Origin of the sequence: Thermogemmatispora sp. (genome assembly GCF_042408735.1) — a bacterium.
GTDB lineage: Bacteria > Chloroflexota > Ktedonobacteria > Ktedonobacterales > Ktedonobacteraceae > Thermogemmatispora.
This window is the reverse complement of the sequence record NZ_JBHOQV010000187.1, coordinates 57,672-113,869: the sequence shown is the minus strand read 5'-3', so window position 1 is coordinate 113,869 and position 56,198 is coordinate 57,672. Positions and strand designations below refer to the sequence as shown.

52 protein-coding genes (1 of these 52 only partly in view) are annotated in these 56,198 nt (G+C 62.4%); 21 read left to right on the top strand and 31 right to left on the bottom strand.

Annotated features, from left to right (window positions below; translation table 11 throughout):
* Positions 1-168: 168 nt before the first annotated feature.
* On the top strand, positions 169-468 hold the full coding sequence (locus ACFMO7_RS20295) for a hypothetical protein (protein ID WP_376797306.1): 300 nt from the start codon (positions 169-171) through the stop codon (positions 466-468).
* A gap of 214 nt (positions 469-682) precedes the next feature.
* Here the strand turns inward: ACFMO7_RS20295 and ACFMO7_RS20290 are convergent, their stop codons facing one another.
* The gene (locus ACFMO7_RS20290; RefSeq protein WP_376797305.1) at positions 683-1,225 is read right to left on the bottom strand and encodes a peroxiredoxin; all 543 of its coding nucleotides are present in this window, start codon (positions 1,223-1,225) and stop codon (positions 683-685) included.
* Positions 1,226-1,720: 495 nt separating this feature from the next.
* Between ACFMO7_RS20290 and ACFMO7_RS20285 the strand changes: the two genes are divergently transcribed.
* Positions 1,721-2,062, top strand: coding sequence for a hypothetical protein (locus tag ACFMO7_RS20285; protein WP_376797304.1), 342 nt, complete (start codon positions 1,721-1,723; stop codon positions 2,060-2,062).
* Here the strand turns inward: ACFMO7_RS20285 and ACFMO7_RS20280 are convergent.
* Positions 2,053-2,268 (bottom strand): hypothetical protein, encoded by a 216-nt coding sequence (locus tag ACFMO7_RS20280; RefSeq protein WP_376797303.1) that lies wholly within the window; start codon positions 2,266-2,268, stop codon positions 2,053-2,055. The genes ACFMO7_RS20285 and ACFMO7_RS20280 overlap by 10 nt on opposite strands.
* 422 nt (positions 2,269-2,690) lie before the next feature.
* On the opposite strand from ACFMO7_RS20280, the gene ACFMO7_RS20275 reads away from it, so the two are divergent.
* Positions 2,691-4,187, top strand: coding sequence for an aldehyde dehydrogenase family protein (locus ACFMO7_RS20275; RefSeq protein WP_376797302.1), 1,497 nt, complete (start codon positions 2,691-2,693; stop codon positions 4,185-4,187).
* A gap of 200 nt (positions 4,188-4,387) precedes the next feature.
* Here ACFMO7_RS20275 and ACFMO7_RS20270 read toward each other — a convergent pair whose 3' ends face one another.
* Together ACFMO7_RS20270 and ACFMO7_RS20265 are read right to left on the bottom strand one after the other, a co-directional pair.
* Positions 4,388-5,653, bottom strand: a complete 1,266-nt coding sequence (locus tag ACFMO7_RS20270) for a DUF4388 domain-containing protein (protein WP_376797301.1) — start codon at positions 5,651-5,653, stop codon at positions 4,388-4,390.
* Between the two features lie 182 nt (positions 5,654-5,835).
* Positions 5,836-7,080 carry a glycosyltransferase family 4 protein gene (locus ACFMO7_RS20265; protein WP_376797300.1) on the bottom strand — a complete coding sequence of 415 codons (1,245 nt, stop codon included), beginning with the start codon at positions 7,078-7,080 and terminating at the stop codon, positions 5,836-5,838.
* Between the two features lie 181 nt (positions 7,081-7,261).
* Here ACFMO7_RS20265 and ACFMO7_RS20260 point away from each other — a divergent pair, with 181 nt between their 5' ends.
* Complete coding sequence (locus tag ACFMO7_RS20260) at positions 7,262-7,975, top strand: SDR family NAD(P)-dependent oxidoreductase (RefSeq protein ID WP_376797299.1); 714 nt, start codon at positions 7,262-7,264, stop codon at positions 7,973-7,975.
* A 156-nt stretch (positions 7,976-8,131) separates the two neighbouring features.
* Entirely contained in the window at positions 8,132-8,566 is a 435-nt protein-coding gene (locus tag ACFMO7_RS20255) for a 6-carboxytetrahydropterin synthase (RefSeq protein WP_376797298.1), read from the top strand.
* On the opposite strand, the gene ACFMO7_RS20250 is transcribed toward ACFMO7_RS20255, so the two are convergent.
* The 3 genes from ACFMO7_RS20250 to ACFMO7_RS20240 all read right to left on the bottom strand — a co-directional run bounded on the left by ACFMO7_RS20250 (position 8,553) and on the right by ACFMO7_RS20240 (position 11,655).
* Positions 8,553-9,734, bottom strand: a complete 1,182-nt coding sequence (locus ACFMO7_RS20250; protein ID WP_376797297.1) for a HEAT repeat domain-containing protein — start codon at positions 9,732-9,734, stop codon at positions 8,553-8,555. The genes ACFMO7_RS20255 and ACFMO7_RS20250 overlap by 14 nt on opposite strands.
* 237 nt (positions 9,735-9,971) lie before the next feature.
* The gene (locus ACFMO7_RS20245) at positions 9,972-10,559 is read right to left on the bottom strand and encodes a beta-class carbonic anhydrase (RefSeq protein WP_376797296.1); all 588 of its coding nucleotides are present in this window, start codon (positions 10,557-10,559) and stop codon (positions 9,972-9,974) included.
* Between the two features lie 289 nt (positions 10,560-10,848).
* A complete protein-coding gene (locus ACFMO7_RS20240; protein WP_376797295.1) occupies positions 10,849-11,655 on the bottom strand; it encodes a phosphate uptake regulator PhoU in 807 nt (268 codons plus the stop codon).
* A gap of 465 nt (positions 11,656-12,120) precedes the next feature.
* On the opposite strand from ACFMO7_RS20240, the gene ACFMO7_RS20235 reads away from it, so the two are divergent.
* Positions 12,121-12,972: a PIG-L family deacetylase gene (locus ACFMO7_RS20235; RefSeq protein ID WP_376797294.1), complete on the top strand. Its 852-nt coding sequence runs from the start codon at positions 12,121-12,123 to the stop codon at positions 12,970-12,972.
* Between the two features lie 126 nt (positions 12,973-13,098).
* Here the strand turns inward: ACFMO7_RS20235 and ACFMO7_RS20230 are convergent, their stop codons facing one another.
* Complete coding sequence (locus ACFMO7_RS20230) at positions 13,099-14,001, bottom strand: serine/threonine-protein kinase (protein WP_376797293.1); 903 nt, start codon at positions 13,999-14,001, stop codon at positions 13,099-13,101.
* Between the two features lie 1,000 nt (positions 14,002-15,001).
* Here ACFMO7_RS20230 and ACFMO7_RS20225 point away from each other — a divergent pair.
* Together ACFMO7_RS20225 and ACFMO7_RS20220 are read left to right on the top strand one after the other, a co-directional pair.
* On the top strand, positions 15,002-16,315 hold the full coding sequence (locus tag ACFMO7_RS20225) for a glycosyltransferase family 4 protein (RefSeq protein WP_376797292.1): 1,314 nt from the start codon (positions 15,002-15,004) through the stop codon (positions 16,313-16,315).
* An 11-nt stretch (positions 16,316-16,326) separates the two neighbouring features.
* Positions 16,327-17,790, top strand: coding sequence for a glycoside hydrolase family 57 protein (locus ACFMO7_RS20220; RefSeq protein WP_376797291.1), 1,464 nt, complete (start codon positions 16,327-16,329; stop codon positions 17,788-17,790).
* A 67-nt stretch (positions 17,791-17,857) separates the two neighbouring features.
* Here the strand turns inward: ACFMO7_RS20220 and ACFMO7_RS20215 are convergent, their stop codons facing one another.
* On the bottom strand, positions 17,858-19,147 hold the full coding sequence (locus ACFMO7_RS20215) for a cytochrome P450 (protein WP_376797290.1): 1,290 nt from the start codon (positions 19,145-19,147) through the stop codon (positions 17,858-17,860).
* Between the two features lie 269 nt (positions 19,148-19,416).
* Between ACFMO7_RS20215 and ACFMO7_RS20210 the strand changes: the two genes are divergently transcribed.
* From ACFMO7_RS20210 to ACFMO7_RS20200, 3 genes are all read left to right on the top strand, one after another.
* A complete protein-coding gene (locus ACFMO7_RS20210) occupies positions 19,417-19,989 on the top strand; it encodes a TetR/AcrR family transcriptional regulator (protein WP_376797289.1) in 573 nt (190 codons plus the stop codon).
* Between the two features lie 228 nt (positions 19,990-20,217).
* Positions 20,218-21,216, top strand: a complete 999-nt coding sequence (locus ACFMO7_RS20205) for a hypothetical protein (RefSeq protein WP_376797288.1) — start codon at positions 20,218-20,220, stop codon at positions 21,214-21,216.
* A 336-nt stretch (positions 21,217-21,552) separates the two neighbouring features.
* A complete protein-coding gene (locus tag ACFMO7_RS20200; RefSeq protein WP_376797287.1) occupies positions 21,553-22,665 on the top strand; it encodes a lytic transglycosylase domain-containing protein in 1,113 nt (370 codons plus the stop codon).
* A 296-nt stretch (positions 22,666-22,961) separates the two neighbouring features.
* Here the strand turns inward: ACFMO7_RS20200 and glmS are convergent, their stop codons facing one another.
* Positions 22,962-24,833, bottom strand: a complete 1,872-nt coding sequence (gene glmS, locus ACFMO7_RS20195; protein ID WP_376797286.1) for a glutamine--fructose-6-phosphate transaminase (isomerizing) — start codon at positions 24,831-24,833, stop codon at positions 22,962-22,964.
* A gap of 469 nt (positions 24,834-25,302) precedes the next feature.
* Positions 25,303-27,075: an NAD+ synthase gene (locus ACFMO7_RS20190; protein WP_376797285.1), complete on the bottom strand. Its 1,773-nt coding sequence runs from the start codon at positions 27,073-27,075 to the stop codon at positions 25,303-25,305.
* A 131-nt stretch (positions 27,076-27,206) separates the two neighbouring features.
* Between ACFMO7_RS20190 and ACFMO7_RS20185 the strand changes: the two genes are divergently transcribed.
* On the top strand, positions 27,207-27,713 hold the full coding sequence (locus tag ACFMO7_RS20185; protein ID WP_376797284.1) for a hypothetical protein: 507 nt from the start codon (positions 27,207-27,209) through the stop codon (positions 27,711-27,713).
* 576 nt (positions 27,714-28,289) lie between these two features.
* Here ACFMO7_RS20185 and ACFMO7_RS20180 read toward each other — a convergent pair.
* On the bottom strand, positions 28,290-29,006 hold the full coding sequence (locus tag ACFMO7_RS20180) for a CoxG family protein (protein ID WP_376797283.1): 717 nt from the start codon (positions 29,004-29,006) through the stop codon (positions 28,290-28,292).
* An 850-nt stretch (positions 29,007-29,856) separates the two neighbouring features.
* On the opposite strand from ACFMO7_RS20180, the gene ACFMO7_RS20175 reads away from it, so the two are divergent.
* Positions 29,857-31,191: a cation:proton antiporter gene (locus ACFMO7_RS20175; RefSeq protein WP_376797282.1), complete on the top strand. Its 1,335-nt coding sequence runs from the start codon at positions 29,857-29,859 to the stop codon at positions 31,189-31,191.
* Positions 31,192-31,345: 154 nt separating this feature from the next.
* On the opposite strand, the gene ACFMO7_RS20170 is transcribed toward ACFMO7_RS20175, so the two are convergent.
* From ACFMO7_RS20170 to ACFMO7_RS20120, 11 genes are all read right to left on the bottom strand, one after another.
* Positions 31,346-31,897: a hypothetical protein gene (locus ACFMO7_RS20170; protein ID WP_376797281.1), complete on the bottom strand. Its 552-nt coding sequence runs from the start codon at positions 31,895-31,897 to the stop codon at positions 31,346-31,348.
* A 426-nt stretch (positions 31,898-32,323) separates the two neighbouring features.
* A complete protein-coding gene (locus tag ACFMO7_RS20165; RefSeq protein WP_376797280.1) occupies positions 32,324-32,935 on the bottom strand; it encodes an enoyl-CoA hydratase/isomerase family protein in 612 nt (203 codons plus the stop codon).
* Positions 32,936-33,198: 263 nt separating this feature from the next.
* Positions 33,199-34,008: an enoyl-CoA hydratase/isomerase family protein gene (locus ACFMO7_RS20160; RefSeq protein WP_376797279.1), complete on the bottom strand. Its 810-nt coding sequence runs from the start codon at positions 34,006-34,008 to the stop codon at positions 33,199-33,201.
* Between the two features lie 15 nt (positions 34,009-34,023).
* A complete protein-coding gene (locus ACFMO7_RS20155) occupies positions 34,024-34,257 on the bottom strand; it encodes a hypothetical protein (protein ID WP_376797278.1) in 234 nt (77 codons plus the stop codon).
* Positions 34,254-35,057: a Phenylacetic acid catabolic protein gene (locus tag ACFMO7_RS20150; RefSeq protein WP_376797277.1), complete on the bottom strand. Its 804-nt coding sequence runs from the start codon at positions 35,055-35,057 to the stop codon at positions 34,254-34,256. The genes ACFMO7_RS20155 and ACFMO7_RS20150 overlap by 4 nt, the downstream gene beginning before the upstream one ends.
* A gap of 255 nt (positions 35,058-35,312) precedes the next feature.
* Positions 35,313-35,591, bottom strand: a complete 279-nt coding sequence (locus ACFMO7_RS20145; RefSeq protein WP_376797276.1) for a hypothetical protein — start codon at positions 35,589-35,591, stop codon at positions 35,313-35,315.
* Complete coding sequence (locus ACFMO7_RS20140) at positions 35,588-35,941, bottom strand: metal-sulfur cluster assembly factor (RefSeq protein ID WP_376797275.1); 354 nt, start codon at positions 35,939-35,941, stop codon at positions 35,588-35,590. The genes ACFMO7_RS20145 and ACFMO7_RS20140 overlap by 4 nt, the downstream gene beginning before the upstream one ends.
* The gene (locus tag ACFMO7_RS20135; RefSeq protein ID WP_376797274.1) at positions 35,938-36,891 is read right to left on the bottom strand and encodes a Phenylacetic acid catabolic protein; all 954 of its coding nucleotides are present in this window, start codon (positions 36,889-36,891) and stop codon (positions 35,938-35,940) included. Before ACFMO7_RS20135 ends, ACFMO7_RS20140 begins: the two co-directional genes overlap by 4 nt.
* A gap of 69 nt (positions 36,892-36,960) precedes the next feature.
* Entirely contained in the window at positions 36,961-37,086 is a 126-nt protein-coding gene (locus ACFMO7_RS20130) for a hypothetical protein (RefSeq protein WP_376797273.1), read from the bottom strand.
* Positions 37,087-37,173: 87 nt separating this feature from the next.
* Complete coding sequence (locus tag ACFMO7_RS20125; protein WP_376797272.1) at positions 37,174-38,466, bottom strand: M16 family metallopeptidase; 1,293 nt, start codon at positions 38,464-38,466, stop codon at positions 37,174-37,176.
* Positions 38,467-38,841: 375 nt separating this feature from the next.
* A complete protein-coding gene (locus tag ACFMO7_RS20120; protein ID WP_376797271.1) occupies positions 38,842-39,417 on the bottom strand; it encodes a hypothetical protein in 576 nt (191 codons plus the stop codon).
* Positions 39,418-39,635: 218 nt separating this feature from the next.
* Here ACFMO7_RS20120 and ACFMO7_RS20115 point away from each other — a divergent pair, with 218 nt between their 5' ends.
* Positions 39,636-40,808 carry an acyl-CoA dehydrogenase family protein gene (locus tag ACFMO7_RS20115; RefSeq protein WP_376797270.1) on the top strand — a complete coding sequence of 391 codons (1,173 nt, stop codon included), beginning with the start codon at positions 39,636-39,638 and terminating at the stop codon, positions 40,806-40,808.
* A gap of 206 nt (positions 40,809-41,014) precedes the next feature.
* On the opposite strand, the gene ACFMO7_RS20110 is transcribed toward ACFMO7_RS20115, so the two are convergent.
* The 8 genes from ACFMO7_RS20110 to ACFMO7_RS20075 all read right to left on the bottom strand — a co-directional run bounded on the left by ACFMO7_RS20110 (position 41,015) and on the right by ACFMO7_RS20075 (position 53,499).
* Positions 41,015-41,614, bottom strand: coding sequence for a hypothetical protein (locus tag ACFMO7_RS20110; RefSeq protein ID WP_376797269.1), 600 nt, complete (start codon positions 41,612-41,614; stop codon positions 41,015-41,017).
* Between the two features lie 1,003 nt (positions 41,615-42,617).
* Entirely contained in the window at positions 42,618-43,418 is an 801-nt protein-coding gene (locus tag ACFMO7_RS20105) for an HAD-IIA family hydrolase (protein WP_376797268.1), read from the bottom strand.
* Between the two features lie 76 nt (positions 43,419-43,494).
* Complete coding sequence (gene dnaA / locus ACFMO7_RS20100; RefSeq protein WP_376797267.1) at positions 43,495-45,039, bottom strand: chromosomal replication initiator protein DnaA; 1,545 nt, start codon at positions 45,037-45,039, stop codon at positions 43,495-43,497.
* Between the two features lie 4 nt (positions 45,040-45,043).
* Positions 45,044-45,442 (bottom strand): RidA family protein, encoded by a 399-nt coding sequence (locus ACFMO7_RS20095; protein WP_376797266.1) that lies wholly within the window; start codon positions 45,440-45,442, stop codon positions 45,044-45,046.
* Positions 45,443-45,535: 93 nt separating this feature from the next.
* Positions 45,536-46,501 (bottom strand): protein kinase, encoded by a 966-nt coding sequence (locus tag ACFMO7_RS20090; protein WP_376797265.1) that lies wholly within the window; start codon positions 46,499-46,501, stop codon positions 45,536-45,538.
* Positions 46,502-46,591: 90 nt separating this feature from the next.
* Positions 46,592-47,797 carry a TolB family protein gene (locus tag ACFMO7_RS20085; RefSeq protein ID WP_376797264.1) on the bottom strand — a complete coding sequence of 402 codons (1,206 nt, stop codon included), beginning with the start codon at positions 47,795-47,797 and terminating at the stop codon, positions 46,592-46,594.
* Positions 47,798-48,352: 555 nt separating this feature from the next.
* Positions 48,353-50,443 (bottom strand): LCP family protein, encoded by a 2,091-nt coding sequence (locus tag ACFMO7_RS20080; RefSeq protein ID WP_376797263.1) that lies wholly within the window; start codon positions 50,441-50,443, stop codon positions 48,353-48,355.
* 887 nt (positions 50,444-51,330) lie between these two features.
* The gene (locus tag ACFMO7_RS20075; protein WP_376797262.1) at positions 51,331-53,499 is read right to left on the bottom strand and encodes a tetratricopeptide repeat protein; all 2,169 of its coding nucleotides are present in this window, start codon (positions 53,497-53,499) and stop codon (positions 51,331-51,333) included.
* A gap of 289 nt (positions 53,500-53,788) precedes the next feature.
* Between ACFMO7_RS20075 and ACFMO7_RS20070 the strand changes: the two genes are divergently transcribed.
* The 7 genes from ACFMO7_RS20070 to ACFMO7_RS20040 form a co-directional block, all read left to right on the top strand.
* Positions 53,789-54,016 (top strand): helix-turn-helix domain-containing protein, encoded by a 228-nt coding sequence (locus ACFMO7_RS20070; RefSeq protein WP_376797261.1) that lies wholly within the window; start codon positions 53,789-53,791, stop codon positions 54,014-54,016.
* 178 nt (positions 54,017-54,194) lie between these two features.
* Positions 54,195-54,566, top strand: a complete 372-nt coding sequence (locus tag ACFMO7_RS20065; protein ID WP_376797260.1) for a hypothetical protein — start codon at positions 54,195-54,197, stop codon at positions 54,564-54,566.
* A complete protein-coding gene (locus ACFMO7_RS20060; RefSeq protein WP_376797259.1) occupies positions 54,566-54,964 on the top strand; it encodes a hypothetical protein in 399 nt (132 codons plus the stop codon). Before ACFMO7_RS20065 ends, ACFMO7_RS20060 begins: the two co-directional genes overlap by 1 nt.
* A complete protein-coding gene (locus ACFMO7_RS20055; protein WP_376797258.1) occupies positions 54,961-55,416 on the top strand; it encodes a hypothetical protein in 456 nt (151 codons plus the stop codon). Before ACFMO7_RS20060 ends, ACFMO7_RS20055 begins: the two co-directional genes overlap by 4 nt.
* On the top strand, positions 55,413-55,874 hold the full coding sequence (locus ACFMO7_RS20050) for a hypothetical protein (RefSeq protein ID WP_376797257.1): 462 nt from the start codon (positions 55,413-55,415) through the stop codon (positions 55,872-55,874). The genes ACFMO7_RS20055 and ACFMO7_RS20050 overlap by 4 nt, the downstream gene beginning before the upstream one ends.
* A 10-nt stretch (positions 55,875-55,884) precedes the next feature.
* On the top strand, positions 55,885-56,136 hold the full coding sequence (locus tag ACFMO7_RS20045) for a hypothetical protein (protein ID WP_376797256.1): 252 nt from the start codon (positions 55,885-55,887) through the stop codon (positions 56,134-56,136).
* Positions 56,137-56,195: 59 nt separating this feature from the next.
* Positions 56,196-56,198, top strand: partial view of a hypothetical protein gene (locus ACFMO7_RS20040; protein WP_376797255.1) — the 5' end (the start) only. It continues 429 nt past the right edge of the window; 3 of the gene's 432 nt are visible here — the first part of the coding sequence; it begins with the start codon at positions 56,196-56,198; the stop codon falls past the right edge of the window.

The window sequence follows — 56,198 nt, the reverse complement described above, 5'->3', positions numbered from 1 at the left end:
GCGCGCATCTGCCCCCGCCCTTTGTCAGCCGAAAAACCAGCCAGTCAGCCGGGCCGCGCGCATCTTCCGCCACGCTCAACCCTGAGCGCCGCGCTCGTCGCCTCCGGCCTGGCCTCAGCCTGCCCGCCCGGGCCGGGTCCCGCGAGCAAGCTGAAAGGAGTAAGCGCTATGCCACAGCAGTGGGCCTATAAGGTGGCCTATATTGATACCCGCGGACGCATCTCCTGCGAAGGTCTGGAGACCCTGATCGGTAACGAGCGACGCAGCGCCTTCGTGCGCCGCTACCTGAGCAGCCTGGGCCGCGAGGGCTGGGAGCTGGTCGGCATCCAGCCCCTGACCTCGACGTCGGCCTACTACGTTTTCAAGCGTCCCGCCCAGGAAGGCGATTATAGCGAGTCGGCCCCCGCTGCCAGCGAGCAGCCGCGCGTCGAGCCAAGCAGCGGCAGCCCGACCATCGAGACGGCCTGAGTCATCGTTTGTCCTTCCTTTCCCCCCTTGTGCTGCCCTTGGGCGCAATGGGCACAAGCAGGGCGCGGCCCAGCCTTCTTCAGGCGCACCTGCCCTGAGCAGGTCGCCGAAGAGAGGAGCGAGCGGACCGCGCCCTCTTCGTCTGGCCTCCCCTGGCTCCTGCCTGGCTGGTGGGCCGATCGATCAGCCCGCCAGCCAGGCCCTCGGTCCGCGCTCAGGCCTCTCCGTGAGCCGGCTCAGCGGCGGCCTGGGAGGTCTGCGATCCCTCCTCGCTCTGCAAGGCCCGCACGATGTTCAGGGCCTCCTCAACATGCTTTTCGGGATTGAACTGCGAGGAGAATATGTGGCGCACCACGCCGCGCCTGTCGATAATATAGGTCACGCGCCCCGGCAGCAAGCCGAAGGTGGTCGGCACGCCATAGCGCTTGCGTACGGCAGCCCCCTGGTCGCTCAGCAGAATGAAAGGCAGCCGATGCTGATCGGCAAACTGCTGATGCGACTCGCTCGAGTCCGAGCTAACGCCGATCACCTCGGCCCCTGCCTGCTTGAAGACTACGTAGCTATCGCGGAAGCAGACGGCCTCGGTAGTGCAGCCGGGGGTATTGTCCTTGGGATAGAAGTAGAGGACGACCACCGACTTCCCAATGAAGTCGTGCAGGCTGACCGGGCGGCCCATCTGGTCGGGCAGCGTGAAATCTGGAGCCTGGTCGCCGACCTGCACCTTGCCGCGCTGCTCTGCAGTATCTGATCCGCTCATGCGTGCATTTCCTTTCTTTTTTTCTCGCGCGGAACAGCAACCGCCGCCTCGCAGCCGGGCAGACAGCCTGATGGTCCGGTCGCTGCCCTCAAGCGGTCCCTCTCCCGCGCTATACAGACAGAACACTCACAGTACCGAAACCCTAGACAAATAATGACATAGGCTCGTTCAGACGGCAAGCCGTCCAGGCCCAACTGCCGCTGCCCCTATCCCTGGGACGTCAAAGGCGTTCGGGACTACTTTTCTGCCACTATTGTTATTGTAGCTCCCATCGACATCGGCGTGGATCAGGCGCTTGCCGCGGGCGCTGGTATCGCGCCCGGCCGGGTCGCCGGCCGCTAAAACGCGCTTCTTCGCTGCCTGCAGGATCGTAGACCGGAAGGGGATCACGATCCAAGAAACTGGCTTTGCCGGTGTAGCTCTCTTCGGTCACGATGGCGCGGATGCCAACGAGTTCCGCTTTGCAGGTCAGCATCTCGCTGAAGCGAAGCGGGCATGGGGGATCTGCACGAACTGTTGATTGTTCCGTTTCCCCATCTCCACTTCTTGCTTCCAGAGCGGGTTCTGCCCTATGATGAGCGGGCCAATGCCCTCTTACACCAACAGAGCGATGATGCGACGGCTGGCCGTGTGCAGGTACCCCAGCAGACGGCGATTGCGCTTCGTCGTGATGCGATCACGCTGGCGGGAGGTACGGCGGCTGGCCTGAGGAAGTTTGCTCTGCACATGGGCGCGCCGTTTGTGGTAGCGAGGCAGCTTCGGACGCCCGGCGAATTGAATTGCTCGGGAAGCTCGCGCCACGCCCTCATCGTCTCAAAGGGCCTGACTCAGGCTTGAGGCAGTTGGAGAAGCACCTGATTCCTGACGTTGCGAGGAAGGGCCTGGTAGGCTTCGTGCATCTTGATCCGGTGGAAGACCTGCGCGTTGTCGAGACCGATGCCCTGGAAGATGAAGGACCGGCGCACGAGATAGTTGACCGCGTTCCACAGGGCAAAGGCAGCCTCATCGAGGCGCTGAAAGCGCGGGCCGGTGCGTTCAATCACCTGCTGTTCCGCCAGCCGCGCGGCCCTGCTCCCTTTGGCAGAGCGACTCAATTTCCTGTCAGCGGTCCCGCCCAAACGAATCCACCGGTCATCAGAGGTCATCATTTTCAAAGACCAGTCCCCACACCCAGAGCATTCAGGCCAGAGAGGACCTGGGTCAGGGTCCGCCGCCAGAGAGGGTCGGGCTGGTATGCTATAATGAGGATCGGTTGCCAGCCGCCCGACAGGCTCGCCAGCAGGCAAGGTCTTCCGTGGCCTTCGCCATCCGGGCCGCGGCCAGCGGCGCCACCGCACCCGCCTTCGCCCAGGCCCCAGGCCAGGAGCCAGGCAGCCGGCCAGGGACCGCTGAGCCGCTCGAGGCCGATCCCATCTTGTTCTCACGGCATGCAGTGACGATACTCTCAGCGAGGAGTGAATGGCATATGACTCAGTCAGACCTGCAGAGAGACCTTCCGGCGAGCACCGAGCCGCCGGTCTTCTACAACTTCATCGGCGGCCAGTGGCGCCCCTCGGCCAGTGGAGCAACCTTCGCCAGCACCAACCCGGCCCACCTCTCCGAAATCATCGGCTACTACCAGCAGTCGAGCGTCGCCGACCTTGAGGAAGCGGTGCGGGCCGCGCGCCAGGCCCAACCGGCCTGGGCGGCCACGCCGGCCCCCCAGCGTGCCGCCGTCCTGCTGCAGGCGGCCCAGCTACTCGAGACGCGCAAAGAAGAGCTGGCCATCCTCATGACGCGCGAGATGGGCAAGATCCTCAGCGAAGCGCGCGGAGAGGTCCAGACGGCCATCGACGTCGCCCGCTACATCGCCAGCGATGGCTGGCGGGCGGAAGGAGAGACCGTCCCCTCGGCCCAGCGCGGCAAGCTCTATCTGACCGTGCGCCAGCCGCTGGGCGTCGTGGGGCTTATCACGCCCTGGAACTTTCCCCTGGCCATTCCCGCCTGGAAAACCTTTCCCGCCCTGCAGGCCGGCAACGCCGTTGTCCTGAAGCCGGCCAGTGACACCCCCCTGCTGGCCCTCAAGCTCGCCCAGATCCTGCAGGAGGCCGGCCTTCCCGACGGCCTCTTCAACGTCATCACCGGTCCTGGCGGCAGCCTGGGCGAAGCCCTGGCCAGCCATCCCGACGTCAACATGATCTCGCTGACCGGCTCGACCGAGGTCGGGCGGCGCGTCGCCGAGCTGTGCGGGCGTGACCTGCGCCGCTGCGCCCTGGAGCTGGGCGGCAAGAACGCCGTCATTGTCCTGGAAGACGCCGACCTGGAGCGGGCCGTCGCCAGCGTGGCCCTGGGAGCCTTCGGCACCACCGGTCAGCGCTGCACGGCCACCAGCCGCGTCATCGTCCAGCGACCCGGTGTGGCCGAATTCAGCCATCGCCTGATCGAGGCCGCCGCCAGCCTGCGCATCGGCGACGGCCTGCGCGAGGACGTCGAGATGGGACCCCTGGTCAATCGGGGACGGGTCCAAGCCGTGCACGAGTACACCGAAGTGGGCAAGCGCGAGGGGGCCAGGCTGCTCTATGGCGGCCATCCCCTGCACGAGGGCGAATACAGCGACGGGGCCTTCTACCAGCCGACCATCTTCGGCGAGGTCCGGCCGGAGATGCGCATCGCCCGCGAAGAGATCTTCGGTCCCTTCGTCTCCATCATCCCAGTCGACACCTACGAGGAGGCCATCGCCGTCGCCAACAACACCATCTACGGCCTCTCAACGGCCATCTTCACGCGCAGCACCCACTACACCTTCCGCGCCATGCGCGACATCCAGTCCGGGTTGATCTACATCAACGCTCCCACCACCCGCTCGGAGATCCACATGCCCTTCGGCGGCATGAAGGCCAGCGGCAACGGCCACCGCGAACTGGGGCCGAACGCCGTCGCCGACTTCAGCGAAGTGAAGACCGTCGCCGTGGTCTACGACTAGCCCTCGCCGCGGCACGGCAGACCAGCCCAGCGAGCGAGCAGCCTGGCGACCAGGCTCCCGATCGCGCCCCCGCGGGTCGGAAGGCGCCTCAGCCGCCAGGCCAGCTCGCTCGCTGCCCCAGCCTGAACCCACAGTCGACAGTCCATCGTTCGTCTGCCCCTGCTCCCTTCTTCCCTTGCCCACGGCTGACCAGGAGCGGCTCAATTCTGGGGAGGCTCAAAGAGCGAGAAGAAGGCCTCCCAGACCTCTTGATTCTCCAGCCGCTCATAGAGCGAGGCCACGCGCGAATTAATCGTCTCGAAGATCACACGCAGGATACGCGAGAGGACCGAGAGGGCCTCTTCGTAGAACTCCTTGGAGCGCTGCAGATCGCCATGCAGGACCTCGTGGCAGAGGGCCGTGAAATTCTCCACATCGATGCGATTATTCTGGATAATGAACTTATAGTTCCCCATGTAGCGCAGACGCTCGCGCGTCAGCAGCGCCTCCAGCGTATTGGGGTCCAGCTCCGTCCCATTAGCGCGGCAGGTTTCGGCCAGGGCCTCCATCGTCCAGTTGATATAGTGCACCAGGGCCGGCAACTGCTCCACCGGACTCTTGCGCTTATACCAATCCTGCTCCATGCGGCTGATCAGATTCAGCAGCTCGAAGCTCTCCATGCGCATCCGCTCGGCGGGGCCAGGGAGGCGCACCGTGCGCGCGCCACGCGCGGGAGGATGCGGCTCCTCGGGCAGCGGAACAATCAGGCGCTGCTGGACGAGCGTCGCCAGATCGCGGGCCACCTCCAGCTCGGGCCGGCGCAGGCCAGTGGCGATCTTGCGCACCCAGCGATGGGTCGTCACCCGCTGCAGCACCTCGATCACCCGCCCGTTGAAGCTCAACGGGTAAGGGATCGTCGGCACCAACTGGAGCCGGGTGCGCATTCCATTGGGCAGGTAGAGCCGGAGCTGCTCCCACTCATCGGCGTAGCGCACCATCTCCATCGTCACGCGCACAATCTCCAGGTCAAGCGACTGCTCCCCATACGGCAGAAAAGCCTGCTTCTTGGGACTGGTAATGAACTCGTAAGAGCCTTCCCGCCAGAGCGCCAGCTCGCGCGCCGTCCAGAGGGCCTTAGTGCGCAGGGCCTCATAGAGCTGCTGCTCAGTGATGACCCGCATGGCAATCAGGCGTTCGCCGATGCGGCGCCCGAGGGCGTCCTGCAACTGCTGGCTGAAGGCGGCCTCCACCTCCATAAAGGTGGCCATGCCCAATTGCTGGAGCACATCGCCCAGGGTCAGCGCGCAGGGATCCAGCTCAGAGCAGTTGGCGATCTTGCCATCGCTAAAATAGAGAATACCGACTCGCCCCTGCTCATGCTTCAAGTGCAAGGCACCCGTCGCCGACCCCAGCTCCATCATCTGCAGAATTTCAACCAGCCCGAAATCTCTCAGCGACCCCTGCAAGAGTCTGGTATTCGTCGTCATACTTCCCCCTCGAATGGGACTTGCCGCCACCGCACCGCGCCGCACCGCACCGCACCACATCAACCAACCAACCCACTCACCAACCTCTTCCGACACTCGGTCCCGCCGGCCAGCCAGCGCCCCATGTCTGCCTGATGCTACGAAGAGTACACCTGGTGCATTATAACAGATGCCAAGTCATGTCAACAAGCACCACTCCGCCCCGACAGCGAGCGACACGCGGTCAGGGCCGTGCGCAGCACAGGTTCCAAAGCCTCCCAGGAATAGCGCTCCTCGACCAGGCGCCGTCCGTTGCGCCCAAGCTGGCGCGCCAGGTGCCGATCGCGCAGCAGGGTCACGATCGCCTCAGCGAAATCCTCCAGCTCGCGCACCACCACATGCTCACCATCGCGCAAGGCCAGCCCCTCAGCCCCGCGCGGCGTCGTCACCACGGCCCGCTCCAGCGCCAAAGCCTCCAGGATCTTATAGCGGGTCCCCGAACCATGTCGCAGCGGCACCGGCACCACCGCCGCCCGCGCCAGATACGGTCGCACGTCCGGCACGGTGTCGGTAACCAGGACCTCCGGCTCCTTGCGCAAGCGGGCTACCAACCCATAGCGATCGCGCCCAACCAGCACCAGTCGCGCCCGCGGACAATGACGGCGCACGGCGGGCAGGATGTGCTCACTCAGCAGGGCCGCCGCCTCGACATTGGGACCATAGCCGAACTCCGCCGGATAGACGATATCGAGCGCCTCCTCCTCGCCTGCGAGTGACGCCAGCTCTCGAGGCGGCTCGTACTGACGCAGATCGAGGGCATTCGGCACAACCCGCAGCCGCAGGGCGGGAGCCGGCGAGCAGACCTGGCGCTGGCGGCTGACGTCCTCCTCCGACGGCAGCCAGACCTCATCGGCGGCGGGAAAGCAGCGGCGCTCGCGCCGCCGAAAGACCAGATAGCGCAAGCGCGCCTCCTCCGCCTCGCGCGGCGAGCCAGCCAGCTCCGCCAACTGCAGCGCCAGCTCGCTCTCCACATTATGGCAATCGATAAAGACGCGCAGCCCGCGCCGCTTCAAGATCGGCGCCAGCTCGCTGGCATAGGGATGCACCAGCACCACATGCGTCACCTGCTCCCGCCCCAGCCAGTCCAGCAGGCGCCGACGCTGGTCGGCCAGAGAGGAAGCCACATAGCCTGGCCACAGGTGGAGCAAGCGCAGCCCCAGAGCGCGGACGCCACGCGGAGGCACAAAGGCGGCCAGCTCGGGACGGCGCGGATCGGAAGGCGGCAGCTCCTCGAGCGAGACGGGGCCGCCCTCGCGCAGGTCCCAGACCGCCAGCCCCTGCTTCCCCGCCAGGCGCGCCAGCAAAGACTGAAGCTGATAAAAGCGGATCTGCAGCCCACCAACGATCGGCGGCGCCACCACCCAGGGGGCAATCAGCGCCAGTCGCATAGTCGCCTCATCTTCACAACCTTTGCTTCTCCTCTTCCGGCAGGAGCGAGCGAGCCGCCTCAGTGCGCTCGCTCCTATCAGGAGCATTGTGCGCCACAAGCCCGGTGGCTGTCAAATCCTTTCGCGGCATAGTCGCAGGCTGGCATGAAAAAGCCCGCCCACCTTTGCTATAATTCCGAACATGAGTATCAAAGATCGTGTCGCCGTCATCACTGGAGCGGGCCGCGGCATCGGGCGTGCCACCGCCGAGCGCTTCGCCCGCGAGGGGGCCCGCCTCGTCCTCTTCAGCCGCACCCCGGAGCACCTTCACGAGACGCGGGCGCGCATCGAGCGCCAGGGAGGCAGCGCCCTGGCCGTTGTCGGAGACGTGGCTCGCGAAGAGGACGTCGAGCGCCTCTTTCAAGAGGCCCGCAGCCATTACGGGCGCGTCGACATTCTCATCAACAGCGCCGGCATTGTGGCCGTCTGCCCCTTTCGCGAAATGGAGGTGGCCACCTGGGATCGCGTGCTGGCCGTCAACTTGCGTGGGACCTTCCTCTGCTGCCGGGCGGCCTTCCGCCTGATGGCCGAGCAGGGTCAGGGCGTCATCATTAACATCTCCTCCCTCTCAGGCGTCAAGGGCGTCGAAAAATTTCCCGGCCTGAGCGCATACAACGTCTCCAAGGCCGGCGTCGCCAGCCTGACCGAAATCCTGGCACTGGAAGGCAAGGCCCACAACATCCGCGTCTGCGCCGTCAGCCCAGGGGCCGTCGACACCGAGATGCTGCGCCAGGCCGCTCCCCATCTCAAGCCCGGCATGAGCGCCGAGGAGATGGCCGAGATCCTGCTCTTCCTGGCCGACGACAGCGGGCGCCGGCTCAGCGGAACCAATCTGGAGATCTACAGCAACGCCTAGCCCAGCCATCCCCCATACCCAGACGGAAAACACAAAAGAAGCCCAGCCCAGCGCAGCGCTGGCAGATGGCCCTTCACCCTCTGTCAGCCGTAGCAGTCAGCAAGTCGGGGGACAGGACGGGAGAGGGGGATAGGACGGGAGATTAAGAAAGGGACTATGGCAACCGTCTACTTAACACGTCGCGCCACCTTCAGCGCCTCGCACCGCCTCTGGAGCGAGGCCCTCAGCGAGCGCGAGAACTGGGAACTGTACGGCAAATGTGCCAATCCTAACGGGCACGGACACAACTACACCCTGGAGGTCACCCTGCGCGGCGAACCGGACCCGCGCACGGGCATGCTCATGAACCTGGCCGAGCTGCGCGAGCTGATGCATCGCGAAATCGTGGACCAGGTCGACCATCGCCATCTCAACTACGACGTGCCCTGGCTGCGCACAAGCATTCCCACCACCGAGAATCTGGTCATCAAGTTCTGGGAGCGGCTGGAGGCAGTGCTCCCCGCGGGACTGCTCTATGAGGTCAGGCTGATCGAGACCGACAACAACAGCGCCAGCTACCGGGGCGAGCGCCAGCCACTCACTCATCCATAAGTGAGCGGAGGCGGGCCTTCCAATCGCTGTCGCCAGCCGCATCATCGCTCTCACCGATGGTCCAACTGCGCGCACCATCGGTGAGACGGGTCGGCTGCGCCGTCAGCGGACGAGGCGAAGCGCTGAGGGTACGCAGGGCAGACTGCGCGGCCTTGCGCACATCGTAAACGGGGTCCTGCAGAAGCGCGCGGATCGCCTCGCGGCTGCTCTGGTGCCCCAGACGGCCCAGAGCGCGCGCGGCGGCGGCGCGCTCATCGGAGGTTGGCGCCCTGAGCAAGGCTTCCAGCTCGGGCGCGAGGCCAGTCAGCGAGAGATCGGCGATCAGACGCAGGAGCCGGCTGCGACGCATGGGATGACGCAAGCTCGCCAGAGCGGCCCGGCAATCGGCGTAGATCTGCTCCTCGCTCAGCAGACCCTTCTCGCGGGCCTCGGCCACCGCCAGCTCGGCGGGCAGCGACGATGACCCCCGCAGAAACGGCTCAATCCAGCCGGCGACCGGCTCCAGCTCGCCGACATACTCATGGAGCACCAGAATATCGTGATAGTGCTCATCCAGCCAGTAGTAGAGGGCCAGGGTCATCTCCGCGTCTCGCGCCGCATAGGCCACCATTGCCGGCGGCAGCGGGCGCCGCGCCCAATCGGTGCGCTGCAGGCTCTTATCGAGGTGGATGCCAAAGGCCCGCTGCAGCATCGCCGCCAGCGACGACTCGTTCTGGCCGAAAATCGAGCGGCTGGCAGCCTCCAGATCAAAGTAGTGCGCCACATTCAGGCCACGCTCGGCCATCACATGCAGATCAGCGCCCGCCCCATGCAGCAGAATGCTGATCTCGGCGTTCTCGGTGACCACCGCCAGAGGGGAGAGATCGGCGAGGCGCCAGGCATCGATCACAAAGCACTGGCCATCGATCGCCAACTGCAGCAGCGCCAGACGATGGGAAGGGCCATTCTCGCCCAGGAGCCGTGAGCGGCCCTGAACAAACTCGGCATCAACACCGATAATGCGGGCCGTGCGTAAGACCTCGACAGCAGCGAGCAATTGCTCGGGTCGCTCTACGTAGGTGCGCCGCCCTTTGGCCGGCGGGCGACCGAGCGGAGGCGTCGGGCCAAGATAACCCGGCTGAACTTTCTCTTGAACGCCTGGTTCCGGCGAAGCATCTCTGTCTTTCAACGCTTCTGCCATCCTGGTCACAAAAGCTAGCAACGATACCTGACTATCAACCCGGAGGTGTCTCCCACTATAACAGATTTTTGTGCTGACGTACAGACCACAGTTGCACCCCCACCATGCCCAGGGGGTCAGTCGCGCGGCCATGAGAAGGCCTGGCGCAGCGAGGCCCGGCCACCCCAGTGACCAGACCTCAGCGGCCCTCGCCCCTTCCTTCAACAGGCGAGCCTGGCCCCAGCTCTAGCCGGCCAGCCCCGGGCGCCTATCGCGGTCGACCAGCTCCAGCCTGCCACTCACTACATCGATCACCAGGCCATGTACCGGCAGTTTGGGCAGGAAGGGGCTATTGCGGATAAAATCTACCACCTCGCGCACGTTCTCCTCTACCTGAGAGAAAGCTCCCAGCCAGCGGACCAGGCCGGCCTGATCGCCCAGACCATAGCGCTCAATCAGGCCCTGCGGATCAACTCCCAGGGCCTGCATGGCACCAGTCAGGGCCACCGGATCCACATGAGCCAGGCCACAGTTTGTATGGCCGACCACCAGCACCTGGCGCACACCAAGCAAATAAATGGCTCCGGCCAGCGAGCGAACCAGATCGCTGTTGACCCCCTCCCCAGCGCGCCCAGGAACGGCCACCGTCGCCCCCGCCGTGCGCAGCTCGACAACATCGCCGCGCTCCAGCCCGAGCGCCTGCTCCAGCAAGCCCACCAGGCGGCAGTCCATACAGGTCACTACCGCCGTCCGCCGTCGCGGCAAATGGCTCAGCGGCGTCAGTCGGTGCTCTTCCACAAAGCGACGATTATGCTCTAAAACCTCATCCAGCATAAGGTACCTCTTTCGAACGAAAAAGATTGCGGTCCGGGCGGAGCGGCGGCGCACGCCGTGGCCGTCGCTGTCGCCACGCTCGCCGGGCAGCCCCCCAACGAGTGAGTGGGATAGCTAGATGGATGAGTCCCAGTGTAGCACAGTCGCCCCAGAGGCGCAACGAAGAGTCGCCGGCGGGCGGCGAGGCCCGTTCCATCCGGCGCCCTCTTGTCCCCTCCCTCGTCCGCGCCTCGCTCGTCCGCGCGCCGCCCCTATGACCAGAGCGAGAGCCGCCCGCCCGGCCCGGCACTCACTCCTGCTCGCGCTCGGCGATGGCGGCCTCCCCCTCCACAATAAAGACAATGCGCTCACAGATATTGGTGCAATGATCGGCGACGCGCTCCAGCTTATGGGCAATCCAAAGCAGGTACGTCGCGCGCTGCAAGATGCGCGGATCGCTCTGAAGAGCAGGGATAGCCTGCGCCCCGGCCAGCATGGCCATCAGATCATGACGCACCAGATGATAGCGCACATCGACCACGTCATCCTCCTGCCAGAGATGGCGGGCCGCCGCCGCATCGCGCTCACTGAAAGCCTGCATCGTCCCCTGCAGAACGCGCCGCGCCTCCTGACCCAGATCGAGAATGCCCTGCATAATCGAGGCCTCGCTGACCCGATGATGCTCCTGCCGTCCCGCCGCCGGCCCCTGGCCCGGTCCGCTCTCGGCGTCGCCTCCGGCCAGGCGGCTGTCAACCTCCACCAGAGAGGCCACCTCGGCCCGCAGGGGCACCATGCGCAGAATGATCGTCGCGATGCCCGCCGCCCCATCGCCAATACGCTCCAGATCGCCGGCGATCGAGAGAGCCGCCGTCAGATAGCGCAGATCCATGCCCGCCAGCGGCTGCTGAAGGGTCAGCAAGCGAATCGTATGCTCTTCGATGGCCGCGCGCAGGCTATCAACGCGCGCATCCGCCTCTATCACCATGCCCGAGCGCGCCTGGTCGCCTGTGCGCAAAGCCTCCAGCGCGTTTTTGAGCGCCTCATCAACCATCGCGCCAAGCTGATTGATCTGCTGATCCAGCTCCTGTAGCTCTTTATCCAGCAACGTTCGAGTCATCAATCTCTCTCCTTGCACAAAGTCGGCTCGCCTTCAACAGGCAGGCAGATAGCCAGGAAGGCAATCAGCCAGGCCAACCAGACAGATGAACTGGCCGTCCTGGTTGGCTGACTGGCTCACCCTCAAGGAAGCGAGCACCCCACCAGCCAGAACCTGCCGCCATGCGGCCCACGCCCCCCGCTGCCGCCGGGCCAGGCCAGCCTGGCAACCATACGGTCGGCCGACCGCAGGACACCAGCCCCAGGATAGACCTGGCCAGCGGCTCTCACCCCGTTCAGTGTACCACATTTTTCTCCGAAAAGATAGAGTATTATTGCAATCTCCTTCTCTAACCTTTAGGGATAGGAGAAAGGCATTGCAGCCGACCAGGCAGCGGCTCAGCGGCCACAATTGACAGAGGGCGGCGGCGGTGTTAGAGTAGAGCAGGTTCCACGCAGCTAGCTCGTACAAAGGGGATAGAGAACTATGGCAACACGGCGACTGCTGGGCGTCTTCGCCCACCCCGACGATGAAGGCAGCATGAGCGGGGCCTTCATCCTTTACGGACAGGCGGGAGTTGAGACCGGCCTGGTCTGTGCCACGCGGGGAGAAGTAGGGGAAATTGCCGACCCCGTCCTCGCCACGCCCGAGAACCTCGGCCAGGTACGTGAACAAGAGCTGCGCGCCGCTGCCGACGTTCTTGGCATTCGGCACCTCTGGTTTCTGGACTACCGCGACTCAGGCATGGCGGGCACCCCAGACAACAACGACCCGCGGGCCTTCATCCAGGCTCCTCCTGCCGATGTCATCGGCAAGCTGGTCGCCATCATCCGTGCCTTTCGCCCCCAAGTCATGGTGACCTTCGACGAAACCGGCGGCTACGGTCATCCCGACCACATCGCCATCTACCGCTACACGACCGGGGCCTTCTACGCCGCCGCCGATGAGGCCCAGTATCCCGAGCTAGGGCCGGCGCATGCCGTCTCGAAGCTCTACTACACCGGCTTCCCCCGCAGCGGTATCCGGGCCCTCGCCGAATGGCTCAAAGAGCAAGATCTTTCGCTGGAGGGAACCGCCCTGCGCGGCAGCGACCTCGATCAGTTGGGCATTCCCGACGAGCAGATCAGCGTCGCCCTCGACGTCACCGCGGTGTTGGACCTCAAAGACCAGGCCTGGGCCTGTCACCGGACGCAGCTCGGGACAGTAGGGATCATGGCGCGTATTCCCCAGGAGATTCAGCGGCGCTGGCGCGGCTACGAGTGCTACCAGCTTGCCGCCACACGCGTCGGCCCCGACCTGCCGGGCGAAAACGACCTCTTCGCTCACATCCACAGCTAAAGATCGGCTCCGCCCACAGCTCCTTGCGCCATCCCTCTTGTAGACGGTCCAGGTACAGGCAGCCCGTCCACCTGCACCCCGTCCACCGCCTCTCACCCGCCGCAGGATGGCTTCGGCCAGCGTCGGCTAGGGGTCTCGCGGCTGGCCGCGGCGCCGCCTGGCGCGGTCGTCGCGGCCGCCGTCCCCCTGCAAGGCCCTCTGGCAGGCCCGGGCAAAGGTCCAGACCGAGGGATAGCGCTGCTCTGGCTCGCGCGCCAAGGCCCGCGCCAGGACCGGCTCGATCGCCGGCGGCAGACTGGGGACACGCGTCCGCAGGGCCGGCAGCGGGACCCGACGCCGATGGAGCTGCCGCAGCTCCCCAAACGAGCCAACGAAGGGCGGCTTGCCAGAAAGCCACTCGTAAAGGACCACCGCCAGGGCATACTGGTCGCTGGCCGTGCTGGGCCGCCCCTCAAATTGCTCAGGGGCCATGTAGGCCGCGGTTCCAACCAGCGTGTGGGTCGCTCTCAGACGGGCCAGGCGCAGGGAGGCCGCAATCCCGAAGTCGCTCAGCAGCAGGTGGTCTGGCCTGGCCAGCAGCAGGTTGTCCGGCTTGACATCCTGGTGCACCAGCCCATAGTTGTGCACCGTCTGCAGGGCCGCCGCCGCCTGGAGCAGGTAGCGGCAAGCCTCTCCCGGCTGCAGACAGGCCCCGTCCCCACAGTAGTTGCGCATGTTGCCGTAAGGCGCATACTCCATGACGAGATAAGGCACCGGACCGGCAAAACCAAATTCGTAGATCTGCACAATATGAGGATGCGCCGGCAGCCGGGCCAGCAGGCTGGCCTCGCGCCGCAGCTCCTCTGCCTCCTCCGCGGAGGCCCGCAGGCGCAGGACCTTGATGGCCACCAGACGCTCAATATAGATCTGACGCGCCAGATAGACGCGCGCCATCCCCCCCTCCCCCAACGGGCGAATCAGGGAATAGTTGCCAAGCCGCGTGCCAGGCTCAAGTTCACGCTCTTCCGCGCTTTCTTTCACGCGCATCATCCCTCCGCTCTCCCGAACCGCGACAGCCCTTCCCTGGCTTATCGCCACCGAACAAGGTGCTCTCGCTGACGCTGCTTCCTCTGCGCCGCTTTCCTCCATTTAAAGCACAAATGGCCATTCATCATAAGTGGAGCACAATCCAGAGGTGGTTGAGTCGTGCCTCTATATAAAAATGACGTCTGCCGCCGGCCAAAGCTAAAAGCGCTGCCAGCTTGCTCTGTTAGCGCGTCAAGGGGAAAGGGCTAAGACCGCAGAAGGATTAGCCGAGTGCTGTTGCAGAGGAGATGGTATACTAGACATGAGCAGAGGCGATCTTTCCAGCACTGCCCGCTTCTATGCCAGACGCAAGGCAAGCTTGAGCGAAGACGCCGTCTCTTTCCATCGGCTCGCAGCCAGGGTAGACATTGTGGCAACCCGAGGGGAGCGCCGCCTCTCCCCCAGACGAATCAGCGACGACAGCTCAAGGAAGGAGTGTCGACGACACACAGCCGCCGTCATCCCACTCATAGAGGACTCATACATACACGCCCAAGGACGCGCGTGCCGTGTCGTGCCTGCCCACGCACACCTGGACACCTGCGCCTGCCCGGGTATGTTTTCTGCACGCGCAACCGGCCTATCGATGCAGAGCCGCTCGCCTATCGCGCCCGACCACGCACGGCACGGGATCGCAACGAACAATCAGGAACTTCTCATGCTCGTTGCCTGGCCAGTCATCGGAGGAAGAGCAGCCGCCGCTGCTCACCCCCTCGGGATGGCGGGACCGGGGTTTTGATGGGCTGGCCCGCAGCGATCGCCGAAAACCGGGCCTGGCGCCGCCGGCTTCCGGCCGGTGGGCGCTCGCCCTAACCCAGGCCCGGGCCTCTTCCCTGGCCGGTGCCTGGCCTGCTCGCCAGCCTCTTGGGAGGGCAAGGGCAAGAGAACGATCTAAGCGCATCCCATTCTCCTTTTATACACGAGACGAAGAAGAAGAAGAGAATACAACAAGGACAGACCAGCTATGATTGAACTAGAGGGAGCTATCTCGCCAGAGAACACACTCTTTGTGCTGTTATGCTTTGAGGGGCCAGACGTCTACTCGACCGCCGGCGGCCTGGGAACGCGGGTCACGGAGCTGAGCGAGGCCCTGGCCACCCAGGGCTACACCACCCATCTCATCTTTATCGGTGACCCCTACAAGCCGCCGGTGGAGCAGCGTGTCGATGGGCGCCTGATCCTCAAGCGCTGGTCCCAGTGGGTCAGCAAATACTATCCCAACGGCGTCTACGATGGCGAAGAGCAGAAGCTCTACGATTATAACGAGAGCGTTCCCCAGCACATCTACGAGGAAATCGCCCGTCCGGCGGTCGAAGAAGGGAAGCTTGTGGTGATCATGGGCGAAGACTGGCACACCGCTGAGGTGATGTGTCGCATCTCCGACCTGCTCCACTGGTTTGGCATCCGCCAGCGCGTGCTGATGCTGTGGAACCTCAACAGCCTGATGTCGTTGCACCGCATCAACTGGGGCCGCTTGAGCTACGTGACCACCCTCTGCACGGTCAGCAAATATATGAAGCATAAGATGTGGGAGCTGGGCGTCAACCCGCTGGTGATCCCCAACGGTATCCCGGCTCGCCACCTGGCCCCGGTCGATCCGGCTATCGCCAGCCGCCTGCGGGAGATCGCGCGTCAGGGCGATCCTCGTCGGCTCTTCCTTTTCAAGATCGGGCGCTTCGATCCCGACAAGCGCTGGATGATGGCCATCGAGGCGGTTGCCCGCCTCAAGCACAGCGGTCACCCCGTGACCCTCTTCGTCCGTGGTGGCATTGAGCCACACGGCGCTGAGGTGCTCAGCCATGCCTATCACCGTGGGCTGGTCATTCGCGACGTCATCGCTCAGCGCCCCACTCTGGAGCAGTGTATCGAGGCGGTCGCTAACGCCGGCCCCGCCGACATCTACAACCTTCGCTTTTTCTTGCCCGAGGAGTTCGTGCGCAGCATCTACCACGCCGCCGACGCTACCCTGGCCAACAGCGGCCACGAGCCTTTCGGTCTGGTGGCGCTCGAGGTTATGGCCGCCCGCGGCATCGCCGTCACCGGCTGCACCGGCGAGGACTACGCCATCTCCTTTGAGAACGCCATTGTGACCGAGACCGACGATCCCGATGAGATCGTCGGCTATCTGCTCCACCTGGGCCGCCATCCCGAGGAACAGGAGCGCATCCGCTGCGCGGGCTTCCGCACGGCAGAGCAATTCCTCTGGGACCAGGTCATCGAAAACCTCATCAGTAAGCTGGAGTTTCTGGCACGGAAACAGAACATCGTGCTGAAGTAGGGGTTCGGGTTATGGTTGCTGAGCTTGCCATCTATACTGTGGTGCATCAGCCGCGCCGCCTCAAGCTGCCCGCGCAGCCGATCCCGCGGGGCGCCTCGATCGAGGACATCGTGCGCTGCCTCTTCGACGAGCGCATGAACGAGCGCTACTTTCGTAAGGTGGCCACCTACTGCTACTATCCGGCAACGCGCATGTTTCTGGAGCTTGTGCGCCAGGGCCTGCATTTCTCGATCGGCTTCTCGCTCTCGTTTCTGCGCCAGGCTGAGGCCTGGGACCCCGCCTTGCTGGACCTCTTCCGCGAGCTGGTGGCCCACGAGAACGTGGAGCTTATCGGCGTGGAGCCGTACCACAGCTTTCTGTTCCTGCTCGATCTGCCGGCCTTCATCGCCCGCATGCAATGGATGGCCGATGAGCTTGAACGCATCTTTGGAAAGCGTCCCCAGGTGACCGACACGACCGAGATGTGCATGTCGGTGACGATCTACCACGCCCTCGACCTGGCCGGCTTCCGCGGGGCCTTGATGGACGGTCGTCCCTGGGTCCTGGGCTGGCGCGAGAGCACTCACCTCTATCACTACAGCGAGGAGCAGCCGTACGCTCTGCCCCCCCAGGCCTATCGCCCACCGACGGCCCCTGGCCGGCGCAGCACTGGCAACCACCGCAGCCGCAATGCTGTCGTGGGGGATCGTGAGCGCGGCCCCTACCTGCTGGCACGCCACCTCGATCTGAGCGACGATGTGGGCTACCGCTTCTCTAATCGCTCCTGGTCGGGCTACCCGCTCTACGCCGATACGTACGCCGACTGGATCGCTCATACCTGGGGCGATTTCCTGCTGCTCGGCTGGGATTACGAGACCTTCGGCGAACACCACCGTCTCGATAGCGGCATCTTCGAGTTCATGCAGGCCCTGCCCGCTGAGCTGGCCCGCCGCGGCGTCCAGACACGCACCCCCAGCGAGGTGATTGCCCGCTTCCAGCAGCGCTCTTACCATCTCCCCCTGCCGGTCTACCCGACGACCTGGGCCGGCAGCGGTGGCATGGAGTTTTTCCTGGGCAATAGCGCCCAGCAAACGATCTTTCAGCTAATGGGCCAGGTCTATGGGATGGCGCGCCTGACCGAGAATCCCGAGCTGCTTGACCTGGCCATCTGGCTGGCCCAGTCCGATAATTTGCATCTGATCCAGTGGTTCGGGCGCAGCGGCCCCGAGGCGGAGGTCTCGGCCTACTTTACGCCGCGCGAGTGGTGGGAGCTGGGACCAGACGGCGTGATTCGGGAGCAGCAGCAGGTCTATCTGAACGCTATTCGGGCAATGGAGCCATATTTGCCGACGACGGTGGCGCGCCAGGAGCGCCTGCGCACCCGCCTGGCCCGGCTCAGTAGTACCCGCAGTGCGCGCGCCCGCTCAACTGGCCTGCCGGCTAAGGAGCCGGGGTCAGCTCTGCTGGAGGCCGGCTACGTGCTGCAGAAGGCCTAAGGACTCCGGTGAGTGAGCGAGCGAGCGAGCGCTATCGCCCTGGTTCAGGCCATGATGGATGGGACGCTCACGAGGTCGCTTCCTCCTCGGAGCCTCCCTCTAGCGCTACGATGAAATCGCGAATCTCATAGCCGCAGATCAGCTCGTTCCAGCGTAGCCGCGGCGGACGCTCAAGGCGCAGGCCGGGCAGGGCCAGCAGGCGCCGCAAGAAGATGTCGCTTTCTTGCAAGGCTATGGGCGCGCCAGGACAGCGGTGAGTCCCATCGCCAAAGCCCATGACCGAGGGCGGAACACGCTCTTCCCGCAGGGTCCGCCCCAGACAGAGCCGCCGCGGCTGCGCTCCTACGATACCTTCGTCGGCGTTGATGGCGTAAATGTGCAGGTCAAGCAATGTCCCCGCCGGAATGCGAACCTGCTCGCCGGAGGCGCCGACGAGCGCCAGCTCTTGGCCGGCACGACGATAGAGGTGGCCCACCACCGGCTCCAGGCGGAGTATCTCCTCTAGCAGGGCAAGGCGCTCCTCCTCCGGCGCCTGCAGGAAGCGCTGACGCAAGGCCGGCTGCTCTAACAGGTGCCAGGCCGCTACGCCGATGAATTCCCGCGTGGTGATCATGCCCGCAGCCCCATAGGTGACGCACTCGGTCAGGATCTCGCGCGGGCCGTAGCCCTGGGCCAGCAGATGGGAGATAACGTCGTTGCGAGGCTGACGACGCCGGACTCGGATGGCCGGACGCACGTCGAGCCAGTAGAAGCGCAGAACCGCCCACTGCAGGCCCACAAAATTGAGCCAGGTCCGCGGATCGAGACCTAAAGGCTGAATGGGATAGCGAAAGAAGGCTTCCAGCCGCCGCGCCATACCCGGCAGCAGGCTATCGGTTAAGCCAACAACCTCGGCAGCAATCCGTACGGCCATCTCCAGAGTCAGACGGCTGAGGTCAACTCTCCTCTTTCGCTGCAAATCCTCGATCAGGCGCTCGCTCACTTCCTCCATGAGGCTCCGATAGCGCTGGCTGACGACGCGCGGAGCAAAAAAGCGGGCCGTCTGCCGCCGCTGCTGCTGGTGCTCCTGGCCATCGCTGAAGAGTAACGGCAGGCGCATGAGCTGGGGCAGGCGGGCCAGCACCTCGGCCTTGAAACCAGCCTGCCGTACGGCACTGCTGCGCAGGATGGCTCTGGCCTCCTTGAAGGTCCGCACGTGCCAGACTCCCCGCCGATCACAGGCGATCGCCGGCTCAGCCGGCTCTACCTCACGGGCCGTCTTTTGTTCTCCCCCCCAGCACACCAGCTCGCCCACCTCCCCCGGCGCGCCCTGGCCCTCACGCTCTGGCGCTCTGATAGCCTGGAAATGACCTTCCATGTCTGGCCTCCTTCCTGACTTCTGGGCCTCACTTTCACCGAACAGACCGCCGGTCTTTATCGTTCTTGTGATACATAGTATATCATAGTATATTCATAATATCAAATCTATGAGACGGGGGAGGAGGGAAAGCGGCACGCGAGATGGACCAGGCGCGCGTCAGCTCTGCGGACGTGCTATAATAGCACGGTACAGAGGGAAGCTCTGCCGTTGGCCGCAGAAGGTGCGGTGAGCAGTTCTTTTTGCTGGGGGAGGCAGATATCTCAGCCATGCACGTCCGGGACCGGCGCGTGAAGCGCACGCAGAACTTGCTGGCGCAGGCTCTGCTGGCTCTGATCGCGGAAAAAGGCTATGAGGCCATTACCATTCGCGACATCACCGAGCGCGCAGATATCGGTTATGCTACCTTTTTTCGGCACTATCGCGATAAAGATGAACTGCTGCGTGATGTAGCCGATGTGGTCATCAACGAGCTGCTGGACATTCTGCTCGGGCAGCAGCCGGGAAGCGATCCGGGTACTCTTGGCCAGCTCATCTTTCGCTACGTCGCCGACCACAGCCAGGTGGTCCGGGTCTTGCTTGGCAGCCGCGGGCCGGCCTCGCTTGTCCAGCACGTGATCCAGCGCGGCAGCGAAAACGTCCTGCGTCAGCACCAGCCGCGCCCCGACAGCCCGGTTCCGGCGGAAATCGCCGCTCACCATCTGGTCGCCTCCTCCATTGCGCTGATCCAGTGGTGGATCGAGCACGACATGCCCTACTCGCCCGAGCGCATGGGAGAGATCTATCGCCAGTTAATTGTCCAGCCGGCCTTGACCTCGGCCTTCATCATCGACCCCCACTGACCAACAGCCGCCCAGACATCTTTTGCCTCTTTAGCAGTCTTTGAAGCTCGATCGCTTTAACATCTTCTTGCGCTCTCCGTTTTCGCCTGGCAGTCTGAGAATGAGAGAAGAGATCCAGAAAATATGTTCGAGTGGGAGAGCACTAGACGGTCGGCCCTTGCCGGTCACAGGTGAAGCGGATGGCCCGAGCAGGCTCTCCTGCCAGCAACGGAAAGTTGTGGCCCACGGATGACAAGCGAGAAGATAGCCTCAACAGAAATCAGCGCCCCCTCGATCCTGCCTTCCCTGCTGGAGGGGCTAGCCCAGGAAGACCTACCGCGTCGCAGCGTGACTCTCTACCGGCTGTTTAAGGGCGATTGGTCGGGGGAGGACAAGGCAACCATTGTCATGGCTTTGCTGAACCTGCTACGTCAGCCGGAGCCGCCGGAGCGGGCCGCGCTGGTGATGCTTCTGGCCGAGCTAGCGCGCCCACAGCCGGCAACGCCGGGCGCCACGTCCTCCGCCAGGAACCAGGCCAGCCTGCGGGCTGCCTTGCTAACGGGCCTGCCGCTCTATACAGAGCTGGCGGAGGCCAGCGAGCCATCAGTACGTCTGCACAGCCTCTACCTGCTTTCCTGGCTTTTCGAGGAGCGGGCAAGGCTGCTACCCCTTCTTCTGCGTCGCCTGGATGAGGAAGAGGAAGCTCGCCTCCGAGCAGGGCTGGCCCTGACCCTGGCTCAGCTTGCCGGTCCACAACCGCCCGTGCGGGCCTGCCTCCTCGCTCTTCTCAAGGCCCACGAAGCTCCAATCACCCGCCTGGGGGCCGCTATGGCGCTCACGCGCCTCTTGGGACCTGAGTCTCCCCAGAGAGCCGCACGCCTGCTTGTCAGAGCCATCGGCGCACCCCAGGCCGTCGCCAACGACTACGATGCCCTGCCCTGGGCGCGCAACAGCGTTGTCGCCGATAGCAGTGACCTGCTTCGCCTGCTGCCGCGTCGGCGCCTGCAATTCGCCCTGCCCGTGCTCTTAGAAGCTCTGGCCAGTGCCAGCTACTATGAAGCTCTCAGTCTCGCGCGCACCCTGCTCTATCTGGGCTTTCCCAGGCCGCGGCCAGAAGCCCCCTTCCAGGCTACCACTCCAACTCAGGAGGCCATTCTGGCGGCCCTGCGCACCAGCCTCAGCGCCTGGCAGGCCAGCGAGCTACTGGGAGCCGCAGCGCCGCCAAGCCCCGAGCTGTCAGCCAGTTGAGAGGAGTCCTCTCTCTGTTACTGATCGATAATAGGAGTTCTTGCAGCATTTGAGGCAGGTCGACAGTCCGGGTTAAGATTGGGGCCGGTGTTTGGGAGTTTGGTACTAATTTGCGCTGCTCCTGCGCGTGGCTAAATTGACACACATTGGTCTATGCAGGTAGACTCACAACCAGGTAAAACGTCAGCAGAGCAGCGAGGTTGATCAGACATGCCGCAGTTTCGCCCGTTCCCGCCGTTTCAGGATGTTAGTGAGCCAGAGTCGGCGGGCGAGCAGGCAAAAGGAGCGCACTTAGCAGGTTCGGCTTCAGAATCGGTGCCTTTAGGACCACAGGCCATGGCAGCGCCAAGCGAGAGCGGGCGCCGCCAATTTCTCCCCTTGAAACCGCTCTCCCTGCCAGCGACTGGCCCACTTCCCAATACAGCCAGCTTCGGGCCGTCTCAAGGCCAGGCCGATGTCTTTGGTGTTGGTTCCCCTTTCACGACGGAGCCGCTGCGGAGGGACCTGACGCCAACGACCGATCAGTACATGGCGCTCTCCCCCACCACGGGACCTGAGCTGGCGGCGCCGCCGGCGCCCTTACCTGTTGCGACAGAGGCGCCTCGCTCGACGGCGGCCCTGGCTGAGCGCTCGGGCACGACCGATCAGCTTGCCGGGCTACCGCTCCAGTCTCAGCCGCAGCCTCAGACGACTGGCAACCTGGCCGACCTGTTCGCCGCTCTGCAAGCGACACTTCAGTCGCCACGACGCATGGTGGTCATTCCCGCCGAGCATCCTCGCCAGCCGGTGCAGGCGCCCGTCAATCCGCGGCGCCTGAGCGCCCGCCAGCGCCAGGGCATCATTCTCACGGTCCTGGCCACGGCCATCCTGGTGACGATGCTCACGCTCTCGCCGCTGGCCGGAGGAAACGCCGCTCCCCTTCTCGGTGGGATCAGGCAATGGATTCAGAGTCAGCAAAACGCCTGGCAGATCGCCGCTCATCAGCAGCCGATGGACGGCAATAATGCCAGCACACCTCTCTTTAACTTCAATCCGGCCAACCTGCCTTTCATGACGATTCCCAACAGCCCTTATGTCCCCATCGCCCAGCAGGCCGCCCTTGACGCCGGCATCTCGCCGGTCTACTTCGTGCGCCAGATCAATGTCGAGAGCGGCTTCAATCCATATGCCGTCTCGCCCGCCGGCGCCGTAGGCATCGCCCAGTTTCTCCCCAGTACCGCCGCCGGCCTGGGCATCGATCCCTGGAACCCGGTCGAGGCCCTGCGCGGGGCCGCACGCCTCATGGCTAGCTACGCCCGCAGCTACGGCGGCGACTACGCCAAAGCCCTGGCCGCCTACAATGCTGGCTCCGGCAACCTCCAAAACGCCCTTAACGCCTGCGGCGCTGGCTGGCTGAGCTGTCTACCAGCCGAAACCCAGAACTACGTCTATCGCATCATGGGCATCTAAAGCGGGACAGCCACAGACTCTGCACCGCTCTCGGGACGCCGCCCTGCCCGTGTCCGTCGCTGCAGACTCAAAGACCATTTGCCCAATCCTGCAACACTTCTTCCTTCACAGTCCTCCGACTGCAACCACCTCGCAACGAAGAGGGAGCGCTTCCCTGGGTAGGGAAGCGCTCCCTTGCTTCTTCTGACAGGGAGCTGACTGACGATCTTTCCCTTGCCGTGCCCGTCCGAGGGTTCGCGCCGCTGGTCGCGGACGGGGCAGATAGGCCGGTCACGCCCTCCCTGTCTGCCGCTCTCCTACTCGACCGTGACCGACTTAGCCAGGTTGCGCGGCTGGTCAACGTTGCAGCCGCGGGTGACCGCCGCGTGATAAGCCAGGAGCTGAAGCGGAATGGCGGCCAGCACCGGGCTAAGCTCTTCCAGCGTTGGTGGCACATAGAGCACGACGTCGGCATGCGCGCGGATAGCCTCGTCTCCCTCGGTCGCTACGGCAATCACCCGCGCGTCGCGTGCTCGCACTTGCTGCATGTTGCTGACCACCTTTTCGTAGACGCGGGAGGCCGTGGCCACTGCTACCAGCGGGGTTTGCGGATCGAGCAGAGCGATGGAGCCATGCTTAAGCTCACCAGCCGGGAAGCCCTCGGCGTGAATGTAGGAGACCTCCTTGAGCTTGAGCGCTCCCTCCAGAGCCGTAGGATAACCAACGCCGCGCCCGATGAACATGACGCTGTGCAGCGGGGCCAGCTCGCGCGCCAGCGGCGCGATGGGATCATCGGCTGCCGCCGCGCGCTCGAGAATCCGCTCGATCTGTCCAGGAAGCCGCTCCAGGGCCTCCAGAACCTCGGCTACCTGCTCGGGCCGCAGGTGGCCGCGCTGGAGGCCGAGGAAGAGGCCGAGCAGGTAGAGCTGAGCCAGGGTGGCGATAAAGGTCTTGGTGGCTACAACACAGATCTCCGGCCCAGCCTGGATGTAGAGCACGGCGTCGGCCAGCCGCGTTACAGCGCTGGCGACAACGTTGGTAATGGCCACGACCGGGGCTCCCTGCTCACGTGCCTGGCGCGCGCTGACGAGCACGTCCGCGGTCTCTCCCGACTGAGTGACGGCGATGCACAGGGTATCCGGCCCAACAAGGGGATCGGCGTAGCGGAATTCGCCCGCCGTGATGACCTCGACGGGGAGACGCGCCCAGCGCTCAATCACATACTTGGCTACCAGACCCGCATGGTAGGAGGTGCCACAGGCCACAATGACTATGCGCCTGACCTGTTCCAAGGCTCCCGCTCTCTGGAGGGCTTCCAACTCCGGCAGGGCGAGCTGACCAGCGCGCACCCGCCCCAGCAGCGAACGTTTGAAGGCTTCTGGCTGCTCGTAGATTTCTTTGAGCATGAAGTGAGGATAGCCACCTTTCTCGGCAGCCTCGGCATCCCACTCGACGGTCGTGGGAACCCGCTCGACAAAGGTGCCATCCAGACGCTGGATAGTGATGCCCTCGGGCCGCAGGGCCACCAGTTCCCCTTCATCGATAATCACAACTCGCCGCGTATATTTGAGGAAGGCGGCAATGTCGGAGGCCAGAAAGTGCTCGCGCTCGCCCAGGCCCACGACCAGGAAAGGACCGTTATAGCGTGCGCCAACCAGGAGTTGGGGCTGCTCACGACAGAGGACGGCAATGGCATAGGAGCCGCGCACGGGCTGCAGGGCCAGGCGCACGGCTTCCAGCAGGTTACCCTGGGCTTCGCCTCGATAGGCTCGCTCGACGAGGTGGGCCAACACCTCGGTGTCTGTCTCGGAATGGAAGCAGTGCCCTTCCTGCTCCAGACGCTGGCGCAGCTCAGCGTAGTTCTCGATGATGCCGTTATGCACCACGGTGATTAGCCCGCTGCAGTCGGCATGAGGGTGGGCGTTGGTATCGCTGGGGCGCCCGTGGGTAGCCCAGCGGGTATGACCGATCCCCAGGGAGCCAGGGGCCGGTCGGGCCCCGTTTTCGACCGCCGCCGCCAGGTTGGCCAGCTTGCCCGCGCGACGACAGACCTGCAGCTCGCCGCTGGCAGTGAGGACAGCGATGCCGGTGGAGTCATACCCTCGATATTCGAGTCGGCGCAGCCCATCGAGCAAAATGGAAGTAACATCGGTGCCCGCAGCACCGACGTAGCCAATAATCCCGCACATGAGGCAGGGTATCCTTTCCGTCTGTGGTGTGGTATAGAGAGAACAGGTTTGCTCCAGGCTGACAAAACTGGCCCGCCCCCGGTGCCTGGACGGGGCGCGCTTCCGCCCGGAATAGCCCTGCTCCAGCTATATCACTGAGAGCGTTTTGTCCTGGCCGTTACCAGCCAGTTTTGTGCGCCCTCTTCACAGGGAAGTGATCTCCCCTGGGGGCTCCCCGCTGATTGCTCCGAACAGCCCCCACCTCGTCAGCCGTGGCCCCTCCTCTAGCCCGGCCCTTGCGCTACTCACAGGGACGATCAATGCACCGGTTGGTAGTTCTAAGTATACCAGATCAGCTAACCTCTATTATAGGAGGAACGCAGCCGACAGCTTTTTTAACCGCTCACCACCGCCCGCGACCAGAGGCCAGGCCAGGGGTCCGCAGTGGAGAATGCCGCTCGCCCGGTGCAGGAAGCGGCGGCACCTCCCTCTATCTTTCGGGCCGCTCGCGGTAGCGGTTGGTAATGGGCAGGCGACGATCACGCCCAAAGGCTCGTGGGGTGATCTTCACTCCTGGCGGGGCCTGACGGCGCTTGTATTCGCTCCGATCAACAAGCTGCATGACACGCTCGACAAGCTCCGGATCAAATCCCATCGCTACTATCTCTTCAAAGCCGCGGTCTTCCTCCGCATAGGCCTGGAGAACCGGATCAAGCAGCTCGTAGGGCGGCAGGCTATCGGTATCTTTCTGGCCTGGACGCAGCTCGGCAGAGGGCGCTTTCTCCAGGACACTCTGCGGAATAACCGGACGCTCGCCAAGCGAGTTACGGTAGCGGCTCAGTTCGTAGACCAGGGTTTTGGGCACGTCCTTGAGGACAGCAAAGCCGCCGGCCATGTCGCCGTAGAGGGTACTGTAGCCGGTCGCCATTTCCGATTTGTTGCCGGTGGTCAGGACGATTGGCCCGAGCTTGTTGGAAATGGTCATCAGGATGTTGCCGCGAATGCGCGCCTGCAGATTTTCTGCAGCCAGGCCGTGGTCTCCTTCACCGAGAGCGGGCGCCATGACGCGCAGCGAGGTGCGGAAGATCTCTTCAATGGGTACGGTGATTAGCTGGATGCCCAGATTCTCGGCCAGTTGCTGGGCATCGGTCTTGCTTCCTTCGGAGGAGTAGGCCGAAGGCATGGAGACGCCAAGGACGTTTTCGGGTCCCAGGGCATCGGCGGCGATGACGGCAGTCAGAGAGGAGTCGATGCCTCCCGACAGTCCAACGACGGCCTTGCTGAAGCCGGTTTTGCGCACGTAGTCGCGTGTTCCCAGAACGAGGGCGGCATAGATCTCGGCCAGGCTGTCTAAAGGCGGCTCGACACGCTGGCTGGCGCCAAGCAGGGGACGTCCGTCCAGCGTCGGCGGCGGCAGGCTCTCGGACGAGACAACGATCAAGGGCACCTCCTCCGGGCGCAGCTCTAGCCGCTCCTGACGCCGACGGGGATCGTGCAATCGCGAGCGAAAGACGGAGGCGACGTCAAGGTCAACTACGAGGAGATCTTCTTCAAATTGCCTGGCACGGGCGATCAGTCGCCCCTGCTCGTTGAAAACCATGCTGCCACCGTCGAAGACCAGCTCGTCCTGCCCGCCGACGAGGTTCAGGTAGGCCACAATGAGGCCGTTATCGGCGGCACGCGTTGCCAGCATCTGCTCGCGGAAATGACGCTTGCCAGCATGATAGGGCGAGCCGTTGATGTTGAGAATCACTTCGGCCCCGGCATGGGCTTGCAGCGTCAAAGGCCCAGTCGGATACCAGATGTCCTCACAGATCGTAATGCCTACATGGACACCGTTGATGAGGAAGAGTGGGGCTGTTCGCCCGGCCTGGAAGTAGCGATACTCGTCAAAGACGCCATAGTTTGGCAGATAGTGTTTATGGTAGGTGCCGTAGAGGCGCCCATCGCCTAAGACGGCAGCCGCATTGTAGATGTCTTCGTCGCGATCGACGCAGCCGATGACTGCCGTCAAACCGGGCAGCTCTTTGCTGCGCTCGATCAGCCACTGCAGGCGGCGCAGGTTGGCCGAGACGAAGCCGGGTTTGAGAAGCAGATCCTCGGGAGGATAGCCGGTGAGCGCCAGCTCCGGCGTGCAGACGATGTGCGCTCCAGCCTGATGCGCCTCACGCATGGCCATCCAGATTTTCTCGGCGTTGCCGTCGAGGTCGCCGACTGTGACGTTGATCTGTGCCAGGGCAATACGTAGGGGTAGGATAGGCATAGGTAGGCTCCCTTCCCTGCCAGCGCCAGGCCCGCGGCAGCACCTGCGCTCGCAAGCGGCGCCGGCTGGCAGAGTGGCAAAATTTTTACCATAATATTACAACTGACTCAGCGTTGGGAGGTTCTTTCTCGTTGATGGATCTGGTCGCCTATCTTGTGCTGGATGTGCCCTTTATTCTGCTGGTCTATCTCGCCGTGCTTTTCTTTGTCCGCCCGGGGCGCGTGCCGACCCTGGCGGCGTTGCTCGGCGGCCTCTTGATGGCCGTTCTCAATCTGCTGGCCGATCTGCTGGCCTACTATCTGCACTTGTGGCATTATACCCTGCCCGGCCTGGTTCTCCATCTGCCTCTGCCTTTCTATATTCCTGCCATCTTTATCTATGGAGGGATCGGTTACCTGGCGATCTGGCTCCTCTGGCAACGCCCCGGCTGGCATTGGGTGGCAATCGCGCTTATGGTGGTCACGCCGCTGCTACGGGCGCTCTTCGATTACGCCAGAGCGGCGACCGCGAGCGGCTACATCGTTTGGGATAGCCCCTTAGCGGGCCTCTTCGACCTCCTGCAATATCTGGTCTCCTTTTACCTGGGCTACCTACTCTTCTCGCTCTGCGTGCGTAGTTACCTCAGCCGCCGCCAGTAGAGTCGGTCGCCACCAGGCGGCTCGGGCGGCCTTTCAGGAAGAACGGATAGCCTGACCGCGAGCGAGAGCGAGAGAGACAATACTGGCCGCGCGTGAGGGAGATAAACACGATCGCGCGCTCCTCCCCCGAGCAAACAGGCCCATGATGAGGCGGGGCGCAGAGAGCGGCGGACCCTCAGACAGGGAAGCCTGGGTACACCTCAGCGACCTGAACGGTTGCACGGGATGAGAGCCGAAGAGGGCAGCCTTCCCTCTCTGGTCGATTGATTGATTGGTGGGTTGGTGGGTTGGAGCATGCGGTCGCGGCCTCGTCTGGCCTCCCGCCCGCCTGGCGAGGTGAACAGGGCAAAAAGAGAGGAGAAGCGAGGCACCGGCAGGTCAGTGAGGACGAAGGCGGGTAGTCAGGAACGGCCTCCTTTTCCGTCGCTCTCGATCTGACCTGAACTGGTGCCTACACTGCAGCATATGAAGGGGAGCAGAGGGATCGACGCTCCCTCCAGCCCTGCTCTCATCTTGCTGCCGGCCTTCGCACGAGGGGGAGATCAGGTAGGCAGACAGACGGACGAGCAAGCAGAGCTATTTTCGGGGCAGCCTGGTTCCTACCCAGACGAGCAAGAGCAGCGCCGCCAGCATGGCCGTGCGACGGATCGTCTGGACCCAGCGCTCTTCTGCTCGCGGATCGCCGCCGCCGAGGTGGAGGCGTTGCACCAGACGATGGAGCGGCGTCCTGCCCCTGATCAGTAGAGCCGGCTCGCCAGAGGCGAGGGAGTCGGGCGACCAGACCTGAGCTTGACGCTGAGCCTCACTCTGGTCGGACGACGCCGCTAAGTCGGAGGCGCCGGCGACCTCAGGTGGACGCATCACGCGCAGCTGATCGGCCAGACTCAGGAAAAACTGCTGAATGAGCATTTTGGTTGTGCCGCGCAGTACTGGCACAGGCAGCAGACCGGCCCGCCCTACGTTCAAAACTCCCTGGTAGGAGACAACGGTATTGTGCTCACGCCGCAGCAAGCGCACCCAACCTTCGCCCCGAACGGGACCGTGGCGGCTTTCACCTTCGACAATGATGCGATAGCAGTGCGGGTATTCTTGATCAGAGATCGTGACCGTTCCCTCGTAACTGCCTCGCAGCGGCGCGTGCTTGACGGCCAGCCTGATGGCATAGCGATTCTCGCCCAAAGCTTCCAGATGCTCTACCCCGGGCAGAGCCTGGCGAAGAACCTGCTGATCCATCAGACACTTCCATATTTCTTCAGGAGTTGCCTGGAGTGTATATGCTCCCTCAACGTCCATAGAGACTTGCCGCTGGAGACCCCTGGATGCTCCCAGGGGAGGAAGGCGGCTTCCTCCTTTCGGCTCTGATGGGTTTGACGCTGCTCTCCTTTGTCCTATCCTGCTTGATGAGGTCAAAAGCACTGCAGGGATAGCCTTGCAGCCACAGTTTGTTTCACCTCACAGGAGGGCGGGGGTTCTTTTTCATGACTGGCCTTCCAGCCTGCCAGGACGGCGGGCCGCCGCCAATCAGCCCTTGAGCGCGCCCGGACCGCTGGGACCGCAAGAAGCTTGTTCCTGGCTGAAGCCAGGGGCTGCAAACAGGATAATTCCTGAAAGATCAATAATTGCCGCCCTCATTATAGAGGAGGAGACGGTCACTGACAAGCAGATCGGGGCGCGCGCTGGAAATTCTTGTCCCCCTCCTACCTGCCTGATCTGCTGTGACGCTGTTTCGGCCGCAGCCAGAGAACCGGCCAGCTTCCACATGAGAGCACGTCGCTTCGTTCAATCGGCAACACCCCTTGCCAGCCAGGGGTGTTCTCCTCTATACTGGAATGTACAAGCGTCGGAAGCACAGGTTGTGTTCTCACTCGCAGACTGAGGAGTGCCGGGAAGTCTGGTCGGCCCCGGCACTCTTCTTTTTTTCTTTGCTTTGCTGAGATCTTCGCCTTTGGCTGCCGCCTCTCCGTGATGCCCGGCCCGGCATCGACCTCCCTGGCCTGGAATCCTCACGGGGAAGAACCCTGGCCAAAGGTCTCAGGCTCGGGCCAGCCAGCTAGAGCAGGGACGGCCCGGAAGCCCAGCATGGAGCCGAGGCCGGCAGGCGCAGCGACCTCTATCATTAGCCTGGGGAAAGGGGGCTGCGGGCATGTCGATTACGTTGCTAGAGAGCTACCTTGTCCTGTTCTTGTTCATCGCGCTGGCGACAATTCTGGTGACACGCTGGATCGCTGTTCCCTATACGCTGGGCCTGGTGATCGTCGGACTGCTCTTAAGCGCACTCCACCTTCTCCCTCCACTCCATCTGGATCCTGAACTGGTACTTTTTGTCTTCCTGCCGGCCTTGCTCTTCGAAGGGGCCTGGTCGCTGAATTGGCAGCTCCTCAAGAGCGAGTGGCGCAGTATCTTCTTTCTCGCGGGCCCGGGCCTACTTCTCTCGCTTTGTCTGATCGCCGCCCTGCTCCACTGGCTGGAAGGTATCGACTGGGGAATCGCCTTTCTGCTGGCGGCTATTCTCTCGCCCACCGATCCCGTGGCTGTTCTGAGTCTCTTTCGCCAGCTCCATCTCGACGAGCGTCTCTCGGTGATCATCGAGGGGGAAAGTCTCTTCAATGATGGCGTGGCGGGCGCCCTCTATCAAGTCTTTCTGGCCGTCGTCTTGCTGGCCTCCTCGCCGGGGCCGGATGGCTCCAGCGCTGCTCTGCCCCTCCCCCTCATGGGACTGTCGCTTCTCTTGCTAGAGGGTGGCGGTGCTCTGATCTTGGGCCTTCTTGGTGGCTGGTTGCTCTGCCAGCTTCTGCGTCACATCGATGACGCCCTGAGCGAAATCAGCCTGACGATCCTGGCTGCCTACGGCCTCTATCTGCTGGCGGATCGCCTCCATCTCTCGGCCATCATCACTGTGATCGTGGCCGGCCTGCTTCTGGGAAATTACGGTCGGCGCTTTAGCATGTCGGCGAGCACGCGAGCCGCGGTCGACACTTTCTGGAGCGTTGTGGCCTTTATCGCCAACGCGCTCCTCTTCCTGCTGGTCGGCGTTCAGTTGAACCCGCTCGCGCTGCCGCCGTTGCCAGGAGGGACGGCCTCCAGTCTGCTCAGCGCGGCCCTGGCCATCGGCGTCGTGCTCTTGGCCCGCCTGTTGTTAGTGCTGTTGTTGGCCGCCCGCTCCTGGCTGACCATTGCCGGACGCAAGGGCAGACTTCCCTTCGCCTGGCAGCTAGTTATCTTCTGGGGAGGACTGCGCGGCGCGCTTTCGCTGGCTCTGGCCCTGGCGCTGCCGCTGACCCTGCCGCAGCGCCCGCTGATCCTGGCTTCGACCGGGGCCGTTATCCTCTTCACGCTGCTTGTCCAGGGCCTCAGCATGGGCTGGCTGCTGCCCCGGCTTCCATCCTTACGCGAGACAGATGCCGATCCTGACCTCGAGCAGCAGGCAGCCACGACTACCGGCGAGCCGGAAGCCGGGCAAGCAACGGAGAGTCCCTAAGGGAGCCACCCTCTGTCCATCCAGGCGAAGCCAGCAGGCGGATCAGCCTCGCATTGGCCCTACAAGCCCGAAAGCAGGCCATGCCAGCGAGCAGAGCGCCTCAGGTCTCGCTCTCCCGCTCAGGTAGGCTCTTTCCTGACCCTTCACCGGGCGCCTACTGGACAGCAACAGTGAAGGAAAGGCGGAGAACATATTGCGGGCAGAGCTGATGCGGCTGACAGAGAGCGCGGGCGATAAAGACGACCTCGCTCTGTCCGCTGCCTTGGGCCACGTAACGCCAGATGCAGGCGCGAGCTTCCTGGGAGGCATAGCCCGCCGGCTGCTGCAGCTCCAGGACCCCCTGGGAGCCTGCTGGCGTCTGCCAGCGCTGGCCAAAGGGCAGCTCAAAGATTACCAGCGAGCCACGGCTCACCCTAATCGTCTGCCCATTCTGGGTGCTCTTGACGACTACGGCTTGCGCCGGCAGGGCCGCGTTGACCACAACATCGCTGGGACAGCCATGACTGGTGCCATAGCCTTTGACAACGGTGGCAGTAGGCGTCGTAGTACTCCTGGTCGGCGAGGCAGTCGGCTGACCGGCCCCACCGGTCGCCGTTGAAGAATTGGTACCGCAGGCGCTCAGTCCCACAAGCAGCGCCACCAAGGCAGGTACAATGACTAGCCACCACGATCTGCAGCGAATACCAAAAGCTTTTCTGCGACTCATACCTGATCTCCTTAAGCCCAACAATCTCTTCGTTGCCCAGCTTATCAGGGCACTTCTGCTGAGGCTGCTGCTTTCAAGGAAGAAACGCTGAAGGCTGGCAGAAAGTTCCCTCGACCTGGACAGGGAAAGAAGAAAGAGCGAAAGAAGGATGCGTAAGATGGGGCTGGATGGCAGACGCGCAGCTCACAAGGCCGCCTCAGCCTGTTTTGGACAATGAAGGAGGCCAGGCCACCCCGTTTGTTCCTCCCTCTCAACTCACACCGGCACGGCCACAGGCAGCACAGGAGAGCTAACCGCCAGCTCCGGCCTCTGAGCACCCTGCCAGGAGCGGGCAGAGCGGTTGGTCCTGTAGGAGCACTCAGGGGCAGAGAGCAGGGACCAGCGCAACCAAGGCATGGTCCGGCGGCGGAGAAGCAGAGACGACTATCAGGTCTGGTGGCGCTGGCCCAGCGTCGCCAGCATGACCAGTAGCTCCTCGGCCTCGCTCAGGAAGCGCCGGGCCGACAGCACCTGATGGACCAGGCCGAGACGAAAGGCCTCGCTCGCCTTAAGGGTTTCTCCGGTCAGGATCAGACGCATCGCAGCCTGATAGCCAATCAGAGAGGGGAAATAAGCAGCAGCCACCGGCGGGAAGACCCCGAGCGTTACCTCGGGCAGGCCAAAGACGGCGTCTTCGCGAGCAATCACTGTATCGCAGAGGGCGGCCAATTCGCAGCCCCCGCCCAGGGCATAGCCCTTGACCAGAGCGACCGTCGGAATCCCCCGCCTTCGCAGCTCTTCGAAGGCGGCACAATTATCGTAGACGGCGCGCAACATCTCTCGCTCCCGCCCATCGAGATGATCGCGTATATCCACCCCAGCGCTAAAAGCCTTCTCGCCCGCTCCCGTAATCACCAGCAGGCGTGGCGGCTTCTGGACGGCAGCCCGCAGGGCGCGCGTCATCTCGTCCAGGGTGGCAATCGTCAAAATATTGAGCGGCGGGCGGTCGAGAATAAGCCAGAGCACGCCATCGCGCTCCCGCAGATGGATCTCCGCCATAGCCTTTCTCTGCTAGCACCTGCCAGAAAGAAGATGCCCGGCCAAAGTTGATCACTATTGTAGCATCGCCAGGCCGTGCGCGTAAAGCGGGAGAGTGAAGGAGGGCCTGGCAGCGACAGCGAAGGTGGCAAGGCACAGGTGTCCACTGCGCTACCGCCATCAGGCCCTCCCCGGTCCACACACAGATCGGGTTACATCGCTGAGCCAGCTATAGATAGAGAGTAGAATGGAACGTTCTCTGGCAAGAGAGGTAGCCGACTCGCTCAGCGTCCCGTGAAATGCTTCTCCTGGCGTTTCTCCAGGTAGGCGGCCAGGCCCTCCTTGGCATCCTCGCTCTGGAAACAGAGCTGCTGCAGCTCCCGCTCCAGGGCCAGGCCCTCGGCCAGGGCGATCTCAGCCCCCGACTGCACCGCTCGCTTGATGCGGCCAACCGTGCGCGAGGCGCTCTGAGGCGGACAGAAGCGCCGGGCGTAGGCCATGACCTGCTCCCAATAGCCTTCGGACTCGTAGATGTAATTGACCAGACCCAGCTCCTGGGCCTCCTCAAAGCTAATCAGTTTGCCCTCGGTCATCAGCTCGATCGCCTTATTTTTCGGCAAGGCCCGGGCCAGGCGCTGCGTGCCGCCGGTGCCGGGCAACACGCCGAGCGAGACCTCCGGCAGCCCAATTTTGCCGGCATTGCGGCGCGCAATGCGAATATCGCAGGCCAGAGCAATCTCCAGGCCGCCACCGACCGTGTGACCATTGAGAGCAGCAATCACCAGCTTGGGAGTCTGCTCCAGCCTCAGCAAGGTCTCATTGGCATGGAGGCAGAAATAGTACTTGTAGGTCGGCGAGACCGAATTGAGCATGCTGATATCCGCCCCAGCACAGAAGAAGCGCTCGCCCGCCCCACGCAAGACCAGCACATGCACGTTCTCATCAAAGCGCGCCTGCAGGATCGCCTCGTCGAGCTGGCGCATCATCTCATAGCTATAGGTATTGGCCGGAGGATTCGTCAGCTCGATAATGGCCACGCCATCGCTCACACTATAGTTGACCAGCGTCCGCTCGCGCTCTGTCGTCGTCGTCATCGCTGCTCTTCCTTTCTACTCTTCAGGCGAAGTCAGCTTCGCCCGTGCATCTTCAAGGACATCATCGCCTTTGATGTATTCAAAGGGCGTATGGCACCCATTACAATAATATTGGGCAGTCAACAACTGCTGGCCGAAGAGAGAGAACAACTCGGTCTCCGTTGAACCGCAGAAAGGACAGCGCGGTCGCCCTCCGCCGGACGAGCGCCACTCAGGTGTGAACTGTCCAGAGGCGGTCTCTTCGCTCATGGCCGTTTCTCCTCCCCGGGTTGGGCCGGCTGGTCGGAGAGAGAGAGGCGGCGACTTTCGGCCTCCCAGCGCGCCCAGGGCAGGGGTTGGGCCGGCTGCCAGCGCTTGCTCTCGGGATCGAAGCGAGCGGGCATCTCGATAGCCAGGCTCTCGAGCAACGGCATCACCCGCTGCAGATAGCGGCTGCGCAGCTCTGCCGGCGGAGCATCGATCAACCCTTCACGATAGAGCTGGTTCATCACCGGGTCATCATCGGGGCCGAACCAGCAGAGCGTTTCCTCCCACAGGCGCTGCAGCGAAGAGATCAAAGCACGGCGAACCGCGCCGCCGGCCTTCGCCAGGCGTCTTACCCAGCCCTCAGCATGGGCGCGATGGACCTGCTCCTCCTGAACAATCTTGCAGGCACGCTGGCGCAAAGGCTCATAGGCCGAGCGCTGGGCGGCCTCAAAAAAGGTTGTCAACGCCCCATCCAGCAAGAAGTTCGTGGCCACGAAATCGGACCAGCCGGCGAACTCGCGATCGAGAAAGGCCAGGTGATAGCGCAGCGTCCGCGTCTCCGGCGCCACCTGACGCGGGTCTGCGGCGGCCTGAGCGAAGTCTTCCAGCAACGGATAAAGCGTGCGCGCATGGCCGATCTCATCCTGGGTCATGGCCGCAGCAGCCACAGCGGCCTCCAGGGCGGGTGCCCCGTTTGCCCAGTAGGCATAGCGCCGCCCCATCGCCTGCTTATTGTCCGCCAGCGAGGCCAGCACTGCGAAGAGGGCCGCGTTATCGATGCGGGCAGCAGCAGTACCAGACATAGCAGCCAGCTCCCTCTGTCCATCAGAGGAGAAAGCCGCCGCCTCTTTCATCGGGCGGTACCGTAGATACCGTAGATTCGGCTACGGCTTTCCCCTCTAGACAGGCTCCTCTCAGGCAGGCCCGAGATTCGCCAGAGAACGCTCCAGGCTCGCACCAGATCGAGGTCCGCCGCACGAGTTCGGACCAGCGCAGGCCGCGGGAGCCTTCCCCAGCGGCCCAGGGTGGCCCAGTCGGGCGGGCGGTGGTCTGGCGGATCAGGGAGCAATCACGGTTACAATGCAGTCGCGCGGTACCAGCACCATCTCGATCCAGGTAAACTCGTCGTAGATGCTGCGAGCATAGACCCGAGCCAGCTCCACATCATCGGCCACAACATTGCCGATCTCATGCAGAGGCTCGTCGTACTTGCGCCGCGCATAGACATGCCAGACGCGCCGCTCATTGAGAGACTCGCGCCGGGGCCGCTCCTGAGCGATCCCGGTCTCGGCCTCTCCGGCGGTCGTAGCCGGTGCAGAGTCGCTTCTCTCCTTCATGCCGAGATCCCCCAGGTCCGCATCAGCTCGATGCCTTCCTCACTCAGCCGCTCCTTGCTCCAGACAGGGGTCCAGACGACCTCGATCTGTACCTCGCGCACCCCTGGCTCGCGCAAGAGGCGGGCCCGAATATCGTCCATGATGAACTCCATCGCGGGACAGCCCAGGGCCGTAAAGGTCAGCTTGACATCGACTCGTCCCTCATGCTGCCGCAGATCGACGATCAGTCCCATGTCAACAACGCTGATCGGGATCTCGGGATCGGTCACCTCGCGCAGAGCATCCCAGAGGGCCGGACAACTGGGATCGTCGGCAGGATGCGTTCGCAGCGATGGATAGACCGCCGTCATGGCTCCTGCTCCAAGAGACGCAGCATCTCGCGCTTGCCGCGCTGAATCAGACCGACAAACTCTTCATTGGCCGGACCACGCGCCTTCCAGCGCCTGAGGACATCGTCCCAACTGCAGGGACCTTCCTCTAGCAGCCAGCGCTTGGCTTTAGCATCGAAGTGCGCCGGGAAGGGACAGTCCAGAACATATTTTTGCTGCTCCGGATCGTAGTGCGCCGGCACCTTCAGTTGCAGCTCCTGACAGAGCGGCACCGCCGTCGACATCCAGATCTGGCGCAGCTCATCGTTGGTATGCCCTTTGAAACCGTACTCTAGCTGCTCGCTGTGCTTCTTGAGGTCATCGGGCAGGCCAAACCATTCGACGGTCAGCAGGAACATCCAGTCAACAGCACGCTGCAGTTGCTCATGCCCCTCGGGCGTAGCGTTGAGGCGCCTCATCCATTGCTCACCGTGACGCAGGTGAAAGGTCTCTTCTTTATCGACTTTCACCAGCGCCCGCTTCCACGGCCCAAAGGTGGTGCTATGGTAGATATCGCTGAGCAGGACATAGCCGGCTCGATCGTAGAAAGCATTGGCAACGATCAGCTCCACCCAGTTGTCGAGAGGTACGTCAAAGGCATAGGGGTACTTGAATTGGCGTGGGTCGCGCTCAAAAATGAGCTGCTCGGTGTCAACGCCCAGATCACGCAGGAGACGATAGGCGATGTGCGCGTGCCCAAGCTCGTCCTGAATGATGGCAACAGCTGAGCCAAAGGCGTTCAAGGTGGGGGCATGCACGGCAGCATGATAGTAGGCAGGCGCGCTGATCAGCTCGGTGTCGGCGGAGACCGTCAGGATACGCTTGATCCCTTCAAGGTAGAGCGGACTCATGTGCTCCACCGCTTCAACGAGCTGCTGCCTGCGAATACGATTCAAAAGAGCTTCTTCGCTCTGCAAGGCTGGTGCGACCATAGCTGTTGCTCCTTGCTCGTGGAACGAAACCACTCCCGGCCCCCTCGTCGCCCCTTTCGCCCGAGGCCCTCAGCGCTTGAACCAGCCACAGGCCAGGCCCTCCAGTCCAGCTCCACGCCCCATCAGGTCAGCGAACGAGCCGCCAGGCCGGCGCCGGCCCTCCTGCAGGGGTAACCAGGATTTGCTTCCAGCCATATATCCATATGGACATATGAAATTGTACGTCGAGAAGAAGCGAAAGTCAAGATAGCGGCGGTAGCGAAGGCGCTTCGGCCAGAGAGATCAGGCAAAGGGAAGCAGATCGCCGATCAGCTCTTCGCGGCTGAGGGGGCCGATGGCGGCCACCGTCAATGGCTCCAGGGGAGAGAACTCCTGCAGCACGCGCATGACCTGCTCGGAGGTCACGGCGTCGATGGCCTCTTTGACCTCGTGGGGTGTGCGCAGGCGGCGTTCATACCACCAGGAGCGGGCGTTAGCGCTCATACGCGAGCCTGAACCTTCGCTGCGCATAATATGCTCGCTCTTGAGCTGCACGCGGGCGCGCTCCAGCTCATCCTCGCTGAGGCCCTCCTCACGCAAGCGGCGCAGCTCGTTGAGGATGACCGCCAGGCATTCGTGTCCCTGTTCAGGGGTGGTGCCGGCGTAGATGCGTAATGCTCCAATCGCCTTATTGCTGCTCAGGCCCGCCGAAACGCTGTAGACCAGGCCACGTTTTTCACGTACTTCGACGAAGAGACGCGAAGCCATATTGCCGCCGAGAGCCTCGCCGATGATCTGGGCGGCGTAATAGTCGGGGTGGGTATAGTTCGGGAAGGGCACCATCAGCCCCAGGTGTTCCTGTTTCCCCTCCTGGTGTTCCAGAATAACCGTGTTGGCGGGGCGCGGATGCTGTTCCGGCGATGGACTGGCGACCCCCTGCCAGTCGCTGAAGAGCCTCTCCACTCTGGCTACGACCTGCTCCCATTCGAAATTGCCGGCGATCGAGAGCAGGGCATTATTCGGGCGATAGCGCTCCTGCCAGAAGGCCAGCAGGTCTTCTTGCTGGAGAGAGCGCACACTTTCAGCCGTTCCGTAAAGCTGGCGTCCGAGGGCGCTGCCGGTGTAGAAATGGGAGCGGGCCAGATCGAAGATGCGGCTCATTGGCTCATCATCGCGCCGTCGAATCTCTTGCAGAATAATATTGCGCATCTGTTCCAGCTCATCGCGGGGAAAGGTTGGCGTCAGCAGCACTTCGTGAAAGAGGTCGAGGGTGGCATCCAGTTTGGTATTCACGATCTGGGCCCATACCTGGGTTGTCTCCAACGTCGTGCTGGTTCCTTTGCGCGCTCCCAGCGATTCGAAGGCTTCGTTCAGCGTGCGAGCATCCTTCGTCTTGGTTCCCTGAAATAGCATGTATTCGAAGAGATGGGCCAGTCCGCTCTTGTCTTCCGGCTCGTGAATTACCGCCGCATCAAGCTGAAAACCAAAGGTCACCGAGCGCAAACTGGGCATGTATTGCCCGATAATCTCTAGACCATTGGACAGGCGATGATAGAAAAAGTCAGGTGGCAACTGCAGACCCTGTTGACTGTCCATAGAGAAGCAACTTTCCTTTCCGCTTTCCCAGGTTAGATTAGGGGAGCCAGTGCTTTATCTGCGATGATTACTCACACTACAGCCAGTATATCATAATGGGTCTGGCTCGTCGCTCGTGGCTCGAGACGCCAGCCGGACCCTGGTCCCGCTGCCCTGGGGGACCTCGCCTGTCTCGCCCACCAGAGCAGAGGTGCGCCCAGAAGCGGCCTTGAAAGCGGCCCTGCGGTCCGGGCCAATAGAGAGGGCCACAGGGATGGCCCGGCAGGAAAGGCGCAGGTCAAGACCAGCCTGATACCTCGCTCGTCTCACCCCATCCCAGCCTGACCTACGCCTCTGCTGCCCGTCTGTCGCTCCCCCCGCCTTAGCAGGTCAGGGTCAGCGGCGCGGTCGCGGTGAATGGATCTCGGGCAGGGGCCTGGTGGCCCCATGCTCGTAGAGCACCAGCAGGTACCAGCCGAGCGTGGCCAGCAGGGGCAGGAGGCTCAGTTGGGCGGCTGCCGGCTCGATCGTTAACAGGCCACTCATACGCGTGTGGGGAAGACAGACGAGTTGATTGAAGTGCAGGAGGGGACGCTCGGTCAGATCCTGCCATTCCCAACAGGGACAGGGGAGAGTCCCCTCCCTGTCGCGCCCTTCATGGACACGACTCCAGCGATAGAGGGGGCCGCGCAGGCCGATGAGGATGCCGTCGCGACTCCAAAGCTGGGGTTCGAAGACGGCCAGCTCCTCGCCTCGCTCGTCATTCTGGCGGACGGCCACCTGCGGCAGCCAGAGGCCGCGGCGCTCAAAGCAGTAGCGCCCCTCGGCCACCTCAGCCAGCGCCGTGGTGCCTGCGAGCCGCTGAAAGCTGATGAGCGCCAGCGTCTCTTCTCCCGCCTGCAGCCGATGGCTACGGAGGGTTCCCTCGCGCCAGTGCAAGGGATGATCAGCGCAATCACGAATCGCACGCATAAGCCACTCCTTTCTTGCCCTCATGAGCCTGGACGCCCCACGTCAGTCATTCAGGTAGGCCCATGAGTTAGCAAGCAGACGAGGGCCGTGTCGGGAGAAAGGCAGCGCCCAGTCAGTCCCCGCTCGACCGCCCGCCCGCCCACCCGACAGGCGTGCTATAATCTTGCCAGGGCGACCTGAGTTGACGTCTCCCCTTAGTGCGCGACAAGGAGGCCAGCGTGGATTTCTCCCTGACAGAGGAGCAGAAGCTGATTCAGCAGACCGTGCGCCAGTTTGTCGAGCGTGAGCTGATGCCGCTGGAGCACGAGGTCCTACGCAATGAAGGGCGTTACCCGACGGGGATTGAACCGGAGCGCTACCGGGCCCTGCAGCTCAAGGCCAAGGAGCTGGGCTTTTGGGGCATTAACACGCCGGAGGAGTATGGCGGCGCCAACCTGGGGTCGGTGATGACTGCCCTGGTTCAGATGGAGCTGGGGCGCACCATTGTGCCTTTTAGCTTCGGCGGCAGCGTTGACAATATCCTTCTTCACTATAGTAACGAGCAGCAGAAGCGAGAATACGTGATTCCCGTGATCGAAGGGAAGCGCATCTCTTGCTTCGCCCTCACCGAGCCGGGGGCCGGTTCCGATCCCTCGGCCATCCGTACCACCGCCGTCAAGCAGGGCGACCACTGGGTCATCAACGGCCAGAAGGTCTTCATCACCCACGGCAACGAGGCCGACTTCGCTATGGTCTTTGCCGTCACCGATCGGGAGAAGCCCCCTCAGAAGGGGGGCGTGACCTGCTTCCTGGTGGATCGGGCTATGGGCTGGACCTCGCGCCCGATTCCGACAATGGGCGGCTGGTCACCGGCCGAGCTGTTTTTCGATAACGTGCGTGTGCCCGAGGATCATGTACTGGGTGAGGTTGGCCAGGGTTTCTCACTGGGCATGCAATGGATCGGCCAGGGCCGCTGGTTGATCGCAGCCCGCGCCGTCGGCACCGCTGAACGCCTGCTGCAGATGGCCATCGATTATGCCCGCCAGCGCGTTACCTTTGGCAAGCCGATTGCTGAGCGCCAGGCTATTCAGTGGATGCTGGCCGACTCGGCGGTGGAGATACAGGCGACCAGGTGGCTGACGCTGCACGCCGCCTGGAAGGCCGATCAGGGACTGGACAACCGCTACGAGGCCAGTATCGCCAAGCTCTACGGCTCGAACATGGTGAACCGCGTGGTCGATCGGGCGCTGCAGATTCACGGTGGCATGGGCTATACCAAGGAGCTACCTATCGAGCGCTGGTATCGCGATGTGCGTGTGACGCGCATCTACGAGGGGACGGACGAGATCCAGCACTACATCATCGCTCGGGCCCTGCTGAAGGGCTACGTTCGCCTCGGCACCTGGGACTGACGCTTCTTGTTCAATGAGCCATCGGCTCTGGTCGAGAGAGGGAGAGCAACTACTCTGACCCTCTCTCTTCCTTCCTTCCTTCCTTCCTCCCTCCTCGCATTGTCAGCTGTTCATGCAGGGTTCGCACACAGCAAACGATATAGCGAACTTGCTCCTTCCAACCGCTACAGGGATAAGCCCGCATAAACCAGAGCGAGAGCTTCGGTTTACACCGTGAAAAAGCCAAGAACAAAGTCCCCAGTGGTGGCGTTCACGACGATATTCAAGTGCGTGGGGAAGAGCGTGGGGACCTGCTGTCCGGGCTGCACTCGTTTCCCTTGGACCACATTTTCCGGGTTCGTGGTGGTGAAGGTGACAATCCAGGCGGGAACGTTCTGAATGGGATGGGAAGCCTCTCTTGCGCCGGCCGGGAGGACGGAATGAATGCTGGTAAAGCTGGCCAGGAGAGCCTTTGCCGCAGAGGGCTGCGTATTGACATAGCGCCGTCCGATGGTGATGGCATCGCTCTGAGCAATCAGGGCGAGATGACTCTGGACAGATGGCGAGAGGGGTTTGAGCACGAATTGCTCGTTAATAGTCACCCCGCCTGGTGGTAGGGAATCAGGAACCTCTGTTGCGGGACTGGTGCCAACGGTTAAGGAGAGGAAGCGTGGGTCCGTGTTTGCCTTGCTGCTCGCATTGGCGGGAGATGATGAAGACCAGTTGGAGCAAAGAGCCGCTCCCACAGCAACCACGATGATACCTGCAATTGCAAAGATTGTGATGAAGGCTGTGTTTCGGGCGCGTCGCTTCGGACTTTTTTTCATGGCGAATCTCCTACCCTGCTCCATTATGCTCTCCAGGAGCCTGGAAATGGTAGCGCCTCAGGATTGCCTGATATGCCAGAGATACAACGTCCCAGAGGCCCTGCAAGTTCCCTATGCGGTCTCGTTGTACATGTAACTTGGGAGTATTAATCGTGTACCACTTTCCATTAAAGAGGTCACTACCTGTGGCCAGGACGCTGCGGTGATTGTATCCACCTACAACACAATCTTCGTTGGAATGGACCTCTGCCGACCATTGTTGGTCGTTAGCACTCCAGTCAAGGTGAATGTATACCTGACAACCTCCTTGATGAGTTCGTCTGCTATCTATCCGCTGCTGGAGTTGAAGTAGCTGGAAAAGGCATCTGAGGATCTCCAGCCTCTTGTCATAGCGGGAAGCATGACGGCAGCATAGGCGTTATAGATATACCCACGCTCGTAAAAGTAGTAGGTGGGACTGTCTTGACCGGGAATAGAGACGCAGGTATCCATCTTGTGAGAACGCGTCTGATCGGTTCTGATTGTCAATTAATGGGCAGGTAGAGCTGGATACACAGTTGGTGACGACCTGGTAGCCACCGATATCTGTAGGCGCCATCCGAATAGCAGCCAACGCCGGCGCAACTGGGACCGGTACGGGTGGTTGAGCGGGCATGAACTGAGCCACAGCCCAAAGCGAACAGCCCGGGGGAGAGAAGGAGAACGATCAGCAGCTTCCAGACCTGAGGAACAAGGGCAAGATTTTCATGTGTAAGGTCAGTCCCTGCACGCTGCCCCTGTCCGAGTATCGGTTGAGAGCGCACACGCTCGAATAGGCTGGACAAACAGATCCCAATATCTCTTCTCTCTGAAGCTGTTCGCTTCAAGAGGACGGCTCAGGGATGGCTTGCCTTCCTTCCTCATCACCACTGTGCTGGCCCTGTGACATTAGGGATATGATCCCAGGAACAGAGATTGCGGGCGCGGGCCTTGTTCAAAGGCCAAGGGCTGCACGGAGACAGACCTAGCTAGACTTCACCTGCTGTAGTTGGCGCAGCAGGTCGGCCAGGTCCTCGTAGACGTGCTCGGGTTTAATGGGCGAGACCTCGATATCGGCCCGATTGTTGCGGCCCGAGAGGACCAGAATAGTGTGCGTCCCGGCGGCCTGGCCGGCCAGAATATCTACATCCAGGCCATCGCCGATCATCACCGTCTCCTCCGGCTTACTGCCCAGGCGCTCCATCGCCTCCTGCAAGAGCATCGGCTCCGGCTTGCCCACCACCTCCGGCGTCACGCCAGTACCGGCCTCGATGGCCGCCGCCAGGGTTCCACAGCCCGGCAGAAAGCCACCGCCGGCGATCGGCAGCAACGGATCGCGATTGATGGTAATAAAGAGCGCCCCCGCCAGCACAATGCGCACCGCACAGGTCAGCTTGCTATAATCGAAAAAGCGATCCAGGCCGACCAGCACCACATCCGCCTCCTCCGCATCCACCTCGACCACCGTCAGGCCATACTCCTGTGCCAGCTCCACCAGCGGCTGCTCGCCCACAATATAGACACGCGCCCCAGGCAGCCGACGGGCGATATTCTGCATGGCCGCCTGGCCCGCGCTCATCAAATGCTCGGGCGTCGCCGGAATGCCCAGGCGCTCCAGCTTCGCCAGAATCTGCGCCCCGGTCGCGAACGAGTTATTCGTCAAAAAGATATACTTCTTACCGTTGGTCTCCAGCCACTGCACAAACTCGCGCGCGCCCGGCAGCAACTCATTCCCACGGTAAACCACGCCGTCCAGGTCGATCAGATAGGTCGTATAGGGCAACATATATCTTTTACTCACACCGTTCGGCAAAGCACAAGCAAGGACAACAGGTAGAACAGGCAATCGGCCCGCAAGGCGACTAGCGCGGCAGCAACAGTTCGCGAATGGCGACCACGTCGCGGCGCAGGCCGGGATCAAGCTGCATAGCTCGCTCGATCTTCTCGCAGGCATGCAGCACCGTGCTGTGGTCGCGCCCCCCGAAGAGCTGACCGATTTCCAGCAGCGAGAGCTGAGTCTCCTGGCGAATCAGATACATAGCGATCTGGCGCGGGATGACGATCTGCTTATCGCGCTGCTTGCCACACATGGCCTCTAGCGGGACGTGGAAGTAGTCGGCCACCGTCTGAGCGATCTGCCTTCCACTCAACTGGACCTCGCGCGCTCCATTGCCCAGGGAAGACATCGCGGCCCGCGCCACATCGAGCGTCAGCTCGGTGCGATGCAGCTGCTGGTAGGCCATCAGGCGATTGAGGCAGCCTTCCAGCTCACGGATGTTGGTCTGAACCCGGCTGGCGATATAGGCGATGACCTCATCGGGTACCGGATAATGCAGCATATCGGCCTTGACGCGCAGGATGGCCATGCGTGTCTCCAGATCGGGCGGCTGGATATCGGCGATCAATCCCCACTCGAAGCGCGAACGCAACCGCTCCTCCAGGCTCACGATGGCCTTGGGGGGGCGATCGCTGCAGATGACGATCTGCTTGCTCATCTCGTAGAGACTGTTGAAGGTGTGGAAAAACTCTTCCTCCGTCGATTCCTTGCCGGCGATAAACTGAATATCATCGACCAGCAGAATGTCGACCGAGCGATACTTGGCACGAAACTCCTCGGTGGTACGATAGCGGATGGCATTGATGATCTCGTTGGTGAACTGCTCGGACGAGACATAGAGCACCGCCAGGCCAGCCTGGGCCCCCTTATGACCAATTGCGTGCAGCAGATGCGTCTTTCCCAGGCCAACCCCCCCATATAAGAAAAGGGGATTATAGGCCTCCCCAGGGGCCTCCGCTACGGCGTAGGAAGCGGCGTGCGCCAGGCGATTGCTATTGCCCACAATGAAGGCATCAAAGGTATAGCGCGGATTCAGTCGGTTCGGTACCGCCGCCGCGCTCTCCTGCTCCCAGGAAGGCGCTCCGCCCGCCGGCGGCTCCGGCTGCCTGGCGCCATAGACGCCAGACGCGGGTGGCTTGCTGGGCAGATCGTAATCATAGTAGGGAGAAGGAGGAATAGAGTCATTTCGGCTATGTCGAGTGGCAAACGTCTCGGTTGTTGGCTGGCGATCCTCCATAGCGGCCATCTCCAACTCCTCATCGGCGCGAGCTTCCTGGGGAGCACAATCCGCCGCCACCACCCTGAGCGCAACTGGCTGCTGAACCAGCTCGGCCAGGGCCTGTTCGATTGCAGGCCGCCACTGTTGTTGGATCAGGGCACAGGCGAGGGCATCGGGGACCAGGAGCCAGAAAGAGAGCACTTGAGTTTCCGTTGTTCCGGCAGCCTCGGAGGCCGAGGTGGCGGCAACGGGCATCAGTCGGGCAGTACGCAGCCAGACCCTGGCCACAACGTCGACAGGGAACTGCTCCAGGCGCTGAAGCGCCCTGTGCCAGAGCATGGCCGGATTCACGCGCTCACTCTCCCGCCTGGTCCTCAGCGAGTGCCACACACTCGATCTCGACCAGAGCCTGACGCGGAAGTTCGGCCACGGCCACCGTCGAGCGCGCCGGCGCCGGTTCGGGGAAATAGGTCGCGTAGACCGCGTTCATCGCCTGGAAGTCACTCATGCGCGTCAGAAAGACGGTCGTCTTGACCACGCGCGCCAGCGAGCTACCGGCCGCCTGCAGCACGGCCTGCAGGTTCTGCAAGACGCGATGGGTCTGGGCAGCCACATCGTCGCCCACCAGCTCGCCGCTGGCTGGATCAAGGGCAATCTGACCAGAGGTATAGATCAACTGGCCGCAGCGGATCGCCTGACTGTACGGTCCGATGGCGGCGGGTGCGCTAGCGGTAGTAATCTTCGTTCGTTCCATAGAGCAATGCCAACAGCGGACGCCCGAGCGAGCGCCCCTCCTTCTTATCCAGCTTCTCTTCTAAGAGTATGATACCGATGGGACCAATCGTCTTCAGGGATACTGACGCTGGGGTGGGAACAAAGGGCCTCCTCCCCCAGCGGGAGAGGCCAGGCCCTGCCAGGGAGAGGCCACTGCCGGATGGCCCTGCTGCACCAGCTCACGCAGGCAGGCCCGCAAGGCCTGCTGTAGCTCGATGGCCGAATGGAAGCGCTCCTCTGGCTCCTTCTCCAGCGCGCGCATCACAACGCGCTCGACGCTGACCGGCAATGAGGGATTGAATTGGCGCAGCAGCGGGGGATTGGTAGAGGCATGCTGCATAGCGATCGAGACCGCAGTTGGTCCCACAAACGGTGGGCGCCCGGCCAGCATCTCGAAGAGCACGACCCCGAGCGAGTAGAGATCGGATGAGGCCGTCAGCGTCTCGCCGCGCGCCTGCTCCGGCGACAGATAATCGGCCGTACCGAGCACGATGCCGCTATTGGTCAGCCCGGCGTCCTCCGCCACGCGCACGATCCCGAAATCGGTCAGCTTGACCCAGAGGCCGCTGCTCAGGTCATTGGAGAGCGGCGTCAGGCCGTTCCAGGTCAGCATAATATTCTGTGGTTTGATATCGCGGTGGATAAAGCCGCGGGCGTGGGCCACCTGCAGCACCGAGCAGACCTGGCAGGCGATTTCAAAGGCTTCGCGCACCTGCAGGCGGCGGCGCTGAGTGATCAACTGCTTCAGCGTTGGGCCTTGAATATACTCCATCACCAGGAAATACTGCCCACCCTCCTCGACAAAATCGTAGATGGTTACCGCATTGGGGTGGGCCAGAGCCGCCGCCGCGCGCGCCTCCCGGCGGAAGCGCTCCACGGCGCGCAGATCGTTCTTGTCGAGCGAGCGCAGCACCTTGATGGCGACAATCCGCTCCACGCGATGGTCCCAGGTCTTGAAGACGCTGGCCATGCCGCCGGTAGCAATGTGCTCGCGAATCTCGTAGCGTCCCGCGATGAGCGTGCCTTCCAGATGACTCAATGCTCTACCTCAGATCCCCCGGCAAGGTGATATCAAGGATGGCTATTTGTTCCCAGTATAGTGCGCAGGGTAAGTATATCATCAAAACACTCAGGCCGTCCAGAATGGGTGAGAATCGCCATCCACTCCACCGCTGGTGAGCTGGATCGGACTGCCAGCGGGACTGTAGGTCTTGGTCTTCTGGTCGTAATTGAGCTTGAGGAGCCAGAGGTTGAACTCCTGGTTGGAGTAGAATAAGTAGGCGATCGCTCGTCCGTCCGGCGACCAGACGGGCTGGCTGACAAACTGCCCTTTGACGAGCAGCTTCGACTGCTGGTATGGCTCCAGAGCCTTCTTTTCTACCGTTGGATCGTTTGGATTGGTGGTGACGCCCTCGGGTGTGGGCATGACATAGAGGCCCATCTGCCCGTCTTTTTCTCGCCGGATGTAGGCAATGGTGTTACCGTCCGGCGAGAAGGCTGGCTGCAGACACTGCACGTCCGCGGGAGTGATGGCGATGCCCGGATCGAAACCCGGCAGCCCGGGATAGTAGGTGCCGTGGGGCTTACGGGCAATTTCGTTGGGGTCCTCCATGAACAGCTGGATCACCTGCTGCGTGCGCGTGTCATCGTAGGCGTAGTGGGTGTAAATAATCTGGTCAGAGTGTCCCGGACGGAAGCTCGGATCACTGTTGCCGCCATCGCCCACATAGGCATAGGCCACATCCTGAACGGCGTTGTAGTTGTTAGGCTCGTCAATCGACATCTCATAGATCTGCAGGTCGAGCACCGGCGCGTCGTAGTGCGTGTACTGATACCAGTTTTCCTTCTGGAAGTCGCTCAGAAAGAGCAGGTGCTTGCTGTCGGGCGCCCAGCGCGGCTGGGCGTTCCACTTGAAATCGTCCTTGGGAACATCCAGGCCCGGTACAAAGTAGTAGTGGCCATTGCCATCAAGCAGCATGTGCCACGGGCCGCCGTTGACCGACATGTACTCGATATTGGAGTAGTTTTTGAAGCGCACTGTGAAGGCTATCCACTTGCCGTCGGGCGAGACCGCCGGATCGCTCACGGTCTGGCCCTTGGTCAATTGCTTCAGGCTATTGCTGGCTCCATCCAGCACCCACAGGTTATGGTCGATGGTAAAGTAGATCTTTCCTTTGAAAAGGTTCGGATTCTCGTTGACTCCTACCTGGCGGTTCCCAACGGTGGTCTGCTTGAAGTTGTTGTTGCTGCCTCCAAACCAGAGACAGCCCTGCAGCAGGACCACCAGGCTTGACAGCAAGATGGCCAGGCGCCATGAGATGCTGTGCTTCTTCATCGCTCTTCTTTCTCTTCTCCGGTCGGCTCGCTCGTACGTAGCTAGAGTAGCTCGAGAGGTAGGTGGGTAGGCAGATAAGGGCCATACCGGCCCAGCCCGGCCCGAGGCGTGGAGGGAAAGAGAAGGGAGCGGCGGGTCAGTCAGCCCTCGCTCTATCTCCTGCCACTGCCTGCCCTCACCCTCTCTTTTCTCTGTCCGCTCAGCCGCAGCCGCTCCGCTCGTGGAGCAAGGCCGGTGTCAGCGAGCGGCAGGCTGCACTCCGTCTGGGGTGGGAGGAAGAAAGAATGTGGACAGCCTCAGGGAAGCAGGAGCCAGCAGGCGCGTGGACTCCGCGGACTCCGCGGACTGACCCCGCTCTCCTCTCTCCCAGCCAGGCCCCTTCATCTATCTATATGAATAGTCAGAGTCGCTCGCCTTGTCTCGCCGGTCTGCCAGAGAGACAAGGCGAGCCAGGGCACGGCAAAGACAGCGCTCCGCCTGGCGGTCAGCCTGCCCCCTTCCAGGACAAGGCGGCAGGGCAGCCCTGGAATCCTCCTCACTCGCCCATTGGCCAGGTTAGACTCTGGAGGCATCCAGCGACTCACAGACCACCGCCAGCATCAGGTCAAGGAGGCTGCGTATGCCTAAGAGGCGATCGCTGCTTCCGCCCTGCAGGCTCATCAGACCGAGATTGGCCATCTGGCCAGCGGTCGAGAGCGGATTGCTGCCAGAGACACTCTCGGCCACAGCCGGGGAAGTCTGGACAGCAGCGACCGCACTGTTGCTGGCCTGACTTGTCGCCTGAGCCACAGTCGAGGGAGCGCCGCTGCTGGCAGTTCCAATATTGCACAGCGCCTTATCCCCCAAAGCGAACATCTTGGCGATTACCGGCAGCAAAGCGTCGCAATTGGGGATCTCCACATCGACAGACTGGCCATTACGCGTCACAGTAGCGGCATGCGAATAGGGCGGTCCCAGCGTAACGCGCTGTACTTTCGCCGTATCGATCGTACGAGCAAAATTCATCAGCTCCAGCACCTGAGTCAGGGAGAGATCGGTCTTCACATAACCGTTCAGGTCCTGGGCGATCTCTTGCAGCTTGCCGAAGATCTCAGGATTATCGAGCTTGCTCTTAAGCTGGGTCAGTACCTGTTGCTGGCGGGCCGAGCGACCAAAATCGCCGACGAGGTCAGCGTGGCGGGAGCGAACGTACTCGAGGGCCTGCAGGCCGGTCAGGTGCTGTGGCCCGGGCGCGATATAGAGACGCTTGTAGGCATGGATATCACCCGTCGTATTGCCGACATCGTCGGGGTAGGTATCGTCCGTAATCGGGTGCATAACATCGACATCGACCCCGCCGACCGTATCGATCACCTTGACAAAGCCATCGAGGCCGACCCAGGCATAATAGTCGATGGGGATGCCGAAATCGGCATGGATCGTTGCACGCGAGAGGGCCACGCCTCCGTAGCCATAGGCTTCGTCGAGCTTGCCCATCCCAACCCCTGGAATCGGCAGCCAGAAGTCGCGAGGGATCGAGAGCATGCCGACGCTCCGGGTGGCCGGATCGATGGTCACCACGATATCCGTCTGGGCGATATAGTGCCCGGCGAATTTCTCGTCGGTATCGCTGCCGAGCAAGAGGATGTTGAAGCGACCTCCGCTCAAGATCGAGCTACCACTATTACTTTGGGTGCTGCGGGAGCCGCTATCTCCACGCAGGCGCGGCACTTGTTGGCCGACAATATTATTGACGGTTCCGGCGAAGGCATAATAGTAGTAGGCTACTGCCGCGCCCCCAAGCAGGAAGATCACCAGAAAGACCGCGGCCACGATCCGCGCCCAGAGGGGGAAGCGGCGTCGGCGCGCTTTGCCTTTTCTGGCTGGACGGGGCGGGGACGGGGTGGTCAGGGGGGCCACAGGCTGAGGAGGGGCGCCCCAACCGCCAGAGGAAGGCCAGTCAACGGCTGGCGTGCTGCCCACGGCGGGCACGCCGCCGAAGCCCGGAAGCGAGACAGGATGCGTGGCAGCCGGCGTTGTCGGCGGGGCCGTCATGGCACCTCCCATAGCCAGCGGTCCGGTTCCAGGGCCTGAAGCCAGGCCCTGAGCAGGATAGTGCGCGAGACCGGGGGCTAGAGCTGGCCCTGCCTCCCCCATAGCGGGCCCAGCTCCGCCGAGGCCAGGTGCGGCAGCCCAGGGTCCCACACCTGGCGAGCTGAGAGGTCCTGCGGGAGCAGCCGGCGGCTGGGCCGCTCCCTGTCCCTGCCGCAGCAGATCGGGCAGGCGATTGAGGGGGACATTGGCATCTGTCTGATGCGACGAAACCTGATTCAGAGAGAAGGGCGGCAGGCCCGGTTGAGAGAGTGGCAGAGATAGATCGCCGGTTCCGTTTGGTGACTGGCCAGCAGGCGTCGAGAGGGGCGCGGGCGCCGCCTGCCCGGAAATGCCGGGCAGGGAAAGCCTCGGCGGCCCCCCCTGTGGATTCTTCTGCCAGAGACCCGAACCTGTTGACCGTGAGGCCGTCGCTCCCGCCTGCTGATCCTGCGCCGCGGCTTCTCCCCCCATCTGCCCGCCGTTCGGCGACCACAGACCCGACTGAGGCTCCTGCTCAACAGGCTCATTGAGAATCTGAGCCGGGTTCTTGATAAACTGGCGTTTCGCAGTCATTCAAACTCACTTCCTGACAACTTCCTGGCAGAGAGCCTTGGTTGCAGGTGCGCTGATCTCGCGCGCACCGCACCGATTCTGCTCCAGGTCACTTCACTCCTGTACAGGAGCCTTGTGCGTTCCTGGCCCTGCCACCGCTCACCTCATTCTCCCATGTTCCTAGCAGCAGTTGCAATCTCGCTGGCTCGCTGGTCTGCCTCTCCAGTCAGACCAGCCCTCCCTCCCTGCCGGAGCCTTCCCTCTGCCTGCGTACTGCTAGGTACAACGTTTCTGTGAGTTCTTTGCCTCTGGCAATCACAAAATATGGCTATCCTGTGGGATAGCAACAGCAGGCTGGCAAGGAGAGAGTATGTCTCTTGCTCGCGCTGAAAGAGCAGGCTGGTCAGCAAAAGCGCGTATTCAAGCCCGACCTACCCTACTGCTGACTGGACCCTGCATCGGTAGAATCTATCCATCCGGGAAAGGAGCTGCTCCTGGCCAACGGTTCGCCAGCCGGTCGGCCAGCGAGCCAGGAAGCGAGGTATGGTCTATGGCTGGCCGCCCCTGGACACGGGCGCCAGCTAACGGCCTTCTATCTATCTATCACAGCCTGATAGCCTTCCCTATCCTGCGCTCCTCAGCCTGCCTGGCGGGCCCCGCTGCAGGCCAGGCTCAGCAAGATCGCGCCGCGCCGGCGGTGCTGGCCGTCGGCTCCCTGGCCCTGGATAGGGATACTTTTCTGATTCGTAGTCACTTACTATAACGCATGCTATTCCAGCAAGTTTGCAGACCAAACCTTTTGGGCCAGTGCCGGGCTAAGCTAAAGCGGTTTCAGTCCCGGGGGCGAGGATCTGCCTGTCTGTCTGTCTGCCTGCCGGCTCGCCTGGCTTCACGGGAGGCAGGCCGGGTCAGGCAAAGAGCTGGTTAATCAATTGTTCCTGCTGGAGCAAGGCGGCCTGACGCAGCCCGGCATAGGTCTCAGTCCCCAGGCGCTGCTCCAGCGTGCTCAGAAATAGCTCGACTGTGCTCACGGTGGGGTCCTGCAGGGCCTGGCGCCACTGGACGGCGAAGAAGAGCAAGGCCAGGCCCTCGACTTGCCTTCCCTGCTCATAAAGCAGCATGCCTATGTTGGTGACAATCATGCCGATATCGTAGCGCTCCTGCGTCCGTAGGGCCAGCTTCAGCGATTGCTGATAGTAGCTGAGAGCCTGCTGATACTGCTTCTGAGTCTGGCAGAGCAGTCCCAGATTATGGAGAGCGACACACTCGATCTCGGGGTCGGGGTCGGCTAGCTGACGATTGAGGAGCAGGGCCTGTTCAAAATAGGTCTGGGCCTGTTGAAGGGCCCCCATACTGCGGTACAGCTCGCCCATGTTGACCAGCGTCACCGCCGCATCGTGCTGGTCACCCAGGGCCTGCTGAATGCTCAGGGCGCGCTCGTAGCAGGCCCGGCTCTGCTCGTACTCTCCCAGGCGGGCATAGAGCAGGCCCAAATGGCTATTGACCAGGCCCTCATCGTGGCGCGTCAGTAAGCCGCTGGGCGGCAGCATCCCTGTATAAATGCTCATCAATGTATTCCACGTTCCCCAACGCATCAGGCTTTCATGCAAGCTCTCGCTGAAGAGAAGATCGCAAGCCTCCTGCCACCGCCAGCCCAGGCAGAGATGGCGAATGGCATGGAGCAGGGGGACCACGTCTTGCAGGCCCGTGCGCTGCTCCGGCGGCGGGCACTGCTCCAGAGCCAGGCGGCGGTAGTAGGCGGCGACCTGCAGATGGCTGTTGGCGAGAGCAATCTCGCGGGCCTCCGGCTCCTCGGGCTTCAGCCCGGCCAGAGCCTCCAGCAGGGGACTACGCAGGCCGAGCATGTTCTCCAGCGTCTGGCTGTGTTCAAGATCGTTTCCTTCCAGGTAGGCCGCCAAGACATACTGACGCAGCAGGCCATGCAGATCGTAGCAGGTGACTCCCGCCTCGTTGAGCGAGCGCTGTACCAGCGAAAGCTGCACCAGTTGCACCAGCTCTTGCTCGAAGCGCAGGGCATGCGCCGAGGCATACTGGCCAGTGACGGTGGCTACAATCCCTGTCAGTGGCACCGGCTCCGAGAAGAGCGCCAGGGCGCGCAAGAGCAGGGTCTGCAGGGGAGAGAGATGGCGATAGAGCGCTGCGATCGTCTGCAGCGTTACATCGCCGCTCCACAGCGGTTGATACTCGGCGGCATGCAAGAGATAGGGGAGAGAAATCCCCGATAGCTGCACCAGGGCACAAACCAGCAATAACGCAAAGACGTGGCCGCCGCAGCGCTGCCAGACCAGCGAGAGATCTTCATAGGTCCCCTGCAGGCCACGCTGGAGCAGGAGCGAGACGCCTTCTGGAATGCTGACGCGCGAGACCAGATAGGAGCGGACGCGCTTCTCGTCGTCGTTGAGCGGCCCATAGGGCGAGAGGTAGCTGGTCAGCAAGAGGCGACTGGTGCCCAGGTCCATCTGGAGCATCTCAAAGAAGGCCGCCAAAGCCCCGCGCCCGACCAGCCCCTGCGCGGTCTCGGGGTCCAGGAGCTGTTCAAACTGATCGAGGACGATGAAGGCGCTCTCATGGGGACGACGCAGGGCGCGCACCAGGGCAGCGATCTGCTGCTCGGGCTTGAGCAGAAAAAACGTGGAGGTGTCAACGTTGATGCTGCGCAGGATAGCGGCGATGACATCCGGCAGATTGGCAAAGGAGCTGATGCTCAGCCAGACAAAGTAGCGTGGTCGTAGCGGCGGCTCCTTTGCTACCTGGGCCATGGCCTGGATACTCTTGTAGACGAGCGCGGCCAGGGTCGACTTGCCCACTCCCGGCTCACCAGTGAGAAAGACAGCGCTGGTATTGGGGTTACTCAACATGCGCCTGACGGCGTTCACCTCGTCGGCGCGCTGTAAGATGCTTTCAGGCTCTGTCGTCGGCGGTGTCGTCGAGTAGATCCCGAACGTGAACTGCTGCTGACGCTGAGGCGTCGGCTGAAGGGCCGCCGATAGCGGTGGCGCTCCTCCGCCTGGCTGCCCGCCCCCAGAGACCAGGTTGTTGTATTCCCACCCTTGCATACAACGTTGTACCTCGATGTTTCACTTGTGGTGAGTGCAGTATACCATATTGGCGCGCCTCAAGGGGCGGATAGCCTGAAAATGCTATTATGCGGTTTTTTCGAGTTCCCTTCGGAGCTGGGTTCGTGTTGCCCTGGGGTTTGTTTGGGAGGAATACTGTGTTTTTGCTTTGCCTAGTTTGGCAAAGTTTCGCATTGTTTTTAGGAGGGTATTGATATCTTCGCTCTTATGTGCTATGATTGCCATAGGAGGTCGTAGGTTGGTGAGGGATTGATGAAAGGGGGTGCTTATGGCTAGGTACACGCTTGATCAGTTGTTGGAGGAACTGGGTTGGAGTGTTTCGGACTTGTCTCATCAGACGCGTCTAGCTCGGGCGACAATTTCCAGGGTGCTGTCAGGAGAACCTGTGAGGAAGGCAACCGTTCTTAAAATTCTGAGGGCTATTAACGACGAGAGGAGGAAATCAAATTTAGGGACGGTGAGACTTGCTGACCTTGACGGAGTTGTTTTGAGGTAGCTGAAGTGAATGGAGCGCCCAAGTTGGGGCCTTGAGCGCTCCGGTGCTCGCTGATTGCAGTTGCTGTGGCTGGCTCTGCTTGGGGAGGCGACCAGTCACAGTGTACATGTGTAGCGAGGCTCGTGGGTATTATCCCATTTTGGGCCTGGGGCTGTCAAGCCCATCAGCGAGCGGCGGAATGCGCGTGCTTGTTGGTGGGCTGATGGCCCTGGGCCTTGTTGTCTTTTGGGAGGTCTGTATGAATGCAGAAGAGCGGCGTCAGTTTTTTCGGGAGGCTTTCCGCAGCGGGATCCGGAATTACAGGTACTACTACTGTCAGCGTGATTCGGCTGAGGAGGTGGCTGATTACTTGCGTGGCGTGCGGCGGCGATACCGGCGCTTTGGGTGGCGTCGTTGTCCTGATCCCCTCGAGCGGGCCGAGGTGTTCACCGCTGGGTTTCTCCGGGGCATTCTTGCTGGGCGCCACGCGCTTGGGCGTGGCGATGATAACCGGCGTTTTGGGCGAGCTGTCTGGCGATTGCTGCATCAGTGGGAGGAGGCTGATCAGTAATGGGTTCTCAGACGAAGAGGTTGCTGCTGCTGCTTGTAGCGGTTGCGGGTGATGTGCGGGCGTTTTTCGAGTATGACAAGGATGATGAGGATGACCTGTTGATGGTTTGGATCGGGGGCAGTTTGTCTGGGATGCTTCCCTTCCTGGCTGAGGGGGGATATGTGATTGATTTCACTGTGCTTGCTGATCATCCCTGGTTGGTTCGCTGGGCTAATGAGGCTCCTGTCTTTGGTGGGTGGCTTGAGGAGCGGCCTGGGGATGCTCAGGCAGGGCCAAGTGGTGAGGTTGGGGCTGCCTTCCTGGCGAGGTACTGGATGGAGCGGGGTGCTCGGGTTGGCTGGCGGCAAGGTGATGAACTGCGTTGGTCGGATGGCTCTGTGAAGCTGATTGGGAGGTGAGTGCGATGCGGTCTTGCTTCCTGTCTCAGGAGCATGCCAGTCGTTTTGCTGGGGCGTGCTGTCGGCTTGCGTTTGATGCCTTGGGAAATGAAGAGGTCTTGCTGCTGTATGGGCTGACAGCGTTTTCGGGCCTGTGGCAGCAGGTAGAGGCACAGGGGTTGTTTCAGGGTCGGCGGTTGCGTTGGCGGGCCGTTGAGGAGGTGCTACGGCTGCCGGGGCAGTCGGCATGGCAGAACGTGTTGCTGTACTGGTTGCTGGTGTTGGGAGGGTACGAGGGGTACAAGCGGGTGTCTCCTTTGGATCTTCGGTTCTTGGATGAGGATCAATTCCATGTGGTGCGGGTGGCGCTGCTGCTGATGCGGTATGGCTGGCGGGCGGTGTTTGACAGGGATCCCTTTCTTAAGGCTGGTTCATCCAAGCGTGGTTCCTCATTCAGGAGAGGTGTCTTATGAGCTGGCAACAGCGTGAGTCGATGGGGCGAGTTGAGCTGGCGGAGGATGCGGTGGTCTGGCAGAGGGAGCAGGCATATCGGCAGATCCGGCGTGTGCTGACGCTGGCCCGGTTTGAGGCGTGGCTTCGGCAGTTGGGGTTGCAGGGACAGCGTACCGTTGGGCGCGCGTGTTCGGGCTGGAACTGTCCGCTCTCTCGCTTTCTTGAGTCTGAGCTGGGCTATCCGGTGTTTGTGTCGCGGTTGCGGGTGTACCTGTCGGGGCCTCCTGTTGACGAGGAAGAGAGCGGGGAGGACGGAGAGGAGGCCGAGGAGGGACTGGAGGAGGGAGTGGAGCTGCCGGAGTGGGCGAGGCTGGTTGTGGACTGGGTTGATCGGTTTGTGGTGGGTGTCCTGACGCTTGCGGATGTACAGATGATCGTAGGAGAGGTCAAGCAGACGCTTGCCGCTCGGCGCTATTAGGAGGTGGGTCATGACGATCTCGCGTTTTGTTGGGTTGCTGGTGCTTCTGCTGGTGGGGATGTTTGGAGCGATGCTGTTTTTTGACTACACGACGGTGGCGATTGTCACTGTTGCGCTGGCAATGGTGCTCTTTGTGGTGGGGCTGGTGACGCTGCGTCCTCGGTCCGATCCGCGGGACTGGGAGGGTGATTACTGGGTGTGTCCTTCGCGGGATGCCGGGTCGGAGGTAGAGGAGGAGCGTGCGTGGGAGCGGATGCCGTAGTAGCTCTGTTGGCAGGGGAACGGGGATGCTCGTTCCCCTGCCTGTGAAAGGAGGCTGTGATG

Bases quoted from the DNA above. Each gene is read 5' to 3' on its own strand.
- ACFMO7_RS20295 (WP_376797306.1), top strand. From the start codon at position 169: ATGCCACAGCAGTGGGCCTATAAGGTGGCCTATATTGATACCCGCGGA.
- ACFMO7_RS20290 (WP_376797305.1), bottom strand. From the start codon at position 1,225: ATGAGCGGATCAGATACTGCAGAGCAGCGCGGCAAGGTGCAGGTCGGC.
- ACFMO7_RS20285 (WP_376797304.1), top strand. From the start codon at position 1,721: ATGGGGGATCTGCACGAACTGTTGATTGTTCCGTTTCCCCATCTCCAC.
- ACFMO7_RS20275 (WP_376797302.1), top strand. From the start codon at position 2,691: ATGACTCAGTCAGACCTGCAGAGAGACCTTCCGGCGAGCACCGAGCCG.
- ACFMO7_RS20270 (WP_376797301.1), bottom strand. From the start codon at position 5,653: ATGACGACGAATACCAGACTCTTGCAGGGGTCGCTGAGAGATTTCGGG.
- ACFMO7_RS20265 (WP_376797300.1), bottom strand. From the start codon at position 7,080: ATGCGACTGGCGCTGATTGCCCCCTGGGTGGTGGCGCCGCCGATCGTT.
- ACFMO7_RS20260 (WP_376797299.1), top strand. From the start codon at position 7,262: ATGAGTATCAAAGATCGTGTCGCCGTCATCACTGGAGCGGGCCGCGGC.
- ACFMO7_RS20255 (WP_376797298.1), top strand. From the start codon at position 8,132: ATGGCAACCGTCTACTTAACACGTCGCGCCACCTTCAGCGCCTCGCAC.
- ACFMO7_RS20245 (WP_376797296.1), bottom strand. From the start codon at position 10,559: ATGCTGGATGAGGTTTTAGAGCATAATCGTCGCTTTGTGGAAGAGCAC.
- ACFMO7_RS20240 (WP_376797295.1), bottom strand. From the start codon at position 11,655: ATGACTCGAACGTTGCTGGATAAAGAGCTACAGGAGCTGGATCAGCAG.
- ACFMO7_RS20235 (WP_376797294.1), top strand. From the start codon at position 12,121: ATGGCAACACGGCGACTGCTGGGCGTCTTCGCCCACCCCGACGATGAA.
- ACFMO7_RS20230 (WP_376797293.1), bottom strand. From the start codon at position 14,001: ATGATGCGCGTGAAAGAAAGCGCGGAAGAGCGTGAACTTGAGCCTGGC.
- ACFMO7_RS20225 (WP_376797292.1), top strand. From the start codon at position 15,002: ATGATTGAACTAGAGGGAGCTATCTCGCCAGAGAACACACTCTTTGTG.
- ACFMO7_RS20220 (WP_376797291.1), top strand. From the start codon at position 16,327: ATGGTTGCTGAGCTTGCCATCTATACTGTGGTGCATCAGCCGCGCCGC.
- ACFMO7_RS20215 (WP_376797290.1), bottom strand. From the start codon at position 19,147: ATGGAAGGTCATTTCCAGGCTATCAGAGCGCCAGAGCGTGAGGGCCAG.
- ACFMO7_RS20210 (WP_376797289.1), top strand. From the start codon at position 19,417: ATGCACGTCCGGGACCGGCGCGTGAAGCGCACGCAGAACTTGCTGGCG.
- ACFMO7_RS20205 (WP_376797288.1), top strand. From the start codon at position 20,218: ATGACAAGCGAGAAGATAGCCTCAACAGAAATCAGCGCCCCCTCGATC.
- ACFMO7_RS20200 (WP_376797287.1), top strand. From the start codon at position 21,553: ATGGCAGCGCCAAGCGAGAGCGGGCGCCGCCAATTTCTCCCCTTGAAA.
- glmS (WP_376797286.1), bottom strand. From the start codon at position 24,833: ATGTGCGGGATTATTGGCTACGTCGGTGCTGCGGGCACCGATGTTACT.
- ACFMO7_RS20190 (WP_376797285.1), bottom strand. From the start codon at position 27,075: ATGCCTATCCTACCCCTACGTATTGCCCTGGCACAGATCAACGTCACA.
- ACFMO7_RS20180 (WP_376797283.1), bottom strand. From the start codon at position 29,006: ATGGACGTTGAGGGAGCATATACACTCCAGGCAACTCCTGAAGAAATA.
- ACFMO7_RS20175 (WP_376797282.1), top strand. From the start codon at position 29,857: ATGTCGATTACGTTGCTAGAGAGCTACCTTGTCCTGTTCTTGTTCATC.
- ACFMO7_RS20170 (WP_376797281.1), bottom strand. From the start codon at position 31,897: ATGAGTCGCAGAAAAGCTTTTGGTATTCGCTGCAGATCGTGGTGGCTA.
- ACFMO7_RS20165 (WP_376797280.1), bottom strand. From the start codon at position 32,935: ATGGCGGAGATCCATCTGCGGGAGCGCGATGGCGTGCTCTGGCTTATT.
- ACFMO7_RS20160 (WP_376797279.1), bottom strand. From the start codon at position 34,008: ATGACGACGACGACAGAGCGCGAGCGGACGCTGGTCAACTATAGTGTG.
- ACFMO7_RS20155 (WP_376797278.1), bottom strand. From the start codon at position 34,257: ATGAGCGAAGAGACCGCCTCTGGACAGTTCACACCTGAGTGGCGCTCG.
- ACFMO7_RS20150 (WP_376797277.1), bottom strand. From the start codon at position 35,057: ATGTCTGGTACTGCTGCTGCCCGCATCGATAACGCGGCCCTCTTCGCA.
- ACFMO7_RS20145 (WP_376797276.1), bottom strand. From the start codon at position 35,591: ATGAAGGAGAGAAGCGACTCTGCACCGGCTACGACCGCCGGAGAGGCC.
- ACFMO7_RS20140 (WP_376797275.1), bottom strand. From the start codon at position 35,941: ATGACGGCGGTCTATCCATCGCTGCGAACGCATCCTGCCGACGATCCC.
- ACFMO7_RS20135 (WP_376797274.1), bottom strand. From the start codon at position 36,891: ATGGTCGCACCAGCCTTGCAGAGCGAAGAAGCTCTTTTGAATCGTATT.
- ACFMO7_RS20130 (WP_376797273.1), bottom strand. From the start codon at position 37,086: ATGGCTGGAAGCAAATCCTGGTTACCCCTGCAGGAGGGCCGGCGCCGG.
- ACFMO7_RS20125 (WP_376797272.1), bottom strand. From the start codon at position 38,466: ATGGACAGTCAACAGGGTCTGCAGTTGCCACCTGACTTTTTCTATCAT.
- ACFMO7_RS20120 (WP_376797271.1), bottom strand. From the start codon at position 39,417: ATGCGTGCGATTCGTGATTGCGCTGATCATCCCTTGCACTGGCGCGAG.
- ACFMO7_RS20110 (WP_376797269.1), bottom strand. From the start codon at position 41,614: ATGAAAAAAAGTCCGAAGCGACGCGCCCGAAACACAGCCTTCATCACA.
- ACFMO7_RS20105 (WP_376797268.1), bottom strand. From the start codon at position 43,418: ATGTTGCCCTATACGACCTATCTGATCGACCTGGACGGCGTGGTTTAC.
- ACFMO7_RS20095 (WP_376797266.1), bottom strand. From the start codon at position 45,442: ATGGAACGAACGAAGATTACTACCGCTAGCGCACCCGCCGCCATCGGA.
- ACFMO7_RS20085 (WP_376797264.1), bottom strand. From the start codon at position 47,797: ATGAAGAAGCACAGCATCTCATGGCGCCTGGCCATCTTGCTGTCAAGC.
- ACFMO7_RS20080 (WP_376797263.1), bottom strand. From the start codon at position 50,443: ATGACTGCGAAACGCCAGTTTATCAAGAACCCGGCTCAGATTCTCAAT.
- ACFMO7_RS20075 (WP_376797262.1), bottom strand. From the start codon at position 53,499: ATGCAAGGGTGGGAATACAACAACCTGGTCTCTGGGGGCGGGCAGCCA.
- ACFMO7_RS20070 (WP_376797261.1), top strand. From the start codon at position 53,789: ATGGCTAGGTACACGCTTGATCAGTTGTTGGAGGAACTGGGTTGGAGT.
- ACFMO7_RS20065 (WP_376797260.1), top strand. From the start codon at position 54,195: ATGCGCGTGCTTGTTGGTGGGCTGATGGCCCTGGGCCTTGTTGTCTTT.
- ACFMO7_RS20060 (WP_376797259.1), top strand. From the start codon at position 54,566: ATGGGTTCTCAGACGAAGAGGTTGCTGCTGCTGCTTGTAGCGGTTGCG.
- ACFMO7_RS20050 (WP_376797257.1), top strand. From the start codon at position 55,413: ATGAGCTGGCAACAGCGTGAGTCGATGGGGCGAGTTGAGCTGGCGGAG.
- ACFMO7_RS20045 (WP_376797256.1), top strand. From the start codon at position 55,885: ATGACGATCTCGCGTTTTGTTGGGTTGCTGGTGCTTCTGCTGGTGGGG.